The sequence below is a fragment of the Scandinavium sp. genome, from assembly GCF_032012665.1.
Lineage (GTDB): Bacteria > Pseudomonadota > Gammaproteobacteria > Enterobacterales > Enterobacteriaceae > Scandinavium.
Genome location: NZ_DALZVG010000029.1, coordinates 1 through 57671, shown reverse-complemented (window position 1 = coordinate 57671; position 57671 = coordinate 1). Strand labels below are relative to the sequence as shown.

Below are 57671 nucleotides of genomic sequence, written 5' to 3'. Positions count from 1 at the left end.
TGCAAAACAAACAACGATGGGAGCCAGACTGGTTTCGACAGTCACTTCTGAACAACCATATCGACAAACTGATAGAGCGCTATTCCTGCCTGCTGGCACTCCGAACAGATCTGTTTTACCAGGATCATACCGCTAAGTTTTTCCTGCGGGATCATCGGCAACTCGAATGAGATATCCGAAAGCTGATGAACCGTATGATGCAACTCGAAGCGGTGGTCGGTTTCTTCTGGGTTATCGAATGGACAGAAGACCACCACTACCATGCTCATGTCGTGTTCTGGCTGGATGGTAGTAAAACTCAGAATACCTATCCCTGGGCACAGCAAGCCGGTTTGTACTGGTGTATATGACCAAAACCCAGCAGAAATATGGGCTGTTACTGTTCGGTTGCAATGAGGTCCCCGAACGACCTTCAAGCAGACGGCCACGTAAGAATGTCTTCTAAGTAAGGCAATTTTTTACGCCAGCATCTCATCGTGTGAGAACCACACTACTCCCACCCTCATAACACCTTTAAACCATCCAACCGCACGGTGTCTGTCAGTCCTGCTGGGACGGTTAGACCTGCGAATTGTCTGGTAGGAACCAATACTATTTTTGCCAACTCCTTGATTGCTTTCGACGATAACGCTCTGGCCCCCTCAGGGTCAGGATGATTGCCGACAAAGAAAACTGAGATTTATGCTGGCAGAGCTGGTGTCTGCACCACTGTTTTTTTCTGGCACTGCGTTTTATGTAAAAATGATTGCGATGGAAAAAAATACTGCCTGACCTGTGGTGTTGTGACCCCAGTTTCTATTTAAAACAGTTTCCTGCAAAAAACTGCTCGTAACCACCTGATATATTATTACCGCATAAATGATAAACACTACTGATCAAACTTGGCTGGGTAAGGATCTTCTTTATCTTTATCCTTACAAGGATGCCGTAGCCATTTTTGCCAACCTTGAGGATCCTCCTGAATATCAATTTCGCTGTCAAAATCCTCCAGCTCGCAACTATCTAACTTCTCTTCAACACTGTGTTTATGGCGTATAAATGATGCCAACTGATCCTGGTCGAAGGTACCTGCAAGGTAGGGATAATTGATAATCATCTCAGCCGCCCCCTGGACTTGAAGCATTGTATTGATTCGACCAAAGAGGCGATCAACCCGTCCATTCCTCTGCTCGTTATCACCAGGAGTCCAGGCGATGCCATAATGATGAACTTGATGGCATTGAAGATGAAGATTCACGCCTTCCTGCAACACAGAGGTTGCTACCAGCACATTAGGGAAGAAAGGTGAATTAAATCCACGAATTAAACGTTCGCGATTTTGTGACTGCCCGCTGGCATACCAACTTGGACTACTCAAGCTAGTGAACTCGCGCCAAGTATATTGAGTATTATCTAGTTTCTGACCAACAATTTTTACGCATAGCGTTTCGAAAGTTTCAATGGCAGCCACAAAATAACGTAGCATCAGTGATCCATTCAATTTTGGGGTGACCCATTCTACAAAATGCTGATATCGCTGCTGGACCTCACCTGTTTGAGGTCGACGGTTGAACTCTGTAAACCAGCAATAGAGCTCAATGATCACAGGGCTGGCAAACAGGTAACCCGTGCGAAGATAGTTGGCAAAGTTCTCAATAATTGCCATACCGTTAGGCTGGTCACGCCACTTAATCAATTGCTCTTTTGCTGGCCGCGGCAGCTCATGAAACATCAATCCCCAGGCTGTGGGCAATGCACTGATATATTTGATTTTCTTAGCTGATGTCGACTGCTGCAGCCGGGCATCTCTCGCGGCATCACCATAGCTGTCACGTTGACGTTCACCAGACTCTTTGCGGTAATGATAATGATAGGTCCCGGTCGTACCATCCAATGCAGGCTCAAGAAATAATGAAAAGAGGCTTTCAGGGCGACGGAAACGCAAACTAACGTTGGCGCAGTCGGTACTGCGCAGGCCCGTTTTCTTCATAACAAATAGCTCGGCAATTTTACTTGAAAGCTTTAGCTCGTTATCCGTTTCAGGCTCATCTGTCTCCCCGTCCTCCAGCATATGCTCATCAAAATCGGACTTTTCATTGGATTTTTCCGATAAAAGCTTAACAAAAATATCTCGGGACCAACCCGACTCTCGCCATTCTGCCAGCGCCTTTGCAGGTAGCTGCCAGACATTCATCAATCGCTCAGCCATTATTTCATCATAACGTGCGTTGATGCGCTGAGTAATTTCGCGCACAGATGGTATTCGACGAACAAAAACCAAATGCTTACTACAATGTAGCGGCTGAGACTGCTTGAACGGATCACTGGTAAAGCAGGCCTCTACCAGCGCGTCGTATTTGGGGTGATCTGGAAAGCGGTTATAGATATCGTGAAACTGCCGGGTCAAGCTATTGAGCAGAGCAGAATCCGGCGCGTGGTTGAAGTCATTATGGATTTGCCCCTCTTCATCACTACTATTATCCCGCTCACTTGCGGTACTGCCCGTTGATTCAAACCCTTCAAGATAGCCATATAGCATGCGCCTGCCGCCACCTGCCTTTTTCTCTTTGTCCAGTTGAACCACGAGTTGTTTCTGATATAGAGCAAAAAACAACTCAGCATCCATCTTATTAGTAAAACTGGAAATGCTAGCGCGCTCATGACGATATTCATATTTGCTGTGGCTGCTCTCTCTGCCCTGCATTTTGCGCAGTCTGCGGATGGCAAAATCATTCATCAGCGCACGGACATCATCCTCTGCATAACGTTTTGGCATATCACTGAAGTAGCTAAATATGTCATAAAGATTTCGCGATGCTGAGTGATTAGGGGTTGCCGTCAACAGCAGTACATTGCTCCCCAGCCGGTCCTGCGCATCACCAAAGAAGGCCTGAGCGGCGGCGGCGCGCTGTGATCCGCTTCGGTTACGAAAGTAATGCGCCTCATCTATTATAATTAAGTCAAAACCTTCTTTTCCAAGAGCTTGCTTAATTTGCTGACGATATAACACGCCATAAGACGCGGCAGCGTTTAAAGCATCTTTTTTTTCATCTGGAGGGACCAGACCGCTTAGTGAATGGATAGTAGTAAGGTAAAAATGGTGAGAATTTTTCTCCACAGCGGCCGCCAGCTCCGCCAGTCTGCCATGAATTTGTGGGGCATATTTTGTCTTGCCCTCTAAAGAGGTAAAGGCATTATGTTCAGCCCGATAGTGTATCTCTGTGAAAATGCAAAATTCTCTCTCCCAATTATCACAGAGCGTCCTGTTAGGTGCCATAATCAGAATGCGTGCATCAGGTTTTGCCTGCCATAACAACAACATTACTCCCATCGCCTGATAAGTTTTCCCCATGCCGACTTCATCAGCAAGGAGTGCCAATCGTTGTTTATTCAGCAAATTCCACAACCCAGCCACCCCCTCAGCCTGCTTCGCCGCCATGCTGGAAGCACCGGATTGATACTGCCAGTGCATATCAGTCGCATCGAAATTCATCGCGGCTGAAACCTCAACCGGAGTAATGTTCTGTTTTAACTTATTCGCCATAACTACAGTCTTCCCTGATAGCTGCGAGATAACGCAGGCTAGCGGCATCGCTAGTTAGAGGTGGAATTACAACCTGTAGAGACTCCCACAAGTGCACAGCCACAGATATGGCTTCAGCCCCTTGTTTGTGACGGATGCTTTTAACACGCTTTCTTGCCAGAGCGGCCAGAGTGTTAACTTCTTGGGCCAGAAACCAGTTAAATACTGGCTGAGTCGGTTGATTTATACGCTCCCTGGCTATTTCAGCCAATTCCTGTAAGCAACCTGGTTCACTGAACAAACGACAATACAGCTGAGTGCCATCGTCCGCGTCTGCTAGCCAGTTGCGCCGTTGTTGGATAGCCTGAAAGAGGCGGAAATAGCTAGTGGCATCTAAATTCATGACTTGCGCCATCCCTTCACTTTGCTCTTCATCCTGCGCTCCAGCACAGCGCAGCATAAGGCGATCACTCAATGCGGGATCCGCTGAATTCAGATAGCTGTTAAGTAAGTCATCTAGCGACTTAAAGCTCAACGCACGCCGGTGTTCAATACCGCTTTCAACGATCATGCCCTGCCAGTCGGTTATTCCAGTTCTACGAAGGGTATAAAAGGGGTTATCCAATACGGCATTGCTTTTTAATACCGTCAATTGCCGCGGCGATTTCAGACCTATACCGGTAGCTTTCCATACCAATTCATTTGCCCCGTTGATACCGGGCAATATCAGTTGATAACCTGACGCAGTCTTACCACCGAACCATTGCCCGGAAATCTGATACTCACATCGAGTCCAGTCAAAAATAACGCTCAGATCGAAAGGTAGAAGTTCATGCGGCTCCAGCGCCTCTTCCTCCAACAATGCTTCACAGGCGAAATTCTCTTCATTAACATCATCCCATTCTTTGCCGCAAATCGAGATGTTACGAGAGACCGGATGCACAATTCCCGCTTCTACATTCCAGTTTGCCTCAGGTAAGCTGCTGCAACCCGGGTTGGTGAAATTCCAGGACCCCACGGCAAGTTGCATACCGGTATTGCTTTTCGCCAGCCAGAGCTTGGCGTGGGTCATCAATGCCCTATCGTCCTTGGGCACTGGAGAGCGATACACGGTAAGCTTTTTATTTGTAATCATTGCCTGAATACTGTCACTCCATCGAGTGCGGATATAACGTCCCTCAACCAAATCCGGAACCAGTTCTACGAGCACTTCATGCCCAATATTGTCGATAAACCCTGCTAAATCCTCAGCAAGATAAGGCGACCAAACACTGAGTGTATGAATCTCACCGCCGTTTTTTAATGCATCTAGCAGTGTGCAACCAGCCAAACTGTGAATAAATGACCAATCAGGATCATCACCGAGAAACTTGCGACGGGTTGGGAAAAATTCTCCGTCATTCAGACTGTTATCAATTGTGGTAAAAAATCGTTTTACCTGCTGGTATTGGGCATTACTCGCAACACAACGAAAATCCACAGTTTCTTGATTTCGCCCCCACCCACTAAGCGTAAGGTTGGCACTGCCCGCACCCACAATAATCTTTCTGTAGTGATCTTCGAGATAAAATACTTTTGGGTGAAATAGCCCGCGCTCTTTATCCAGATAAGACTCTTCGCTTTGAGCCAGCTTACGCACCGACACCGGATATACCGCAATGGAGGTACGTTTCGGCTTTTCTTTCGCAATCATGCGCGGATCGCAGTAGATGCGGAAATCAATACCACTCTCATTCAGCGCACGCTGCAGACCTTCGTAATCCATACGACTAACGGGCGGGTCCATACCCAACACAGCAGGAAGTACCCACGTTTCAACAAAAGAGATATCCAGATTAAAGGTGGTGAGCCAGACACGTTTCAACATTCCCATATCAGCAATTTGCTTTTTGAAGACATCTAACAGCTTCATGCAGAATGCCCCCATAAACCGTTCAGCAAATGTCTGAACTGTGGTAGATAATAACGGTTTACCCAGTCGCTATTCTGACGATCTTCGCGTAGCGAACATGGTGGTACCTGCAGCAAAATATCATCACCTTCAAGCATGAGCCACGGGAACTGCCTCCTCGTCTCCATTATCTTGTGATGATAATCCAGCAAGCCTCGAACCTGATCTTCCAGCGACGGCATACTGGCCAGTGCTAATAGTTGCCTAAATCGTCTGTCGGGCGTACCGGAAAGCGAGGAAAGGAGCACATCATTTTCCAGAAGCTGAGTCGCCCTTTGTGGCAGATCAAGTTCAGTCAGACCGCGCACCTGCCAGAATTGACGAAATTCTGCCAATGTCTGACTACTCTGTCGGCGTAAGCCTGAAAACATCAGGTCGATCAGGGATAAAAATGGCTCCGCCTGACTGATATGTTGTAACGCCCTAAGGTCACTTTCATTCATTTCAGGCACACTTTTTGCCTCTTGCATGGCACGTTTGAAAACTTCAGCATCTGTAAGCTCTAACTCATCCGAACGCTCCTGCTTGAGTACCCGATAAATAGCACCTGCCGCATATTTATCTAACCCCGTTCTTTGTAGCCAAAATTCCCGCGAATAATCCCCGACCATTTTCGGATCGCGGAATGCCTTTACATACGCCTTTTTTAGGCCGACAGGAATATCTTCGTAAAATGGGTTCAAATCGCGCTTATGCGAAACCTGCATTAGCGATTGCATATAAGTTATGGCCGCTGCATGTAATTCTTTCAGCTCTGGTACATTTCGAATAAATGCCTCTGCGGCTTGCCACACAGGCTTGTTTTCCGGTAGATCATAATGATAATCAGCAGAGAAAAACTGCATTTTCATCATTGGCGATTTATAGCGACCATTGGTACCAAGAGCGATCTGATTAGTCAGTAACTCACTACTTTTTTCATGACCAAAAAATATCTGAGGATTTTTATTTGCAGCGTTCCATTTAGGTCGGGCTTTATTAATACCCTGCACACCAGTGAGAGTGACGCCTCTTTTTTCAGCCGCCAGCATAGAGTAGATATAGATATTTTCCAGATGGATCAGACAGGCAACTCTAAACTCCTGTAATTGCTTTTTGGGATACAGACCTTTCATCGCGCCTGAAGTTTGCAGCTTTTCATCGACCAGTAGCTGGCGCAATACGCTGTGATGCAGCAGATTCAGCGTGTATTGCCGTACATCATTTGCGATAGAAGTAATACGGCTATGAAAGATGTCCTGCCCCCAAGACGACCAGATGACTAATTGCCCAAGCGGATCAACATTCAACTCACCCGTTAGCGAGTCATCGTATTCAGTCAGAAATTTCTCGATGTACATCTCGTTTCGTCAGTCGCTTATGCCCACAGGGCTAACCACACGCAATCTGTGCACTGCGAAAGCCCTTCCATGTTCCACTTTCTTTCCTGGCACTTACCAAATCAGCAAATCAATGGCCGATATTGATAAGTGCTAAAATACAGATAACCAGAAGCTGTAGCTTCTGGTTATCTGGCTGGATTACTCGCTTTCAGGCTCCAGTAAAAAACTAGGTTTACCGTAAGACGAAACAAACAATCCTTTTACCGCGCGCGTTGCAGCCACATGGAGCAACGCTCGTTCATTAAATAATGCATCGCGCTGTTCTACAGGGTCATCAGATGCAATTGCTTTGACTTCCGGCACAACACCATCGTTGATGCCCGCAAGAAACACATACTGGAACTCCAACCCCTTAATGCGGTGCATCGTTGCCATACGCACACCAGGGCGTTGATCACTATCACCACTATCCTGACCTAAATTATAGGTCTCGATTCCAGCATCATTCAGAGCAGAAGCATAACGCTCGTAAGCATGCTTCGTACGAGCGGTAATGCAGATATCCTGGGAACGGACATCATTGGCTAACAACGCCTGAATTTGCTTGATAATCGTCGCAGCCTCTTCTTTAAAATCTGAAGCATGAGTGATCATGGGTTTTTCACCATGAAGCAATGATAAATAATCGTTGCTGGCATCAGTTTCACCATCCAGGTTGTCAACCTTAACGCCGGTTAACAACCCGACAGCAAACTGTCGCGTCTCTTCTGTAGTCCGGTAGTTAATTTTCAGTTTTTTACTACGGCGCCCACGAACGTTAATCCCACACTGACCTAGAACGACTTTATTGCGGTAAATACGCTGATGTCCATCACCCACGATAAAGAGATCGTTAGGAGACTCTGGAACCAGGCTACGAATAAGGGTAAAGGCCGGTGCGCCTATATCCTGAGCTTCATCGACTACGATACTGCTATAAGGCAATTGCACCTGTTTTTCTTTAAACAGAATGATAGCCTCATGCATGGCATCTCCCATCTCTCGCAGTTTGGCTCGCGCCATTTGTGCCCGGAACTCTTCAAACACAGGCCAGATTTTCGCGCGCTGAATACGTGATAACGCCGTGCCACGACCAATACGGCTCACCTTCAGATATTCTTCACGACTGTAAACTGCATTCGGCTGAACAACACGTTGCCACTCTTCAGAATAAAAGTTATCCGGTAATCCCAATTCAGCAGGGACTTGCTGCAAGGCATAGTTCCAGCATTTACGTCTTCCTTCATCGCTGTCATACACCACGCGGAAATCATATCCATGGCGTTTCAGTTGCTCGCTCATCCAGGCATCAATGTTAACAACTTCAATACGCGCCATCTCCTCACGACTACACAAACGCTGGAGGTTGGCGCGAATATCCGCCGCCAGGTTACGGGTGAAGGTTGTGAACAGAACTTTTTTACCGGGTTTATCGGCCAGGCGTTGGGATAACCAACGAGCACGATGCATCGCAACAACTGTTTTTCCCGTGCCTGCACCACCCAATACACGTACCGGACCATTTGCCGGAGACTCCACCAGTTTTCGCTGGCTCGGGTGCAGGAATACACGCCATTTTTCCAGTGGCGCATTGAGCATTTGCAGTAGCTCCTGTTCATTTTCAACGACATGGAAACGACGTTTACTTCGTTCCATCGCCTCAATAAAGTCGTTGGTATCAACAGGCTCATCACGGTGATCGTTAAACTCCTCCAGCACTTCCTGGTAATCCAGACCTTCTGCCAGCCAGTGTAGGGGTTCCCAGGCTTCCGCAGGCATCACACTTTCCAGCTGATTCAGCCCTGCAGTATCTACAAGAGCCATCACTTGCTCAATAAACACAGGAGGAATGCCCAGCGCGAGGATCTGCTCTGCCGTATAAGCAGCAAAGAGTTTGGGTTTATCAACAACGGTCGGCTCGGGGGTAGGTTTGATATAGCTGGTATCAATCACCTGAATCGCACCGGTTACCGGGTGAATCGCACATTCGTGTCGCCGCGCCCAGTCGTAGGCTTCGTCGTGCTTATCCACCCACATCAGCATATACAGAGCACCCTGCTCAGGTTTCAGGACGATCCCCCGGTAGGTTTGGTCAATACGCACAGAATGCACATTATTGCTGCGTGCATCGTGGATCTTTTCGTAGTTCAGCCCATTACTCGTCGGATCCTGGCGGAACTTGGAGATGAATTCCTGGACCTTTTTTTGCTGCGCTTTAGGAATCCGCGCAAAAGCCCCCAGAAAACCATCAGAAAGTGCCACCTTTGGCGTTGGAATCGTCATTTGTCACCTCCGGACAGATGCTGCAATGTATTTTCGTCAATTGGCCCGAAAGCAACGTGCCAACCCTTACTTTCGAATAAAGCAGTAAAGCTCTGATTATCGATAATCAGGGCTTGCTTTTGTAATGGCCAGGCGAGATCGGCTTCCGCAATAATTTCGCCATCGTCATCCTGTAATTCATATCCGACTGTCGGTGCCGGAAGCGATAACGACTGAAGCAAAGCGATTTCTTCTGCGCTCAATAAACCAAACTCAAGTATATCCGCCCAGCTCTCGTCAGGCTGAATATCCACTACCACCGAAGTCTGCATTTTTACCGCTTCAGGCTTCTGCGGTAAATGGACCGCTTTACGGCTGGTGAATGTCATATCTGGCAGGAACTGCAGTAAATTCACCATCCACCAGAAACCATTAAATCCGGCTTCATAGCCATTATCCTGGGGATAACGATCGTCAAAGCAAATATGCAGCCTCAACCAATTTCGCATTTGTTCAATGCTTGTCGTTGATTTAATGGCTTGTTGCGGTACAACAGCTGCCAGCTCAATGAACTGTTGTGATGAACTACAGCTATCCAGTAAACCTCCAAATACAAAAGGTTCATCAGGCAAAAGTGCATTCAACCGATAAGCGGGAGCGTTCTCCTGCATTTCATAGGCATACTTTTGTTTGGCTCCGGTATCCTGCGACTTTTTAGGATCCAGCCACACCCAAGCAAAGGCAGCAGCCATTTTCTGCCATAGCAGAGTTTTATTACCGGGATCAGAGAGATAATCGAGTAGCAGTGCAAAACTGTTTCTCTCCCTGAATGAACCTTCAAGCGTAGCAAAGTTTGTATCATGGAACGGGTTATAAAACTTAGGCTGTTTCATATCCGGGTTATGACCAAGCCCCATAACATTCTGTACATGTTTAATACCTTGTTCTTGAAGGTCTGCCCAGGTCACTGTCCATACCCAAAAATTACCGCTGTCTTTAATCGCCTGCCGTTTTTGGACATCATCCGACACGCTATCTTTATGAAAAGCAAAACCATCCAGGAAAAGTGCTACCGGTTTTATCTTTTCTGACTGCATCAGAGGATAGAGCACATAATCTGGTCGGCTAAGGATGCCTACTCCTTCTTTAACCCCTAAATCAACCTGTGCTTTGAGATGCCAGCTCATCGCCGGTTCTGTACGGGTATTAATAATCCAGCCTGCATTCTGATGGGCATAACTCCGGCTCACGAGAAGATTTTTGTTATCCTGCAGGCAGTGAATGAACCGTTTTTCCAGTTCACTCCCCATCATGGCATCAAGCGAAATGTTTTTGATGGAATCAATAACGCGTATAGCAGCACTGGCCTTCAGGATTTTCGCCAGTAAGAGACGCGCCTGATCTCTTGATACATACTTCATACGCCCGCGGTCACGGTAAGCGTAAACACAGCGATAGCAGCCGTCTTTATGCGTATCATGGTTGCAGCTGCATTCCACTAGCGCCTTGTAGGCCAGCTCAAGTAATTTCAGCAGGTTGTCAGGTGTACGCATCAATTCTTTGAGTGAGCCGGTTCCCCCTGGTACGGTGTCGTAAATCACCAGATACTGACGCCAGGATTCGCCCTCATTTTCCGGCTCGCGATACACCACGCCTTTCAGATGATCCACGTTACCTTTGAAGTAATGTTTAAGCCCAAGCTGAATGGCTGCCCCTAGGGAGGCTTCCACCACGCGATCGTTGCTGTAGCTGGTCACTGGCAGCAGGATACGCAATGCCTCAGATTCCAGTTGGCGATAAAGGTAGAGATAATCTTCAAACTTCGCTTTTTCGGGTTCAGCGCGATATTTACAGCTCAGGTCATGACGTGGTTCATGATCTCGAGGGCGCTGCACCATGCCGCAGCCGAGGCAAACTTTAAACCCGGTGCGTTTCTTTGCCTCTCCTGCGATCATCAGCTCATTGGCATCATCCGCCATTTTGCCAAAGTTGATATCTCGCAGAGTCACTTTGCTCAAAAACTCAAAGCCAAACGGGATTTCTCCTTCATCAATAGCATAAGCGGCCGATACATCCTCTTTTTCGAAGCTGACCAGTAGCTGTCGCTGGAAGAATGCCGGTTCGCGACTATCGCTCTCATCACTGATCTGGCTGTCACGCGCGCTTGAGCGGGCATAAACCTGACGAAGCTTCAGTAATGTCGTTTTTTGCCCGGCATCAGCCCAACCTGGTGTGCCGCATTTTGGACAGTATTTATGCTGATCGCCAGTCTGATCGATATTCTCGCTGTAGTTACAGTGGCTGCAAATACGCCAGTTTTCAGGCTCAGACACTTTCAGATCAATCTGTTCGATTTCAACTTTATGCCCACCCGCATAGAAGTTATTCAACGGGGCAAGCTCAGCCAGCGCCGTTGAAGCCGGACGTTCGTATTCGTAGGTCGTGTTCTGATACTCACGCGTTTCCCCACCGTCCTTGCGCCGCCACAGCACAGAACGCAGCGTAATACCGGCCTCCGGGAAGGCATAGTTGGGAAGTAATCCTTCATCGGTGAGGAAATTAAGCGTTTGCTTGTTATTGATCTGGTTCACCAGCGTCATTAGCGCCTGACGTTCCGAAGTCAACTCGCGCATATCGCTGTCAAAGTTTTGATCGTGCGGGTCGCTATCCAGCTTGTCGATACTGCGCTTGAGTTTATCAATTCGGGAACGCAACGATTTGCGATCCTCCACCAGCAGTTTTAATGCTTGTTCGATACGTTGAACCAGAGAACGCTGCCCTGGTGCCCCTTGCAAATATGACAGTAACTGTAGACGAGTGTCTTCCGTAAGATCAGGGAAGATGGATGAGAACTGCTGAGCAATATACACATGATGCTGATCAATATAACGCAGGAAGTTATAAGGGAACCCAGACTTGTGTCCAAACTCCAGCTCGTCCAGCATCTGCTTCACGTTTTTGCTGATAGCAGATACCGGAACACCTGTTTTCACCCAGTTGTCCATGCAGAATGCGGCCAACTGACGCTCCAAAATAGCCGTTGCGTTCAGGAACACACCAGGGGCCTGTACCTGCCCTTGCATCATCTCCAGAGGCTCTTCAAAGAAGAACTGATCGTGCGGGTTCCCCTCAGCCACCGTGATGTTAAGTGCATTGCCGTCTTTACGTCCGGCACGACCAATACGCTGTAAGTAATTAGCCTGCGCGGGTGGAACAGAACAGAGTAATACTGTAGAAAGGTCACCCACATCGATCCCCATCTCCAGCGTCGGTGTTGCCGAAAGCAGGTTGATATTCCATGGCTGACTACCACGATAGAACGATTGTTCCGTAGCCTCACGATCTTCACGGCTCAGTAATCCGGTATGCTCTGCCCCCTGAACACGCGCGATGTCCATATTATCCCAGTGCCAGGTCACAGCATTTTCAACTTCCTGATAGCGGCCTTCACAGCGCAGAGAAAGACATGGCGCGTTTCGCCAGTGCCACCCCTGATCGGCCGGTGCCCGAACAACCTCACGACAGCAAGAGCAGTTTAGCTGAACAACATCTCGGCTCACTACCAGCGCTGAAGGTACTAGCCCCCAAGCTTCTTTGCCTTTTGTGTCAAAGTCTTTTACCAACCCGGCCATTTTCAGTGTCGCAAACAGACGTCGTAAAACCGTCTCGGCCAGGCTGCTGATAAACAGATTATTGCCGTTGCTGAGCGTTCGGTTGATCCAATGCTGATACCAGCTGGGGTTAGATTTCGCACCAATCAGGCGATGGAAGCCATTTATTTTTTCAAACGAGGCATAGGCGGGTTTACGCGTTTTCGGACCAATAGACGGCATATAGCGCGAAGTTCGCTCCTTCTGCGTCATCATAAAGGTCTTACCCTCACGCCGATAACTTTCGAACGCCGGATGCAGAACAGCTCCCGCCTGCCGCTGATGCCAAAGGACGCCAATTACCAGGTGTGCCACTTGCTCAACGCTAACCCCAACCATTTCATCACCCAGCTCTTCGACAAGCTGTTGGTGAAGCGCCGTTATCGCTGAATTGAAACGTGCAATATCAATTCCTGCAGCTGCGTAACCGGTGGCCTCCAGCGTACGTCCAATTCGTGCGCGTAGGGTAAATTCGCTGTATACCTCCCAGTCGAGACGAAGAGAAACCAGCTCCGGTAAATCGGAACTCTCTGCCAGCTGGCCTTCGTTCTTCAGCGTCTGGTAATCGTTCATCCACTGCATGTTGGGCGCGATGAAGCTCGCGGCAAAATGAGCATCATCCGGTGAACGTTCACGCGTCTGCTGGCAGACGCGTGCCGCAAAGGCATCCAACGGTAACGTTTCTTTTTCACCCAACACGCTGGCGATTTGTCCGCGTACCATCAACGGCCAGGTTCGGGCGGTAAAGAAGCTGGCGCGGTGTGCGGCATCCTGTACCGAGTCAGAAAACGTAATCAGCTTTTTATGTTCGTTGAACTGGCTGCCATAAAGTTGATGGATCATCACCGCCGACAGGCTGGCTGCCTGCGACCCAAGAATCGAAATACCCTGTTTGCTGTTGCAGTACGGACATTCGTTAGCAAATTCCAGCTCATCCTTACGCTCTTTGAGCATATCCGGGATGAGTACTTGTAGCAGATCAGTATGGCCACAATGCCCGCACTGTACGTTAGTCTGCTTGTTAAGCTTTAAACAGGAAGGGCACAGTTTCTGGTGAACACCGCTGACCGGTTTATCGTTGTTATCCGGGAAGGCAAGCACAATAGAACGGCCTTTTTCGAAGAACTGACGATAAATACCATCCAGGTCGGTTTCGAGTTGAACACTCTGACCATGTCGCAGGCTCGCCCAACCGGTAGCATGGCAGTCACGACAGTGAATAACGGGAAGATAATGTTCGCGATCTTCCACCGCGACATCATCGGCAAAGACAAGCTCAGGTGTTTTTGACACGCTGGCAACCAGGCGGCGCATCTCGCGCAACCACAGCTGAGAACGTAGTTGCACAAAAGGCAGAACGGGACGCGCTTTATTCGCCTGCAGGCGCTTTTCCCGATCTTCCTGTTTTTCTGGAACCTCCAGGCGTGCCTGGGCAATTAGTGCCAGAATGCTTTGCAGCACGCGGGTTGCATGCCCGGCGCTTTCCGCCAGCATCACCTGGAGATTTTCCAGGCACTGCTGTTCCGACAAAATTCCCCCCTGCAAATCCTCAAGGAGTACGTGCAGGATGCTGTGGCGACGTAACAGTGAGCCCAACTCAATACGCTTTTCACGTCCGAGATCGCTGTCCAGATCGGCAGGTAATTGCAGTGAACTATCCGGGAACCACAGCGGAATTTGTCCGTTCAGATAATCTACCGGGCTGGCGTACGCTTGCGGATCCAGCACAGCGCTGGCCTCCTGGCCCGGATACTGACTGTACTCAATGGTATAACCCTGCAGATACTCTGCCGCCGTGTAGCGATCTTCGCGAATAACCGCGTCATCGCTAAACGGCTGATCAAAGATCGTTTTCGCGTAATCGAGTAGTTGTCCCAGTTCGTCACCTACGGTAGCCGACGTCCCCACGCAGGCAAAACGCTTGTCATCGACACCAATATGATGCTTTAAGCGGCGCACCAGACAGGCCAGATCCGACCCCTGGGCACCATCAAACGTATGCAGTTCATCCACCACCAGATAACGCAGTGACCCAGGCTGGTTATAGCGCCAGAGTTTCTGATCGCCGGGGCGCATCAGCAGGTAATCCAGCATCTTATAGTTGGTCAGCAGGATATCCGGCGGGTTCTCACGCAGGGTATGTTTGCAGGTGATGACTTTATCCGCAGACATCTTTTTGCTGGGTTCGATTTCACTGTCGCCGACAAACAGGCCGACAGTCACTTTGCCATGTAGTTGCGGATCGCTGGCGATGGTTTTAGCGAAACGGCTGGCCTGATCGGTTGCCAGGGCGTTCATCGGGTAAATGATGATCGCTTTAACACTGGCCTCTGATGCCCCAGCACAATGGTTAAGCAGCGGGAACATAAAACATTCCGTTTTACCGGAACCCGTCCCGGTCGCCACCAGCGTCGGCTGAGGCGTCTCGATACCCAGACGCTGAAACGCCTGCGCCTGATGCGCGTGCGGTGGGAACGGCAGCGTCAGGTTAGGGAAGAAGTTCAGCGGTAAGTCACTTTTACGAAACGGCAGCTGAGCGGAAAGATACGGCCCTTTCAGCAGCGTTTCCGGCTGGGACAGAAATTTCTCCAGCATCGAGACGTTATTATTTTCTTCACCATTAAACAGCGGGCTGTTAAGCGGAAAGGCAGCCCGTAAAAAGGAAGCAACGCTGTCGGCAACCTGCCGACTAACAACGGAAGGCAGCATCAGGCGCTCTCCTTATCTTGTGCAAAGAATGACCAGGCGACTTTATAGTCGTCTTCACGGTCAGGTTTGATAAACGGTGCCTGCCAGGTGACGGTTCGGCGCTCGCCTTCATCGCTGCGGGTATAGTCATCAAAAGTGACGCTGACAGTGCCGGTTTGCAGATGCTTGACATCATCCCAGCCGATAGCTTGATCGGTACAGTCGCCGCCGGTCCATTCAGGGCTATCGACATCAAAGACAAAACCGTTTTTCAGGTCGGCTTTACGCGCGGTACGCGGCAGGCCAACGCCCACCAGCCCTTTACTTGGGGTAAAGATGATGCGGCCATTTTGATCGTACCAGGTATCGGCTTCGTTTTGTCGCATTACCGGAAACTGAACGCGATAGATGGTGAGCAGTTCTTCGAGGGTTAATTCCAGCGCCTGCGCCACCAAAACGTCAATTTCCACCAGCGCTTGGCGGCGGCTGTAATCAGAACGCAAAGCACAGTTACGTTGCCATTCTGGAGTCAGGTTGGCGAAGATGTCCTGTGGTAGCTGCAGGAGGTTGCGGCTCCAACGCTGAGTGTTGAAATCTGGGGTATAGCAGGATTGCCAGAGCTCGGCGTATTCACTTGAAAGAGCATTTAATAATAAGGTCCTTATTTTTACACCAAATATTTCTGTATAAACGAACCCACCGAGTTGCGCACCATACAGATCTGATTTTCCAGTTGATTTCAAAATGAAATCATAAACAATTGAATGTGAAAGGCCGGTGAAATTAACCAGAATATTAGTTGACTCAAACGCTGTCGCGACACATGTGTTGATGTTTGCAAATCCCTTGGGAAGAATTGCAGAGATAAAAGATCTCTCAGAAGACCCACCAAACATTCTCCTGTTAACAAAACGATAATAATCTGTCACCTTTTTCGGCTCATCTTCACCCTGTTCAGTCCACGTAACTCGTGGGGTACGCTTAGCATATTCTTGAATGTCACATGCCGGAATGTAGTTTGTTCGCGGCAGATAGTCATCTGGGAGGGTTAATAAATCCAAGCAATCATAATGACTATTAGCTTCACAAATAGCCCTTGGTGTCTTGTTGAAAGGATTACCCACGAAGAAATGGGGACCTGACAATACCCATTGATAAGCATCTTTTGGATACATTGTTTTCCGCTCGATAGTGCCATCAAGTTGCTGGTTTGTTTCATGCCACATTTCTAGAGAAAAATACTGGCCTTGCAAATCACCTAATCTCCTCGGCTGATTGGCAAATTTTTCCAATACCGCGACAAGTTGTTCTGCATGCAACGCGGGAAGACGAGCCTGTAAAGCCGGAGTATCAGCTTCATCATATAAACGAGCAAATAATGCTAGCTGCTCTTTTGTAACTTGTATAAGCCTGGATTTATGACCTTTAGTATTCCATCGGCTGTAGTATACATCTTGTATGTAACCTTCCTCTTTAATTCCACCAACCAATCCATCGCCTGAATGTTCAAAGCATTCATCAAGTGTTGAGGGAATAAAAAGATTATTTATATTAATAAATCCCACTTCGTTCGATTTGGTAATAGAGTAAACATGTGTACCAAATTTCATTCGACCGTGATCATTTGTTCCAATAAATAGAGAAAACTCATTTTGATATTGGCAATGCAGACGCAACCTTGGATAGATCTCTTCTCTTAAGAGGCCTCCCTTAGGATCGTCATACACACCCTCTGGGTGAACAAACCCTGCCATGCCTTTCTGCGCCCCTAAGCGCCATGCCTGCGGCAGGAAACATTTATACAGATTGGTCTGCACACCACGCAGCACCGAGTAGTTTTGCTGCGCATTCAGGAAGTTTTGCATCCCCTCACAGCCTTCATACTCGCTGCGCCATGCATCTTCCAGCGCCGGAATGGCGTTAAAGGTATCAGCACGCAACATTGCCAGCTTCGAGGCGCTGAGCTTACGCAGCACAAACTCCGGCTCGTAGTCGCCCAGCACGCCAGCTTCCTGCCATTCCACCTTCAGCCACGGCGGGTTTCCGAGCATCAGGTCAAAGCCGCCGCGTTCGGCGAACAGATCGCTGAATTCCAGATCCCAGTGGAAGAAACGATGTTGCTTCTTCAGCGCATCAACAATCGCCAGACGCGGCAAATGGCGGAACAGCACATCGGTTTTCAGGCGACCAGCACCGGAAAACAGCGAAGACTCTTCACGCACCATGCCCTCGTCGGCAAACAGATCGCCGGTGGCCTGTTCTGCGGCTTCAGTGACTCTTTCCGTGACGACAATACCATCGAGCAGAGTCTCCATCTCCATCAGCCACATGCCGCGATCCGGCAGTTCATCCGCTTTGTCGATTGGCCAGAACCACAGCGCGCACCAGTAGTCCATCACCCAACGCAGTTTCTGATAGCTACTGTTATCTTCAAGGCGACCGCTGAAGGTTTCGTCTTTACTGCTTAAAGAAGAGCGGACTTGGGCCGTGTTATCCGCAGGCCAAACCGGGTAATTGTCGGCGGTTTTCTGGCGCTCGGCTTTCAGCTGCTGACGGAACGTGTTCCAGAGCGCTTCTACTTTGCCGCTAATGCGCTGCACATCGGCAATCTCATGCGGTGCAAAGCTTTTGGTAAACTCTTTGCGCCAGCTGTCCAACGCTTTGAAATCATCCGGATAGCGCTGCTTAACGGTTTTGTCGCTGTAGTTGGCCATGCCGCTGTCCGGCAGCAGGAAGTGGAAAATCTGCTTCTCTTCGCGTGGAATATTCATCGCCAGCTCGGCCGGTTCGCTGTTAAGCCAGCTCGGATCTTTCGCTTTTTTGTAGGTCAGCTCGCTCTTGTTGAACACCTGACGCCGCGCCCCAACCAGCGAGTTGCCGCAGTGCAGCTGGTAGCCAAACCACGGTACAAATGCATCGCCGCTGATGGCGTTCAGCCACAGCGACACTTCCGCCAGCTCCACCGCCACCGGGTTTAAGTCCACGCCGAATACGTTGTTGTCGGCAATGTACATTTTCACCCGTTGCAGCTCCTGGGTGTAGCGATCCTGAGGAATGCGGCGACCTTCCGCCTGCTGTTTGTGGAACAGGTAAGCTTCCGCCAGCTGGTTGATGGCTTCGTTAAGGAACGCCGCGCTGCCCATCGCCGGTTCGCACACGGTGAGGTTTAAGATGGCATCGGCTTTGGCATGCGGATCGGTAATCGGATCAATCTGCTCCTTAAACAGTTCTTTCAGGGCATACTTGACTAACGATCGGGTCAGTACTTCCGGGGTGTAGTAAGAGGCTGATTTTTCGCGGTCTCGCCCGGCCATGCGGTAGATAAAGCTGCCTTTACGGTGAATACGCAGGCTGCCGTCTTTTTCGTAGACCTTCTCATCGTCGTGGTATTTACCGATCTCGTCTTTGCTAACGAAATAGCCAGTCTCCAGCTCGTTAAACTCTTCTCCAGCTTTTTTCACCTCGTAGAGGTCATCACTGGCAAAGAATCCTCGATAGGAGAGCAGCGCTTCATACACTGCACCTAACTGGTTGATACCCAACTGACGATAGGAGATACGCCCCCGGCGGTTGAAACGTCCTTTACCCGGGCGGCTTAACGACATCGCCTGAATAATTTGTTGCAGGGTTTCGTTGCGAAACACCACGCGGTTAAGAATACGGGTGTTACTCGCTTCAAACAGATGGCTTTCAAGGCGCGGTACGCTGAACTGATGGCTATGAATAGTGATCCGGTCGCCGCTCTCCAGGTCGCCCTGCATTTTCACGCCGCCGCTGTAGCCGTCACGCACCAGTTTGAACAGCATATTCAGGCTATCGTGGAAGTAGCGCCCATTGCGATCTTCTTCGCTGGTCAGCGGGATCATCTCCAGATCGCGCAGCGTTTCCAGGCTGTAGCCCTGTAGATAGGTTTTGGCGGTCATCGGCGCATAGCCCAGTTCCGGGCGCGCTTCGATATAGAACAGGAACAACAGACGATACATATACCGCAGGCATTCGCGGCTCAACTCATCCGGGTTAATAGCACGTTTCCCGGTATAATAAGCCAGCTCGTTGTCGATGAGATAACGCATCGCTTCATTACCCAACAGCTCAATGCTCTCACGCAGGGCATATTTCAGATCTTCCGACACGCCAAACGCATGTTTGTGCGAATTGTCATCCAGCGAATCGAGATATGGCGCACCGCTGCCGGGTAACAGCGAGTCTTTGTGTAACAACACCGACGTCGCTTTCAACGTATCCGTTTCACGACGGCTTAAAATTTCTTCAAAATCAAAACGCAGCAGACGGTTTTGCGCCCACTTAGTACGATCCAGCAATAACAGCTGGCGATTGCCAAGCAGCAGTACAAAACGCGGCGGTTCATTTTGCGTGAAGACCACCGTGGAGAGCAGATCCTGCCAGCTACGGTATTCGCCGTTCGCTTTTTTACGCAGACTGTCGCGCTTATGTTTATCGGTATCTGCCGGGAACTGCGCGGTCAGCAGCGACAGCGCCAGCGGATCCAGCGTTCCTTCATCCTGATCATGTGCTTCAACAATCCACAGCCACGGGCTGCCGTCGGTACTGTTGTAACGAGCCAGTACCGGCAAAGGCGTATCGTCATCCAGCATCTGAATGTGCGGATTGAGTTCATAACCCAATGCCTTTAACAGCGGCTGCCAGCGAGTGCGCTGATCGGCAAGACGCTGCGGGATCTGGCGCTGTTTTTCATGATCAGTGAGTTTGCGGAAAAACTCTGTCGCCAGGCTGTTAAGCTGGTTCCACGGCGCGCGGTAGCCCGCCTCAACCTCTTTGCCCTGTTCACGGGCAGCGCGTTCAGCTTCACGAGCGGCATTTTCCTGCTCAATCCAGGATTCCAGGACATCGCGAATATCGCTGGTAAAGACTTCGCCCAAATAGTGGTTAGAGTAAAATTCGTTTTCGTTATTAATACCGACCAGCGCCATAATTAGCCCTCCGCTCCGGTGATTACTGCAATAACCTGGATGTAGGGCTCTTTTTCGGTGGTCATGGTGTCCTCAATCCATTGGATATAGCTGTCAAAATTGTGTTCGATTTCGCGCTGACGTTGTTCTTTGCGGTTCTGTTTCACTGAAAGCAGCTGTTTATTATCGGCAAAATCCAGCTCCAGTTGACTCAGCTGACGCCCACGCAGAACCTCCAGCTTTTGTAGATGTTCATTGAGCTGCTGATTGATATGCTCCTCAAAAGCATTTCGATCGTGAACAAACACATCCCGCGCATGGGAGATTGCCGCTTCCAGCAGATCCTGCTGGCGCTGGTGGTTACGATCTTTACCACCACTGTTAGTCAGCTTGCTACTCAGTTGCGGATGTCGTTTCAGGAACTCAGCAAAAGGCAGGCTACCGCTTAACGTTTCGCGGTTAAAACTCACCACCAGCCACGGGTTCACCATCGGGTGCGACTTACGGTTCGGGAACAACCCGGAAAGGATGAAATGATCCTCATCAGGTTCAAACAGGTGCGGCAGGCGCATCACCGGAGCCTGGTGGCGACCAAAGGCAGACTGAATTTTGTCGTCTAACCACTGCACGACCGGGTTAATTTGCCAGAGATACTGCACATCGGGCCAGGCATGTTGCTCACCGCGCGCACGCGAAATGGCTTCCGTAATAACAGTTTTGTCCTGGCTTAGATAAAGCTGCCAGTTTTCCGGCGCAATTTCCGGCGGTAACTGGTTAAAGCGACGGCGTAACTCCTCCGGTGCGACCAGCGATAAGGTGTTATCAGGCAAGGTATCGTATTGCACGGTCTGACCGCGGGCCTTCAGATAGCCTAGCGCTTTTTCGCAGTATGCCTGCTCATTATCAAACAGACTAATGTCGCTTTCGGTCACGGTCGAAGCATCGCTGGACACTGCGCTGCAGATTTCGCTAAACAGGTCGTGTTCAGTATTTTCAGTGACATTACTATTCAACAGATCATCGAACAGGCTGGCACCATCGTCCTGCATCATGAATTCAGCAACCTGCTCTTCTTCCTCTTCCTGCGTAAATTTGCCGGTAAATTCGGAGCTGTCACCGATATTCTTCTGCGCCTGTTCGTCTTTATTGATCAGCACTTCCAGCACGCGCATATCACCGTTGATCTGCGGTTCACTGGCTTCAGTCAGCAAGTAACGGATCTGTGGCTGGTGTTTTTGTCCGTAGCGGTCAATACGTCCGTTACGCTGCTGGAATACCATCAGCGACCACGGAATATCGAAGTGAATCATTTTATGGCTGAGGTGGTGCAGGTTGATACCTTCAGACGCGACATCCGAGCAGATTAGCAGGCGCAGCGGAGACTGGGTTTTGCCAAACGCTTCGACGGTTTCCATCAGAACTGTATCGCCCTGATCGCCTCGCAACGTGGCAATTTGATCGTCTTTCAGCTTGAGATCGGAGCGCAGTTGCTGCTCAAGGAACTCGAGCGTTTTGATACTCTCGGTAAAGATCACCAGACGATCTTCCGTGTTATTCGCTTTCCAACGGAGATCGTTACGGATGGTCTCCAGCAACAACTGATACTTGCTGAACTGGCTGGCATCAATATTATTGAGCGCCAGCAGCAGTGACTCTAATTCGTTAATCTGGCTCTGACTGTTTATTTCTTTGCGGTTCTCAAGCCGCTTCAGGCGGTTAGCCACCACGCTGGCACATGCCATTGGACTGGAGAACAACGCTTTTTCGAGCGTAATTTTGAACAGGCGGCCTTTATTTGACCGCGAGTCTTCATCATCATCGTCACGGAACTGACTCTCAACCAATCGGCGATAGGCTTCCTCTTCAGCTCCGGTTGCCGGGCGCATCAATTTGACGATATTACGTTCCGGAAACTCGCCAGCCATCTGATCTTTTACGTCTTTTTTGAAGCGACGCACAACCAGATTTTTATCGGCAAAATCGGCGTATTCATACTCTTTCGGATTGGCAATGGCCGTCGGGTCGAGCATGTTCATCAGGCTGGCAAAACTTTCAGCCTTACCGTCATGCGGCGTAGCTGAAAGCATAATCAGCGTATCGCTGCGCCCGGCGAGCAATTTTGCCAGTTTGCTGCGCAAAGAGCTGGTCCCACGTTCAGCGACATTATGCGCTTCATCGATAACAATAATATCCCACCAGGCGTTTTCCAGGTGATGGCGATATTCGATGTCCTGTTTCAGGGTATCGATGGAAATAATGGTCTTATCGAAATAATGGAACGGGTTGTGGTTGGTTGGGATGCGGTTACGCACCTTTTGTAGACCAGCGGAGTCAAGCCGCGTCAACGGAATAGCAAAACGGCTCCAGAATTCTTTCTGGAATTGCGTAAGCATGGATTTAACCGCCAGCACCAGAATGCGTTTGCCACGTCCACGGCGAATCAGTTCTGAAACCAGGATACCGGCTTCCAGCGTTTTACCCAACCCTACCGCATCAGCAATTAATATCCGCTGGCGCGGTTGCGCCAGTGCCATGCGCGTGGGATCGAGCTGAAAGGGCATTGAATCCATCGCAGCCTGATGTCCAAAATGGACTTTGCTGTCAGTCGGGACGCGTTGCCGTAGTTGGCTCTCTATGTACAACTGAGCCGCCTGGTAATTGGCTGACTCATCTTCCACCAGATTTGTTTTTGCTGGATCAAGAATCTCGACTTTTTGCTCCAGCTTTGTCAGAAAAAGCCCTTCTTTACCGCGTACCAGCTCCGAAATGCCATCACAGGTCAGCAGGTAACCACCATCTCCGCTGTCATCCGCCCGGCGAATGCGCCACTCTGCATCACGAATAACCACCCGCATTCCAGGTGCATAATTTTGCTTATTCATCGGTTTTTCTGTCTGTATGAGGCAGTGGTGATAACACTATCCCGAGCGATATGTCGCTGCACACTGCGATAAAAAAGAGGGCTTTAAAGATAACATGAAGGGTGGCGTCAGGGGGGATAAAATGGAATGTAATACGCAGAAATAACGCATAAATTTCAAACAGCGATAGTTAAAAAGTGAGCTGGGTCAACTCCCCCACACTGAGTCGGTGGGGGAGAATTCGTTTAGCCTGCGATGATATAACTCTTCAATCCATTATCCGGGGCTATAACCAATGCCCGGCATGTTGCCAGGCGCTCGACCTGATTCGGTATTCGTCCTGAAAAATCGAAGAATGTGTCACCTGTACAACGCCAGTAACTCAGTCCCATATCGAGCAACACATAATGTTCACTGCCATCGCTGAAGGTCACGGTCAGTTCACGTCCGTGATCGGTGTTCTGATTATCTCCTGCTAACCATGAGATTTTCCCTGACCAGGCTGGCCCAAGGTAGCCCTCTTCCAGCAACGTGGTCATAACTTGCTGGCGATCCTGCTCATCAAGCCATGCGTTATAGAGTGAATCGTGTTGGCGAGAACTGTACTCTAACTTTTTAACTGAAACAGTGAGTTCGGCACGTTCTGCCAGCCCCTGTTCAACCAATTCCGTCAAAATTTCACCTAACAAACGTACAGTAAATGGGCTATTGAGATAACGATCACTATAATGGACGTGAGTAATTTCGCGTCGATTAGTAAAAACCTTCTTCCAGCCAGCATGCTGCTGAGCTATCAGTGCCCAGAAACGCGAACCAAAACCTTCCACCTGACCGTCAAGTTGTTGGCTGAGATTGATGCGTACCGCCCCGGCGGGCAATGCTGGCAGTAAGTCTTCTGCACTCAAGGTCTGACCCGAGAATGTTTTTCTGGACGCTCCTTTAATCGTCACTACCGGCGATGCCGAACTTTGTCCCCATAATTCACCGGGCGAAACGGTGGCACTGTCGGCAGCGGCCCACTGTTGGGTTTGCCCCTCACGAGTGACCTGTGCCAACAAGATCCCTTCCCCTTGCACAAGTTGCGCAGTGGCTATAGATTTCACTTGCAAGCGTTCACCCGGTATCGCCGCTAGCGCGGAAAGCTGATGTCTGGTGCTATCAGCCATGTTTTCCAGCTGCGTGGCAATCAGCAACTCAACATTGCCCCCAGAGGAAGCAAACTGGAGTAACTCTTTAAATAATGGCCATTGCGCAAAACTCCACTGTTCCTGCGACCCAGCAAGAACCAACGAGCAGGAATCATAAATCTCGCTGTTCAGGCATTGCGCAATACGCAAACTGAGTGGGTTGGTTTCAACCCGGCTACTTTCTCCGAAGTACTGATATTCTGGCGCGAGATTAAGCCGCTGTAGACGAAGATTAGTGAGCAGAGTTAATGCCTGGTGACGATCTAATTTACCGACATAATGCTGACTGTCGTAGCTGAGCAAGCAGTGGTGACAGAATTTATCACAGCTGCAATCGAGCAATTTTCTGGCGTAATTAAAGACATCCGACCAATTATCGATCAATTGCACTGCATAACCCGCACCACCAGCATTATTATCGTAAATAAAGATAGAATATCCAGTGAAGCCATCGATATCGCGCGCTTGCTGCGTCGTCACGCCCAGCTCAGTATTTTCGATACCCAATTTATGCGCTAATCCTTCACGCAAAGCAACCGCAAGGGAACGCGCGGCAACATCCTCCCTGATCAATAAGCCATTATCATCACTGAGTTGCAGCTCAACCATATCTGTACGGCTGCTATATCCCAACCACAGATCTTTATGAACATGACCGTGGCACAATTTATTGTTCCCCTGCCGATCATTACTACCGCCTCTCAACAGGTAGTGCGTATTTTCCTTCTCCGGGTTCTTTAGATTCTCCGGAGTACGCTGGGGCTGGGTTTGAGATTCTGCCCGGCCACAGGAAAGACAAATTGCGTAGCCATGACCAAATTCACCCTCACTGAAGTGGAACAATTCCCCGCTATGACTAAAACGGTAACGTCCGAGTCCAGCATCGGGTAAGGAGACCCACACCGAAGAAGGTACAAGAACACGAGGATCTTTCCAGGGAAGTTGCGCAGGCATGGATACATCATTATGTGCCTGATAACGAATGTCTGTCGCAAAACCGACAGGCTGTAAATACCGTTTCACATCAAGCTGCTGTAACTCTGCCTTGCAGTGGCTACATTCGACAGGGCGGGTGGCGCTGGTCGCTCCCGCGCCGCATTTACGGCAATGCCAAAACCACGGAATATGATGATCGCCAGACAGCTCCTGCCCGCTGGCAAGTACTTTACCAAGCATAATACCCGAGGAACGATACACTTTTCCGCCCAATACCACATCAGCACCAGGAGCATATTCACGTAATGCTGTGGGTAGGTCACGGCTGGGCAGTTTTTCAATGCGGCGAGAAAAGTTTTCTCCCCCTTCATTAGGGTCAGCCTGAGTGGTTTTTATTGCGCGACGTTTTTCCAGTTCATCCGCGGTCAGATAATTGAAATTGACCACGCCAACCGGGAAACCATGACCCGGCAGGAACGCTTCACTGATGAGTTTAGAAAACAGATAAGCCCCGCGATAATCACGAAGCTGATAAGTGATGGCTTTACCTGCTGGCGTTTCTTCCCACGCGCTGTTATCTGCTTTCAACGCTTCGACGTTTTCCAACAGTATGGCAAGTTGGCTTCTCCAACGAGTATCAACCAGCTGCATCATCGTATGCGTACGAGTCAAGAGCTGTGTCGGCGTCAATGACATCAGAACAGTTCCCTGGGTAAGGCGTTTAAGTTTGTCCGCCAGTTGATCGGCCTGATGATTTAACCAATGGAGAAAACGAAGACACTGGCTATCATCACCTTCAAAGAACCATTTACAACTCAGTTTTGTCGCATCAGGAACTTCAGCTCGTAAAAACGCACCTAAAACCAATGCGTTAACATGCCGCTGAACAATACTACTGCTACCAAAACGAACCCGTGGGGCACTCGCAACGGTGTTGAACGCCCAGAGAGGGTCTTTGAATACCTCCATTCCATGCGCGGTGTTTTTACATAACGTAATGGCCGCAGATGCGCTTTCACCGCGACGGCCAGCACGCCCAGCACGCTGCAAATAATTCGCCGGAGCCGGAGGAACATTATTCATCGCGACCAAACTCATACCACCAATATCCACGCCCATTTCCATGGTCGTGGAACAGTTCAGCACATTAACTTTCCCTGCCTTAAATTGCTTTTCATTGAACTGGTTCTTCTCTGGTGTTCGCTGCGCTGAGTGTTCCTCCAGACGATACCAGCTATCTTTCAGGGCCAATCTATCGCTGCGAGTTGACCATACCCCCTCCTCCCGAGCATGTTGAATTAGTTCATTACTTTCCAACCAGTGCAGGCGCTCTTCTCGCGCCATTTCTCCACCACCGGATAAACGCCAGTGACGCACAGGAAGCTCGGGCATTTCAATCAATACAGCTTTTTCAGGTGCTATCTCTTTGCTACCTGGTAAATACGGAGAATAACTCAATAAAGTGACATCTAACGCACGGCGAGTATAGGGGCAACGCCAGACTTGCTTTGGACTGTAAAATTCAGCTTGTTGTTTAATGTCCAGTTGATAACCAGATTCAAACTGACGCAGACATGGTCGAATAGCTTCCCAGACTTCAATCATTAAGTGATTAACCAACGCTTTCCAGTGAGCCTGCTCAGGCTGTATTGCCGGAAAGACGGCAATTAAAAGCTTAATTACCCGGTTATAATGGCGATCGCGTATTTGTGGCCAAAGTTGATCACGTTTCTGCCCTTTATATTTTTTATCTGGTCCCTGCAGCATTTTTACCGGAAAACGTGCCCCCATCCAGCGAGGGTACTCCTCGTTTTCGTAAAAAACGGCACTGTTTTCACGTATAAAGAAATCAAGGGTAATCTTCAATAAATTACGCCATTCCGGTAATTGCTTATCGGGGTCGGGTAATAATGTTTTCCAGTCCTGCGGGCAGGTTGTGACTTTATCAATAAATGGATAGTAAATGGCCACCAGCCCCAGACTTTCGAGGGTCCAGGCATTTTTAGGGCGGCGACCAAACTCACTGTATAAACAAAAATCAGCAAACTGTTGTTTAGTAAGCTCAAGTCCAGACAAGTCTTTAAAACTGCCTCTCATTCTGTCCGCAAGGTCCACACTGCCAACAAGTTGTTCAGACAGAGTTAGCCACGACATGGTTTTCTTCTGCTGATTGCCTGAATTGACGAGGAGTATTTGCATCGCTTTAGCATGTTCCTGACTTAAGGAACTAACCATCGGCTCGATAATTCTAAGCGCCTGAACGTCTGCTGGGCTAAGCTTCTCATTCGAAACCATCGCTTTTCTCAGTGCGTCGATGGAATTTTTTAAAGGAGGGATAGAAAACTGGGTAATAAAACTCTCTAACAATGCACAATGTGACGGACTGAGCTTTACTGATGGCTCATTAATATTTGCCAGTTCCTGATAACAAAGGGTTCGTAACGTAGCTTTATCTGCGTCCTGCTGTAATCGGGCAGAGATACGGGCGGTTCCCTGACGTGAATCCGTAAAGGTGAGCAAGCGTCGACCATTAAACGGACCTAACTGCTCTTCTCTTGTTTGCGGTAAAGGCGAAAATTCAAGCAGAGTAGGAATAATTTCATTTAAAAAAAAGGGCGCACCGAGTCTAAGCGGACGGAACAAAGGATTATTTTTCCGTTGGGTGTCACCACAACAAACACAAGCAAAGGAATTATTGCGTCCCTCACCTCGAGATTCAGGTCTTATCAGATTTAACTCATAGTGCTTTTGCGCCTCGCGGTCGATTTTACCCGCCGTCGCTTCCTCTAGTGAAATGAGATATTTTTCACCATCGCTCGCTATAAGACGATCAAATTGGGAGTTATTTTCTAATTCGTTGTTATCTTCATCTTCAGAATAAACATCGAGATCAAGAGCGAATTCATCCTCTTCGGCAGCAGCAGGTTGCGCTACCAACCAGTTCGTTCCATCACCGCGCACTTCCTCTTTGGCAGACAAATAAGCTGAACCGCACCCGGAGCAACGTAAAACTTCAAACACCGGCGCACCGCAGTCGCAATATTGGCGTTGTTCAAACCATACCTGACCAAATGGCCAGTCACCCCCACCTAATTCACTCGCTTTATGTGCGCATTGTTTATTTGAACATGCCCATAGGCCCGCGAGTGTTCGGATAAACCCATGCATACGTAATGGTATAAAAGCTAGTGAAAATTTAGATTCACCCTCTCGCGATTTCGCCATCAGATCGAGAAGCTGCAACAGCTCACGATGATTAATGTCTGGCCAGGTTCTTCTGGCAACATTGAGCAGTTCACTCAAACGTATCGCCTGGCATCCGGGGCGAGTTAACGCCTGACGCAATTGCTGGGCCACCCGATAATGACAAAGCTGTTGGTAAAGTTCCTGAGAACTCAGTGAGTTAAGCGATGCTAAAGAAGTGGGATATTCATGACCAATAAGCGACTCCGATATCGACGGTATTTGTCGATAGCCGCGAACTACTTTTACATCACGTTCTGTGACCCCCGCGAGATCGGCAACAAATTTAGCAAGTTCTTTATTACCTTCAGGAGAATCTTCACCAATAGTGGCCGAGGTAGCAATGATTTGCACAGGTTTATCTGTACCAGGTCCAACATTGAAGGCCTGCATGACGCGACGTAAAAGCAGCGCTAATTCAGCTGCCTGAGAGCCAATATAACTGTGAGCCTCATCAAGGACGATATACTTCAGCATTCCCTGGGACTTTTCAATGACAGGGGCATCTTTGCGACGAATCAGCATATATTCCAGCATCGTGGTATTCGTCACCATGATGGACGGTGGGGCTTCATAAATGGCTTCCCGACTCAATGCCTGTTCAGGTACTTTGAGCTGGTCTTCCTGAACTTCATATTTGGTATGCCGGGTTTCGCCATTATATAGCGCAAAGCGTATCTTCCCTTTAAACCCGCGAGTCCACTCGCGAAGCCGCTCTTGCTGACTATTTATTAGCGCATTCAACGGATACAAGAAAATAGCCTGCGTCCCTGTTAGTGACTGCCGGGTCAAATTTTGCTGACGAATAAGATCTTCCAGCACCGGCACCATAAAACATTCTGTTTTTCCTGACCCTGTACCACTGCTCACTAATAGGGACTGCTTGTCTTCAAGAATCGTTCGCCACGCAGTTAGCTGATGACCAAACGGCACTGGCGCACTGCTCAAAGCATCAACCAGCGGGCTGGAGATCAGTTTGTCACGCAAATCCTCCATTGTTTCATCCGCAGGCATCCAGCCAAACGTACTTTCGAATACCGGATCTGCAAGCAGTGACCCCCCCAGACCTGGAGGCTGGAAATATTGAGATTCCAGATATTGACTCAACGACTTGCTCCGCAATGCCAGCTGACTTACCACCGACCTCACCGCACGCTGATGAAGCTGATTTAGAAGTGGCGCATAATGCAGTTGCTGAACGTTCATCAATGACATACTCCTGCTTGTTCAAAATAATACTGATAGATAACCCCCAATTGCTGCGGGGCTTGCTGATAGTGAAATTCAAAAAGTGCAGTTAGCTGATGCATAAGTTTATTGTTTCTTTGGGAGAGCAGCGCCGCGACTAACATCAAATTAAAACGTTTTTCAAAACGAGTGTGATATGTGTTTTCGATCCAAAATTTATTAAAAACAGATTTAAGGTCTGGAGTAATAGCACTATCCCAAAGCTCTTTAGAAAAAATGCTGACACGTCCAAAACTATCTGGGTTTCTTAATAACATCTGTTTGGCATCATTAAACTGCTCGCGGCTTACAGATGGCAATACAGTGCAACCTGCAGGTAATATCTCACTATGTGTAAGCAACATATTAGCGATGGGAACTAATCGACGATCGATATGCGCTTGATGATTTATAAATGCAATAAATGGCTGTAGTATATTTAATGCAAATGCCTTATCATTAATCTGTTTTTCCAGAGAATACCAACACTGTTCAAAGACATCTTTCCATATTGAAACAGGAATCCATCCCCATGAGAAGGGTAATTCCTCCTGTATATCATAAATAGCATCACTATCCCCAGAAAGACATGATGATATTAACAACTGAACAACCACGCAATAATTACTCGAAATTTCTCTAAATAAATCCAGTTCCAGCAAAGGCAAGCTATTATTCAACTTATATTTTTTAATGTACTCAACCAACAAATAACAAGAGTTTTGCAAAGGATTATTTTTCATTTCCAAAAACAGCGCATTACAATATTCCTTGCGTTGTTCTGGCGATGCGTTGCATATAGCATTTAGAAATAAATCATCTGTCTGTAATGTAGGTAGCATCCATTTAATCACTGGTGCAATACGAATTGCACCATCAATTTTACCCACAATTAACCATGGGCCACCTTGATTATTCAACGTCGAGAAATCATAACCAGACTCATCTTTTTTCAGCAGGACTGTGCATAAGTCAGGAGTATTAAGAGAAATGGCTTCAACAACCATGTCGTCTATTTTATGGTAAGGAAAAACAATAGAATCTTTTATATCAACCAGCAATCTTTCATCACCCTCAATAAAACGGCCATCGTAGCGTTTAATATTGAGTGTTGTTTTGTCCTTACCAAATCTGTCAGAGTAAAAATCAACACGTAATGTACTATCATTTTTCCATGCACATGCAAGCATGGCGTTCAGCAGATTATAATTCTCATAAAGTGAAATCTGTTGCAATTTTTCATTACGGCCAGATAACAATGGAATATCCGCATGTAAATAATGAAATTTTTCAGACATCGGGTTTTCATCCAACAACTCGATATTAAGATATCCTTTCCCGGCACAAGATATTGTTAACAGCTCAGCGTCCACGCCATGCAAATGTGCTATAGATGCAACACCGTCAAAATGAACAGAACCATCATTACTTACAAACCGTCCACCGCTAACGGGCTTAGGTAATAACAATTTAAGATTAGAACCATCTTTCCAGGATACTCGTAAATTGATGGTGCTCTCTAGCATCTGTGATGAATTACAATCAATAACACACTCGTTTTGCAAATAATCTGATTTAAGTGTTACTTTTTCATTGTTTGAATATTTATCAACCCTTGCATCCGTTATACCAGAGAGTACAATAACTCCTTGCTGAGCAGTCTCGGGAATAATTTGAATATCGAAATCTGCTGGCAAAATCACAACTTTACCGCTAAATAAAACCTCACCATTGACTATTCGCCTGACTTCTATCTGCCCTTTCGGCATTACTGATGCGACAGAAAACCAAGAGTTGTTACCTGAACGAATAGATCGCCAAAAAAGTTCGTTCTCTGGGACAATGCCATGCTGCATATCCTTTTTCCAGCCGATCTTTGGCCAGGCACGATGGACAGGATAATCAGATTTTACCAGATCGATCTCTGTCGGCTTTATATAATACTCAATCGCAGAATCATAAATTTGCTGCGTGCGAATCGTACAAACTGCGCCATCATGTAAAACAACGCTGAATACTCCGCTTATTTTAGTTAAGCTACGTTCACTATTTTTCAGCAACCTCGGGATATCAAACTCACCTTCTCCACTAATATCCAAATGACTATTTGTCGGTAGCGAAATAAAAAGAGAGTTTTGCCTGGAACTAACAGATCCCATGCCGACAAGTTTTAACTGCGACTCGCTCTCATTCATCGCTTCAAAAACCCATGGTAAATCTTCGGTAAGCTCATAACCCCCTTTGGGAATTACGTGACCTAGCAGAATCGGCCCTTCATGGAGCGACAACGATATTTCGGTCATCGCATCTGCCCCAGAGAGTTTTTGCATAGCGAAGGGTAATAACTCCACTCGCCAATCTTGCTGTTCATAACGGCTTAGCATTGCCAACCGGGCCCCACCATTTCTCCATTTTGCAGAAATGATGAGTCGTGTTTGTTCCGGCTGAATATTGCTTTCAAAAAGGGATATTAGCTGTTCAGTGCGCATTGTGGCCGGAAATCGAAACCGGGCATCGCAATACCAACTGTCATCAACATCATTCCATATCCTTTCAACCAGCACATTGCTTGATATACGGGGCTCTGAAGATTGAGAAAGTAATCGTCTTACAATCTCTGAGGCATTCTCTTCCGGGAGTACCAACGGAAGTTGAAGATGCCAGTCAGGATATTGTTTGCGTAGTGAGGAAACGGGGTCCTGACCATGAGTGGGATGCTCATTGAGTAACGTATGAAGTGTCTCGCAAAATTCACCAGCTATTTCATAGACGAGTTCATTTTGCATTGTCACAGGAATAGTGTCACCCAGTTCTTGTGCGATTTTTTCTGCAGGACGCCTTGACGATTGCCCACGTAGTGCCTGATAAATTCGTCTGAAATAGGTTATTAAATAGCCACTTTCATTTTCAATCATCCGGATGGGCAAACCGCCTTCGCAAGCCAGAGTATGCAGATAACCCGATGCTTGACCCAGACTTCTCACCTTTCTTTTCCAGTAACGAATCCCATCATTTACCAGCTTTTGTCGATGTGCGTAAGGTACCTTCCAGCCAATCGATTCTAAAATAACGTCCCATCTTGGATGTCCTGCAGTATGGTTACGGCGGATAAACTCAGCGGCATATATGCTGAACAAAACATCACTGTAAGAAATGAATATGGTTTTGGAGTAGTTACGTGGAACATGGGCACGAAGAAGAGCAGCCAAACTTTCATACTCTGCATCATGACAACGGTAAGCATACAGCGCCCTCCCATCAGCTCCGGGTAATGAACGACTGCTAAAAAACGCATTGAGCCATCGCAAAAGTGGGTTAACTGGAGTTTTCACAAGCAACCTGCCTTCGATTGATACAATTAGTAACAGATTACTATGATTGCAGGAAAGCTCAACGCCTGAGACCAACCAAATATGATAGAAATCATGTATATCTTGGCGAAAGTTGATACAATCAACGAAGATTCACTGGCTTAAAGGCCACATATTTTACAAGGTGTACATACAATTTTTACACCAGTATTACTAATTGTGATTATTACAGGAACAACAATGTTAGCTCAGCTTTTTGAACATTTGTTTCAATCAATTGATTCCACACTTGTCACAAACATTTTTATTTGGGCTGTTATCTTTGTATTTTGTGCTGCGTGGTGGTGTGATCATAAAAATATTCATAACAAATTCCGAGAATATGCTCCAACATTAATGGGAGCATTAGGCATACTGGGTACTTTTATCGGTATCATTATTGGATTGCTTAATTTTAATACTGAAAGCATTGATGCCAGCATCCCTGTATTATTAGGAGGTCTTAAAACAGCATTCATTACCAGTATTGTTGGAATGTTTTTCGCAATTTTGTTTAATGGATTAGATGCTTTCTTTTTTGCCAATAAACGTCGCCTATTGGAGGATAATACTCCAGCGTCGGTTACTCCTGAGCATATCCATCAAGAATTAAAAGAACAAAATAAACATTTAGTGAAGTTAATCTCTGGCATGAGTGGTAGCGAAGAGGGTTCCATTATTGCCCAAATAAAACTACTGCGTAATGAAATCAGTGATGCCTCCCGGGCACAAATATCTAACCATTCTAATTTCAGTAATAAGCTCTGGGAACAATTACAGCAATTTGCAGACCTGATGGCAAAAGGAGCAACCGAACAAATTATCGATGCCCTTAGGCAAGTTATTATTGATTTCAACAATAATTTAACTGAACAATTCGGTGAGAATTTCAAAGCACTTGATACTTCTGTAAAAAAACTTGTCGACTGGCAGGAAAACTATAAAAACCAAGTTGAGCAGATGGGTGAGCAATACCAACAAAGTGTTGAATCTTTAGTCGAAACCAGAAAAGCTGTCGCAGGGATCTGGGAAGAATGCAAAGAGATTCCTCTTGCGATGGCTGAGCTTCGTGACGTGCTGCAAGTGAATCAGCACCAAATTGGTGAACTCTCCCGTCATCTGGAAACCTTTGTCGCCATACGCGATAAGGCAACTGATGTTTTACCTGAAATTCAAACAAAAATGTCTGAAGTGGGTGAACTCTTAAAATTAGGTGCCGCGAATGTCAGCGCGTCTCTTGAACAAACCAGTCAGCAGATACTTATCAATGCTGATTCGATGCGAGTTGCCCTTGATGAAGGCACTGAAGGTTTCAGACAATCAGTGACTCAGACACAGCAAGCTTTTGCATCAATGGCGCATGATGTCAGCAATTCCTCTGAAACTCTTACCAGCACGCTAGGAGACACTATTACGGAGATGAAACAAAGTGGTGATGAGTTCCTGAAATCTCTGGAAACACACTCAAGAGAATTGCATCGAAATATGGAACAAAACACTACTAATGTTATTGATATGTTCAGTAAGACAGGTGAGAAATTTAATCAACAATTATCCAGCAATGCCGATAACATGTTTGGTTCAATGCAATCTTCGTTTGATAAAGCAAGCGCGGGACTGACATCTCAGGTGAAAGAGTCAATTGAGAAATTTGGTAGTTCAATTAACGAGCAGTTACATGCTTTTGAGCAAGCAACAGAGCGCGAAATGAATCGTGAGATGCAATCACTAGGGAATGCTCTGCTCTCAATCAGCAAAGGTTTTGTCGGTAACTACGAGCGACTACTCAAAGAGTATCAAGCTGTCATGGGACAACTGCAAACATTAATTTCTGCTAATCAAAAACGAGGATAATTGCTAATGGATAAAATCCTTGGCAAGCAGGCCCCTAAAAAAGATCAAGATAATGAACATTGGGTTTCAATGTCAGATTTAATGGCAGGTCTGATGATGGTATTTATGTTTATTTCTATCGCCTACATGCACTATGTGCGTATTGAAAAAGAAAAAATTAAAGAAGTGGCTGTCGCCTATGAAAATGCTCAACTTCAACTCTATAATGCACTAGAAACTGAGTTTACAAAGGATTTGCCAGCTTGGGATGCTGAAATTGACAAACAAACTCTTGAGGTCCGTTTCAAATCACCCGATGTCTTATTTGGTTTAGGTAGCACAGAGCTTAAGCCAAAATTTAAACAGATCCTTGATAATTTCTTCCCTCGCTACCTTAAAGTTCTTGATAACTACCAGGAACATATTACTGAAGTACGTATTGAGGGACATACAAGTACTGACTGGACTGGAGCGTCCAATTCTGACATGGCCTATTTTAATAACATGGAACTCTCGCAAGGGCGAACACGAGCAGTACTGCAGTATGTCTATGGTTTAAAAGAAAGCGCAGCACACCAGAAGTGGGTAAAAAGTAAATTTGCTGCCGTTGGATATTCTTCCGCACACCCTATTCTTGATAAATCTGGTAAAGAAGATCCCAATCGCTCTCGCCGAGTAACATTTAAAGTTGTAACAAATGCCGAGTTGCAGATTAGAAAAATAATTCAGGAGTAAGAGATGAAATTATCTATCGACATTTCTGAACTTATTCAGTTAGGAAGAAAAATGTTGCCGGAAGGCGTAGATTTTTTTCTTGACGAAACGCCTGTAGTTTTTGATCCAATTGATATCGAACTTTCTGCAGGTAAAGAAGTTAGAATTGAAGATCTTGATCCCGGCAGTGGTCTTATTTCCTACCAAGGGAGACAGGTTCTTTTGTATATTAGAGACCATACCGGACGTTATGATGCGGCTATTGAAGATGGAGAGAAAGGGAAGCGATTTCATATTGCCTGGTGTAGAACATTAGATGACATGCGCCAAAAAAATCGATTTGAACGGTATCATGCAACAAATCGTGTTGATGGCTTATTTGAAATTGATGATGGGCTCGGTCGGAGCCAAGATGTCGCTCTTAAAGTTTGTATGAACTGCCTAGAACGCCTTAATTACAAAGGAAGTATAGATAAACAACAGAAAAGAGTAATATTTAAATCATTTTCTTTGAATGAATTTTTTTCAGATTATAGTACCTGCTTTCGCCATATGCCTAAAGGAATCTATGATAAATCAAATAGCGGCTATGTAGAAAATTGGAAGGATATATCCAGAACTACTCGAGAACAAGCTAACTACAAATGTAGTGATTGTGGTGTGAATTTAATGTCCATGAAAAGTCTATGCGATGTTCACCACAAAAATGGTATTAAATATGATAACTCAGCTGAAAATCTACTCGTCTTGTGTAAAGATTGCCATCGAAAGCAACCTTTGCACGAAGGAATATTTGTCACTCAGGCTGACATGGCAATCATTCAACGCTTACGTTCCCAACAAGGGCTTTTGAAGGCTGAATCCTGGAAGGATATTTACGATCTGACAGATCCATCGATTCATGGTGATATAAACATTATGCAACACAAAGGATACCCGCCACCAGTTCCGGGATTAGACTTACAAAACGCGGAGCATGAAATTATTGCCACCGTAGAAGCTGCCTGGCCGGTTTCAAAAATTGCAGTAAATTTAACACCGGTAAAAGTCGATGGTTGGAAAGTATTCTCCGTGGGAGAACTCGTTAAAGAAATACAATCTGGGGTTATTTTCTAATTATACAACCCAAGTCTGAACAAACAGCAGTTGATTATTAATACTAATCTCTGTAAATTTTGACTTGGGTTCTCTTAATAATTCATATTTATCTATCGTCAAAAGACTGTTTGTAAATCGTAGAATAATCAAATGGTGAAGTCTGCTTCTCCCGATTCGCATCCAGATAATCCGCCCACCACTGCAACATCAACCTACGCTCCCCCAAGTGTTCAGCCTTATGAATATAAGCCGCACGTACAGAGTTACGTTCCTGATGACTCATCTGACGCTCTACTGCATCCCTCGACCACAATCCCGATTCAATCAAAGAACTACACGCCATTGTCCTGAACCCATGCCCACATACTTCCGTTTTCGTGTCATAGCCCATCACTCTCAGAGCCTTGTTCACCGTGTTTTCACTCATGGGTTTACGCGGATCGTGATCGCCAACGAAGATCAGCTCTCGATTCCCGCTCATACTTTTGATCTTTTCCAAAACCGCTAAGGCCTGACGCGATAAGGGAACAAGATGTGGAGTCCGCATCTTCGAACCACGCTGAGAATGCTTAACTCCTTCCAGTGGCTCACGCTCGCCCGGGATCGTCCACATAGCTGTTTCAAAATCCACTTCTGACCAACGGGCAAATCGCAGCTCGCTTGAACGGATGAAAACCAACAAAGTGAGCTCAACCGCCAGTCGGGTTAACGGTCTACCAGAATAGTGATCGATACGATGAAGTAATTCAGGTATGCGATTAAGTTCCAGAGCAGCACGGTGCTGTCTTTTCGCCGTAGCAACTGCACCGGCAATTTCTTGTGCAGGGTTGTAGTCGATTAAGCCGCTCTGAACGGCAAAGCGCATAATCGCGGTGGTACGCTGCTGTAAACGGGCAGCGACTTCAAGACGCCCGGATGACTCCACAGCTTTGATGGGTACGAGCAGATCCCGCGTCTTCAATTCAGCAATGTTCCGCTTACCGATAGCAGTAAAGAGATTATCTTCCAGGCTTTTCAATACACGAGCACTGTGCGATGCAGACCATTTCTGATTGCTGGCGTGCCAGTCTCTGGCGACCACTTCAAACGTTATCGCCTCTTGTTCTTGCTCTACTTTAACGGCTTTCTTGTTCTCACTGGGATCGACGCCATGAGCTAATAGCTTACGGGCTTCATCCCGGCGTGCCCTGGCATCCGCCAGCGATACTTCGGGGTATTTCCCCAACGCTAGCATCTTCTCTTTACCGCCAAAACGATAACGTAGACGCCAATATTTGGAGCCGTTAGGGTGAACCAGCAAAACCATGCCTTCGCCGTCAGTTAGTTTATAGGCTTTTACTTCAGGCTTAGCCGAACGAACCTTCACATCACTCAGAGCCATGATGAGTATCCTTTCAAGGGTTCTGTGTGGGTACAAACATTATCGAACCGGGATATACCCGCAGTTGTACCCGCATCAGTGTGTTGATGTAGATTGAATCAGGTTGACTTAGGTTGAGTGAAAAAGCGAGGGAAGCCTTGCGGATACTGGATTTCAGGCACAAAAAAAGACGTCCATTGACGTCTATTGATGTTCCGATGGTGCCGAAGGCCGGACTCGAACCGGCACGTATTTCTACGGTTGATTTTGAATCAACTGCGTCTACCGATTTCGCCACTCCGGCACAGAAGGGTGATGCGGAAACGTGTTGGATTATACCTGTCATACGGTGGCTTGCAAGCTGCATCTCAGACGGCATCTGTCAAGTGTTGAAAATTTCGGCAATGATGATTTGTGAGTGATTTCAGGCGAATCAAAGATTAGCTCCCCCCCTCACCCCATAGGTGCGAGGGAGAAAAGCACTGCATCACATTTGCCCCTGTGCCCAATCCCTTTCCCGCCCCGTTCTGCCAAGCGCCGCCCGGTGGCATGCTCTACACTTCCTGTTCAACACCATAGTGAGGGAAGTGCGATGTCCATTATAAAAAGTTACGCCGCGAAACAGGCGGGGGCAGACCTGGAAGTGTGGGAATACGATGCGGGCGAACTGCTGCCGGAAGACGTTGAAGTTCAGGTGGATTACTGCGGGATTTGCCATTCTGATCTGTCGATGATCGACAACGAATGGGGCATGTCGAGCTATCCGCTGGTTGCGGGGCACGAGATTATTGGTCGCGTGGCGGCGCTGGGCTCTGCGGCGCAAAGCAAGGGCCTGAAAGTAGGCCAGCGCGTGGGCGTGGGCTGGACGGCGCGCAGCTGCGGGCACTGCGATGCCTGCATAAGCGGCAATCATATCAACTGTCTGGAAGGCTCGCTGCCGACCATCATGAACCGCGGCGGCTTTGCCGATAAGCTGCGCGCCGACTGGCAGTGGGTCATTCCGCTGCCGGAAAGCATCGATATCGAATCCGCAGGCCCGCTGCTGTGCGGCGGCATTACGGTATTCAAGCCGCTGCTGATTAACAACGTCACCGCCACCAGCCGCGTCGGCGTGATCGGCATCGGCGGGCTGGGGCATATTGCCATCAAGCTGCTGCGTGCAATGGGTGCGGAAGTCACAGCATTCAGCTCAAATCCGGCGAAAGAGAAAGAAGTGCTGGCGATGGGTGCAGACCGCGTGGTTAACAGCCGCGATCCGGAAGCGCTGAAGGCGCTGGCCGGGCAGTTCGATCTCATCATCAACACCGTGGCGGTTGACCTTGACTGGCAGCCGTACTTCGAAGCGCTGGCCTACGGCGGCAACTTCCACACCGTCGGCGCGGTGATGAAGCCATTACAGGTGCCTGCGTTTACGCTTATCGGCGGCGACCGCAGCATCTCCGGTTCGGCAACGGGTAACCCGGCTGAGCTGCGCAAGCTGATGAAGTTTGCCGGGCGCGCGAAAGTGGCCCCAACAACGGAGCTGTTTCCGATGTCGAAAATCAACGATGCGCTGAAGCATGTGCGCGAAGGCAAGGCGCGCTATCGCGTCGTGCTGAAGGCGGATTTTTGATGTAAAAAAGGGCATCGTCTGATGCCCTCTTACTTTGCCTCCCAGCAAAGAAAGTAAGTACACACTCACTCCACCAGCATTTTCACCACGGCCTTGCGCACCTTCGCCGGTTTCCCGACGGCGCATAATGGCTTATGCACTTCGCCCGGGTAGAACACTACAAAATCCCCTTCGCTCAGCACCACGGTTTTTTCCTGCACGCCCTCCGGCAAAAAGGCGATGTCTTTGTCCGACAGCCAGTCGGTGTCCGGCTTGCCCGCAGGCTGAGTGCTGAAGGTCATCCCTTCCTGGCCTTTCAGGACAATCTGGATATCCAGATACTTCGCGTGATACTCGGCGCGGCGATCGGCAAACGGCCCGGTGCTGTCTTCTGAAATCAGATAAAACAGGCGGTTGCCGTCGATATCGTGCTTGCCCAGCGGCGTGGCGTCCGTAACGTGTGCTTTGACATGCTCAATGACCTGGCGCAGCTCAGATGGCAGCCAGCTATGAATATGGTGAATATTTCCGGCGATCATAAAACCCTCTCAATATAAAACAACGTTTCATTTTTTTGTTTTATACGCCCAAACCCGCTGCCATACCATCGCTTTTTTGTGGATATTTGCCCTGACGCACCTTTCCGCAGGCAAACGATTTCCTTTCTGTGCATGAACCCCTTGATCCCCGCAGCCAACTGCGTATAATGCCAGCCGTTTTGCCGGGAGGAAGCATGGTCAACTGCGTACGACATTCTGTCTTACCGCGTCTGAAAACAGGCGCTGGTCTGCCGTTTTTCTTCCGTTGCATTCCCGAATTCAAGAAGCCCCTTTTTTAAGGGGCTTTTTTTTTGCCCAGGCGTCAGGAGATAAACATGGCTAACCCGCTATATCAAAAACATATCATTTCCATAAACGATCTCAGCCGCGAAGACCTTGAACTGGTGCTGGCGACTGCCGCCAAACTGAAGGCGCATCCGCAGCCGGAGCTGCTGAAGCATAAGGTGATCGCCAGCTGCTTCTTTGAAGCCTCCACCCGCACCCGTCTGTCGTTTGAAACCTCGATGCACCGCCTGGGCGCAAGCGTCGTCGGCTTCTCCGACAGCGCCAATACGTCGCTGGGCAAAAAAGGGGAAACCCTGGCGGATACCATCTCCGTTATCAGCACCTACGTCGACGCCATCGTGATGCGCCACCCGCAGGAAGGCGCGGCGCGTCTGGCCACGGAGTTTTCCGGCGGCATTCCGGTACTCAACGCGGGCGATGGCGCGAACCAGCATCCGACCCAGACGCTGCTGGATCTGTTCACCATCCAGGAAACCCAGGGTCGCCTGGAAAACCTCAGCATCGCGATGGTCGGCGACCTGAAATATGGCCGCACCGTCCATTCGCTGACCCAGGCGCTGGCGAAATTTAACGGCAACCGCTTTTACTTTATCGCCCCGGACGCGCTGGCCATGCCGCAGTACATCCTGGATATGCTGGACGAAAAAGGCATTGCCTGGAGCCTACACGGCACCATCGAAGAGGTGATGGCAGAGGTGGACATTCTGTATATGACCCGCGTGCAGAAAGAGCGTCTGGATCCGTCCGAATACGCCAACGTGAAGGCGCAGTTTGTCCTGCGCGCTGCGGATCTGGAAGGCGCGCGCAGCAATATGAAGGTCCTGCATCCGCTGCCGCGCATTGATGAAATCACCACCGACGTCGATAAAACGCCGCATGCCTGGTATTTCCAGCAGGCGGGCAACGGCATCTTCGCGCGCCAGGCTCTGCTGGCGCTGGTTCTGAACAGCGACCTGGCACTGTAAGGGGAAAAACGATGACACACGATAACAAACTTCAGGTTGAAGCCATCAAGCGCGGCACGGTGATTGACCATATTCCGGCGCAGGTCGGCTTTAAGCTCCTCACCCTGTTCAAACTGACCGAAACCGATCAACGCATCACCATCGGCCTGAACCTGCCGTCGGGCGAAATGGGTCGTAAGGACCTGATTAAAATCGAAAATACCTTCCTGACCGACGAACAGGTTAACCAGCTTTCGCTGTATGCCCCGCACGCAACGGTAAACCGCATCGACGAGTATGAAGTGGTGGGTAAATCACGCCCGAGCCTGCCGGAGCGCATCGATGGCGTGCTGGTCTGCCCGAACAGCAACTGCATCAGTCATGCTGAGCCGGTTTACTCCAGTTTTGCAGTGAAAAAACGCGCTGATGACATCGCACTCAAATGCAAATACTGCGAAAAAGAGTTTTCTCATTATGTGGTGCTGGCCAACTAATTGAGGTTGGTAATGGATCCCGGCCTCCCTATAATGGCCGGGTCCCTATAAAACCCATTACTTTTATACTCTAAATAATTCGGGTTGTAGGACGGCGGCAAAGCCACTCACCTACAGCCCGAAGTATGACGAGTATATTCAGGAGATAACATGTCTAAAGTACTCGCGACGGAAAATGCACCAGCCGCTATTGGCCCTTATGTTCAGGGCGTCGATCTGGGCAGTATGATCATCACTTCCGGTCAGATCCCGGTTAACCCAAAAACCGGCGAAGTACCGGCCGACGTTGCCGCGCAGGCGCGTCAGTCGCTGGAAAACGTGCAGGCGATCGTTGAATCCGCTGGCCTGAAAGTAGGCGATATCGTGAAGACTACCGTGTTCGTGAAAGATCTGAACGATTTCGCAACCGTTAACGCCACTTATGAAGCGTTCTTCACCGAGCACAAAGCGACCTTCCCGGCGCGCTCCTGCGTGGAAGTGGCTCGCCTGCCGAAAGATGTGAAGATTGAAATCGAAGCGATCGCTGTTCGTCGCTGATTTCCTCTTTATTCAGCCCTCTTCGCCTGACGGCGACAGAGGGCATCCTCCTTCAGACCTTTTTCAGCGCCGCAAACACCTCTGCCACCGCAACCGCCCCAGGATCGGTCACGCCGTCCAGGTTCTCCTTACTCACATACGAAGAACGCCCTGCTCCCGCTTTTTGCATTCTCGCCGTACTCTCGGCCCCCGTTTTCGCCGCTTCGATTGCCGCATTCAGGTTCTGATCCCGTAGCGCTTCCAGCGCCGGTTGCAGCGCATCGATAAGGGTTCGGTCGCCGAGACCCGCCCCGCCGTAGTGCTTCATCTGTTGCAGACCTTTCAGCAGCGCATCGGGCAGCGTTTTACCTTCGTGCACGGCCTGGCCCGCAGCGGTGAAGAAAATCGACATGAGAACGCCGCTCGACCCGCCCATGACCGTTGCCAGCCGCTCGCCAACAAGCTGCATGAGCTGCGCGCTGTCGTTAAGCGGGAGTTTGCCCGCGTTCAGGAGCTGCACAATATCCCGCGCGCCTTCCGCAAAGGTCGAGCCGGTATCGCCGTCGCCTACTTTCGCATCCAGCGCGTTGAGGCGGTTTTCGAGGTCGATTAACGTCTGCGTCGTGCTCAATACCAGCGCTTTCACCTGTGCATTGTCAGACGGCGTGGTGTCGACGCTGTCGTGAATTTTGCCGTGCTTCAGTGTTTTCAACGGTGCGAACGCCACGGGTTTTTGCCAGCCGATGGTTTCAACTTCGGCCTGCAACGCCTGCTCAAATGCGGGCGTGAGCTTCAGAACCGAAAGCGAGAAGCCTTTCATATCCAGTGAGCTGACCAGCGCGGCGGGGCCAATCAGCCAGCCAATCTGCTCCTTCAGCGCCGAATGCGCCAGCTCTTTGGTCAGCAGCGCCATCTCCAGCGCCGATACGCCGCCAAGGTTGTTGATGAGCACCGCCACTTTTGCGTCGCCCACTTTGGCTTTCAGCGCCGCCACCAGCTTGTCGATAATAGCTTTACTGTTATGGCTTTCGACCACCGACGCGCCCGGCTCGCCGTGAATGCCGAGCCCAAGCTCAATGTGCCCCGGCTTGATGCGTCCGGCTTCGTCATCGCTGCCCGGGAGATTACAGCTCTCCATCGCCACGCCGAGGCTGTAGACGCTGTCGCATGCCTGCTGCGCAATATGGCGCACCTCGTTAAGCGTTTTTCCCTGTTCGGCGGCGTAGCCCGCAATTTTATGCACCAGCGCGGTGCCCGCAATGCCGCGCGGCTGCTTGTTGTCCGGCAATGCGATGTCGTCGGCGACGATCACCATCTCTACCTTCAGGCCATAGCGTTTGGCTTTTTCTGCCGCCAGGCCGAAGTTCAGCCGATCGCCGGTGTAGTTTTTGACGATCAACAGGCAGCCGCGATCGCCCGTTACCGCCACAATGGCGTTCAGAACCGCATCGACGCTCGGCGAGGCAAACAGGTCGCCGCACACCGCCGCCGTGAGCATCCCTTTGCCGACAAACCCGGCGTGTGCAGGTTCATGACCGGAGCCGCCGCCGGAAATCACCGCTACCCGGCTTTTATCCCAGTCACCGCGAGCGATGACGCGAATGGCCGGGTCGATATCCAGGCGCACCAGGTTGCCGTGCGGCGCGGATAACACTATGCCTTCTACGGCATCGTTGACCAGCTGTTTGCGGTCATTAAAGAAGAATCTGGACATTACCTTCCACCCATTTGAAATACGTATGCAAAAGCATAGGCCACCTTGCGTATTACGCCGCAAAGTCCGGAATTGCCTGAGCAAATTTTCCGTCACTTTGGCCTATACTCGACGCAGGATAAACGGAGGAAAACCCATGAGCTCACCGCTGCTGATTGCCCGCACAAAGGATCTACAACTCAAATTACTGCCCGGTATGGCGAACCGCCACGGACTGATTACTGGCGCAACGGGGACAGGGAAAACCGTCACCCTGCAAAAGATGGCCGAATCGTTCTCAGAGATTGGCGTGCCGGTCTTTATGGCGGACGTGAAAGGCGATCTGACGGGCGTGGCAAAGGAAGGGCAAGCCTCAGAGAAGCTCATGGAGCGGCTCTGCAAAATCGGCGTCACCGACTGGCAGCCGCACGCAAACCCTGTCGTGGTGTGGGATATTTTCGGTGAGAAAGGCCATCCGGTGCGGGCCACCGTGTCTGACCTCGGCCCGCTGCTGCTCTCGCGTCTTCTCAATCTCAATGAGGTCCAGTCTGGCGTGCTGAATATTATCTTTCGCATCGCCGACGATCAGGGCCTGCTGCTGCTCGATTTTAAAGATCTGCGCGCCATCACTCAGTACATCGGCGATAACGCCAAATCGTTCCAGAATCAGTACGGCAATATCAGCCCGGCATCGGTGGGCGCTATCCAGCGCGGCCTGCTGACGCTGGAGCAACAGGGCGCAGAGCACTTCTTCGGCGAACCGATGCTCGACATCAAAGACTGGATGAAAACCGACAGCAACGGCAAAGGCATCATCAACATTCTCAGCGCTGAAAAGCTGTATCAGATGCCAAAGCTGTATGCCGCAAGCCTGCTGTGGATGCTGTCGGAGCTGTATGAACAGTTACCGGAAGCAGGCGACCTTGAGAAGCCAAAGCTGGTGTTCTTCTTCGATGAGGCGCATCTGCTGTTCAGCGACGCGCCGCAGGTGCTGCTGGATAAAATCGAGCAGGTGATTCGCCTTATTCGCTCCAAGGCCGTCGGGGTCTATTTCGTTTCGCAAAACCCTTCTGATATTCCTGATAACGTGCTGGGCCAGCTTGGCAACCGCGTGCAGCATGCCCTGCGCGCGTTCACGCCGAAAGATCAGAAGGCGGTGAAAACTGCCGCCCAAACCATGCGCGCCAATCCGGCATTTGATACCGAAAAAGCCATTCAGGAACTCGGCACAGGCGAAGCACTGGTGTCGTTTCTTGATGAAAAAGGCAGCCCCTCCGTAGTTGAGCGGGCGATGGTGATTGCCCCGAGCTCGCGTATGGGGCCGGTCACGGACGACGAACGCAACGGCCTTATCAATAACTCCCCGCTGTATGGCAAGTATGAAGATGCTGTCGACAGAGAGTCGGCGTATGAGAAATTACAGAAAGGCGTTCAGCAGACCACCGAGGCACAGAACGCACCACCGACCAAAGGCGAAACGGCAGAAGTGGACGGCGGCGTACTCGGCGGCCTGAAGGACATTTTGTTCGGCACTACCGGTCCGCGCGGCGGTAAGCGCGACGGCGTCGTGCAAACCATGGCGAAAAGCGCCACGCGACAGATAACCAATCAGATTATTCGCGGCGTACTCGGCAGCCTGATGGGCGGCCGCAGACGCTGATCCCCAACGCCCGGCGTTCCCATACCGTTGTACGAAAAAAGATAAAGGCGCTGTAGTACAGGCTTCACGCTATTCGTTACTGCGCCGGAGTGGAATCGGTGACTTCGCCGTTGGTCGGAAAGCGCAGCCTGATGATCGCGCCGTCTGTAGGGACCGTTTCCAGTTCATCCACGTCCAGATGCGCACTCTCCGGCAGGCTGAAGCTGTCGGCGGTCACACGGTTCACCCGCCACGGCGTCATGTAGCTGACCAGCAGATCGCCATGGGCGTTAGTGGTGGAACCAAACTGGTTGTAGAAAGAGACGCCCGGCGTATCCGGTACCTGTACCAGGGCCGCCGTGCTGCCGAGGGTCTGCCCAAAGGCTATACCTTCGTCGTGTACCAGCACGCTACCACTCACGTCGGCGTGATAATCGCGCCGGTCACTGCTGCGGTTCAGGCTCAGGTTCATCTCCCCTGCGTTGTACTGGTATCCGAGGCTGGCGGCCAGGCTGTCGTCGCCGTGTTCGGTATGCCCGACGGTGGCATCGTAGCGCAGGCTGAAATCGTCCAGCGCCGAGCCGTAAACGTTCACCCCGTGGCTGTTTTTGTCGCGGCTCGCCAGGTCGGAAACCAGGGCAACATTGCTGCTGTGGCCGGCGAAGCTGAACGGAATGCTGATGTTAATGCCCAGCGTACTCTCCGGCACTTCGCCGCCGCTGCGCTCATAGCCGGCGTATACCGACAGATCCACCTCGTCCCAGCTGCTGTTAATACTGAGAGAAATACTGTTTCTGTCGGCGGTCGACTGGCGTGATTTGAGCCAGTTCCAGGAAAGGCTCAGGTTCGAATCCTCACCAAAATTCTGCGTCAGCTCCACCTGGCCGCCGACTATCCTCTCCGTTACGTCGTCATCCATGCCAAAGGCCTGCCATTGCGACTGAGCCAGCCTCTCCTCCAGCGAACGATACCGGCTTCCACGAGGGTACCACTGGAGCTGAGCGTTAAGGCTGGTTTCGGTGCGGAAGAAGGCTTTCGCATAGCGTAGCCGCCAGACGCTACCGCGATAACGCTCGTGCGACTGGGCGTAGCTGGCGAAACTGACATCCGCCGACGCCGCGCCCCACATCCCCATATTTCCCCCCAGCCCCAGCACTTCGCTCTGGTAGTTTTCCGACTGCTGAAGGCCGCCAAAAACCGTCACGTGCGGAAGGACGCCCCTGGAAAGCGTGCCCTGCCAGAAACGAGCCCGATCCTTGTCATCGAGGCGCGATGGCTTGTAGCGGCCCGCCGCCAGCTCGTAGCTGAAATAGCCATGCTTCACCAGATTCGGCATGATCGAATAGGGTAACTGGCGGGTACGTTCCGTTCCGTCGCTCTCCTGGATAGTCAGCTCCAAATTGCCCTGGGCATCGGGAGGGTAGAAGTCACGCAGGGTAAAGGGGCCCGGCGGAACGTGAATACGATAAACACGTTCGCCGTTCTGGTGAATGGTGACCTCCGCCTCGGTGCGCGCATAGCCGTTAATCACCGGCGCGTAGGGACGCCAGCTGTCAGGATACATGGACTCATTGCTGGCAAGGGAAATGCCGCGATAAGGAATGCTGTCAAAGAGTGAACCGGTGGTAAAGCCATCGCCAAAGGTAAGCCGCGAGCGCAGAGCCGTAATATTGCGCCATAGCGAAGCGCTGTCGGTCCAGGAGCCATGGTCACCGTCCCTTTCACGCCAGAAGGTGTTCTGATAGCGTAGACGCCACGGCCCCACATTGACACCGTTCTCCAGGCTCAGTTGTCCCTCCGTGCCCGAGCTTTCCCAGCTGTAGCGCGCCCGCTGGTTATCAGCGTTCAGCCGGTAGTTTACGAACAGCGCATTGATACCGTCATCCCAGCGGCTGGTGCTGACGCCGTTCTGCTGAGGATTGATCGCCTCCTCAGGAAACAGCAGCGTCAACAGATGCGCCTCCGGGCGATACCAGTACTGAAAGGAAAAGGTTTCGGCGGACTGTGGGGTCAGACAGGCGCGGGCATCCCACTGAAGTTTGTCGAGTACGTTCGCCCGCACGCCCCACTCCTGAAGAAGCGGCCGCGTCAGGCAGGGAAATCCCTCCCGAATATCAAGCGAAATAGCACCCTTGTAGGTGTTGTTGAATATTATCCAGGTACTTTCACTGGCCATGGCTGCCCGTGCTGAAAGCAACAGCAGCAGAATGATGACTATCCGGAAGAGCACGGTAGCGGACATGACAATGCGGGCAGGACGCATTGCATCCTGCCCGCAACAGCCATCACTGATGACTTATTTCAGGGAAGCCAGGTCGGCGCGAGCTGCGCTCAGCTCCTGCTGTACTTCACGCAGGTCAGCCTGCTTTTCGACCAGTTTTTTCTGGTATTTAGCGATTTTCTTCGCGTCGCCTTTCGCTTTAGCTTCGCGCAGATCGGCCTGAACTTCAGCCACATCTTCGCGTTTTTCCGCGACTTTCTTCTCAAGCTTGGTGACTTTTTTCTGAGCATCGGCCAGCACGCTTGCGTTGGTGCAGTGTGCTTTCACTTCTGCCAGCGCTTTTTTCAGCGATGCAACTTTGTAGGTGTTGCCGAACTGCTGAGCGATACGGATTTCTTTCTGCAGCGCAGCTTCTTTCTGCGCGCAGGTTTCTGCCGCGTGGGCAGAAGCAGAAGCGAACATACCAACGGAAGCTACTACAGCCAGAACAGATACTAATTTTTTCATTGTCTATCTCCTTAATGAATGCCTCACCGCAGCTGAAGCCGCGGCTGTTTCCTGCGACCAAAAGAATAATCGCGTTCGGCATGTCATTACGATACAGACCCATCTTCATCGCGCTGTAGGACGGTCCGTTGCGGCTGTAGTCCTGTTTCACGCCACTGGATCAGCATGGCCCGTAGTTGGCGTATTTGCGCTTCAAGACGGTGGATACCTTCGCTATTGGGTGCCTGCTCCTGGGCCTCGCAAAGCGCCAGCAGCCCATCAACCCCCAGCAACTGGATGCCACCGCGTAGCTTATGCAGCGTTTCGCGCAGCGGCGTCTCCTGGTCGTGATGCCAGCGGGTCAGCTGATGAAGAGTTTCATCAAGAACGGACAGCTGTAGCGAAAGGAAAACGTTCAGGTTCTCGCCCTCCAGCAGCGCCGGGGGGAGGTCGGGTTCGCCAGACCACGAAAACGTCGGCACGGCAGGTTCTGGTGCCGTGACGCTGCCGAGCAGACCTGACAGTACGCTGAGCGTTATGGGCTTAAACAAGCAGTCGCGCATCCCCGCCTTCCGTCCCGCCTCACGCACCACGTCACGGGCATCGGCGGTCACGCCATAAATGGCTATTTCAGGCCAGCGTGCAACAAGCAGACTGACCAGCTCGAAGCCGTTCATTCCGGGCATATTGCAGTCGGTGATGATCGCATCCGGCTGCCAGGCCTCCACGCTTGCCAGCGCCTGTGCGGACGTTTCCGCTCCGCTTGCCCGATGGCCTAACCAGCGCAGTTGCTCAATCAGCAGCATCCTTCCCGCCGGGTTATCGTCGACCACCAGCACGCTGAGAGGGCCACTGTGCTTTTCTTCCTGCGGTTGAGGTCCAGGCGACGTCAGAGCAGCCATGAGAGGTAGCCTGAGCATCACCGTCACTCGCGTGCCTTTGCCTGGTTCGCTGTGCAATACCACGCTGCCCCCCATCATCTGCGCAAGGCTGCGACAGATGTACAGCCCCATTCCGCTGCCCTGTGCCACATGGCGATCGTCGCCCTGTACAAAGGGCTGGAACAGCCGCTCTCGGGTGACGTCATCAATGCCCGGGCCGGTATCCTCAACGTCCATGCGCAGCAGCTGGTAGTCATCCTCTCTTCCCGCTGACTCCACCCGCAGGGTGACCTGCCCGCGATCGGTGTACTTGATGGCATTACCCGCCAAGTTGACGAGGATCTGCCGCAGGCGGCTGCGATCCGCCAGCACGTCTCCCTGAATATCAGCGTCAATTTCCAGCACGAATGTCAGCCCTTTCCGGCTCGCCATCCCCTCAAACAGCAGGGCCGCCTCCTCAATCAGCCCCCGCAGCGCGACGCGTTCCGGGCGCAGCACCAGGCGGCCCGCCTCAATACGTGAGACATCGAGAATATTACCGATCAGCAGCAGCAGAGACTGGGCGGCATCCCACGCCACCTGCACCGAGCGCGCGTTCTGCTGCGCGTCTCCCGGCCGTTTCATCACCAGCTCAAGCATGCCGAGAATGGCGCTCACCGGTGTGCGGATTTCATGGCTCATGGTTATCAGGAAAGCGCTTTTTGCCTGGCTGGCCTCATCGGCGTGGCGCTTCGCCTCACGCAGCATCTTCATAAGCCGCTGCTGGCGACGACAGAACCAGACGATGGGCACCAACAGCAGCATCACAGCGCTACAAAGGAGCAGCAGTAACCCACCCGACGTTGAGGGCGCTGACACCGCCGTGAAGCCGTTGCCTGCGCTGCCACCCCGGGTAAGGGCATGCAGATCCTCCGGCGGAATGTTAATCAGCGCTTTGTTGAGGATGGTGATCAGCGGCCAGGACTGGCGGGAAGCGCCGAAAGAGTAGCGCATCGGATCAATATCAATGCTCGCCAGAATGTGTAATGAGGGGTATTCCTTCCCGTCGAGCAGGGCGTTGGCGACGATAAGCGGCATGGTCATCATATCGCTTTCCCCCCGCACAACGCGTTCAAGCCCCTGCCGCCAGGAGGCGGCTTTGACGTTCAGCTCTGCGCTTTGCTGACGCAGCCAGGCATCCGGCGACTGGCCATCAAGGCTGACGACGGCCCGGTTCAGCGCAGCCTGAGCATGCGTCCGGCGGCCCACCATCACCCAGGAGTTATACAGCCAGGTGCGGGTGGTGATCAGATCGGCCCGCCAGATATCGTCCTGAACGCCACCCGCCACGAGGTCAGCCTTGCCTTCTTTGACCGCCACAAGCGCCGCGCGCTGGCCCGGATAGCGCTGGATTTCAAAGACCAGGCCGGTGCGCAGCCGCAGCGCCGTCAGGATATCGGCAATAATGCCCCGCAGCTGGCCGGATTCGTCGAACCAGGCCACCGGCCCGTTGTCCTGCGCCACCGCCACGCGAATGCGGTTATGCTCCTGAATCCATTTACGCTCCAGGGAGGTATAAACCGGCTGCTGCTCGCTGAGGGATAGCGGAATGCCGCCGTTCCAGCGGCGGTGAATTTCCACACCGGCGCTCTCGGGCACGGCCTTCAGCACCTTATTCAGCACTGTAATCCAGATTTTACTTTCGGGCATCACCGCAAAAGAGAAACCCTGAGTCGGATAAGGCCGGGTAAGGGAACGAATACGCAGATTGCTCAGGTTGGACTGGCTGACCAGATAGCGGGCAGTGATCTCATCGCAGAAGAAGAGATCTATCTGACGAAAGGCCAGCGCCTCCAGCGCGTGCCGGGCGGAATAGAAGCTGACGATCTGTGCGTTTGGGTAGCGCGCCAGTACCTGCGCGCCGTCATAGGTCGATGCGACGGCAATTTTGACGGGTGCTTCGTCGCGCGGGGCGTCAGTGTTAACCACCTCAACCGCCTCGTTCGGACTGTAGGGCGTGCTCAGCAACAGGTCGTCGTGACGCTGGTTCTCTCCCGCCTGGGCGATAAAATCCGCCTTTCTCTCCCGCAGTGCGGCCAGCGCGGCAGCATAGTCCGGGTAGCGGATGACGTCGATTTCCAGACCGAGGCTGTCCGCCGCCAGCCCTAAAAAGTCGGCGTTAATACCGCCATAATCGTTCAGCCCGGTAGTAATGTCGTAGGGTGGTGACATGGGGCGCCAGACGGCAAGGCGGAGCTTGCGGTGCTCGCGTACCCAGCGCCACTCCCCCGGCGTCAGCCCCGGATCGGCCAGCACTTCCTGGCTGCGGGCCAGCAGCTTTAGCGCCTCATTCGCCTGGGCGACATGGGCGTTAAAGGTGAAAATCAGCAGCAGCAACCAGCTAGCGATCCTCACGGCGATCCTCCGCAGCCATCATGTCGATAAGCTGGCTGAGATCGTCGCAGCCGCACTTTTGCAGCATACGCGTTTTATAGGTACTGATGGTTTTATTACTGAGCGACAGCAGGCCGGCAATCTCCATGTTGCTTTTGCCCTGCTTTAAAAAATTCAGTACCGCGATTTCGCGATCGGACAACTGCGCCAGCATATTGTCAGGGTCGCTGCGATGCTCCTGTACGATACCAGCGCGATGAAGAACGCCCTCAGGAAAGCACTGATAACCCTCTGCAATCAGCTGACAAAGCGGCTCGACGTGCTCCAGCGACATATTTTTATTAATAAATCCGCTGGCACCGGCCTGAAGCGTACGCAGGGCATATAAGCCTGCGGGCTGGCTGGTAAATATCAAAACTTTCAACTCAGGAAAATGCTGCTTCACACGGGGCAATAAATCAAGGCCATCGGCATGGCTTAATTCCAGATCGAGAATAAGCAACTGCGGCCTGTGCTGGTGTATCTGAGCAAGAAGATTTTCGCCATTTGAAATAGCAACGGCGTACTTCCCTTCTTTTTTCAGGATGACTTTAAGCGCAAAGCAAATAGCCGGATGGTCGTCCACTATCAGAATCGAAATCATAACATTCCCTGCAATGATGGCGAACAAAACGATGATCGCGAGCAGCTAACACAGCCCGCCTCCCTGTATAAGTTGCTTATTTTAACCCCATCACATATCAGAGAGAAAATAAAATCCGTATTTTAGGATTCTTTTCTATTTATGGGTTTTATCTGATGCGGGCACAATCACAAAATAGTTAAAAAGCAATTTAATCGCCTGGTAAAATATAAAATAGATTTTATTTTTCCTCTATTTTTTAAATTTCAGATTTCGTCTATTTTATTTTAAAAAAACAGAAGCGGACGACTTTATTTTATCTTTTGGGAAACAAGGTGAAGTGGGACTATCTCATCCCTTTGGAGATAAAAAAAAGCAGCCCGCAGGCTGCTTTTCATCACACAAAGCGACAGGCTAGCTACGCCTCATCATCAGCCACAGGCTAATCAGGAAGAAGCTGGCGCTTGGCAGCAGGGCACCGACAACCGGTGGAATGCCGTAGACCAGCGTCAGCGGACCGAAGATCTGATCGAGCACGTAGAACACGAAGCCGAAGCTAATCCCTGTCACCACGCGCACGCCCATCGGCACGCTGCGCAGCGGCCCAAAGATGAAGGACAGCGCCATCAGCATCATCACCGCCACCGACAGCGGCTGGAACACTTTGCTCCACATATTCAGCTGGTAGCGCCCCGCATCCTGGCCGCTGGACTTGAGGTATTTGACGTAGTTATGCAGACCGCTTATCGACAGCGCATCCGGATCCAGCGCTACCACGCCCAGCTTGTCCGGCGTGAGGTTGGTTTTCCAGGTGCCGCTGACGGTCTGTGAGCCGGTGACCTGTTTCGGGTCGCTCAGGTTAGATTCATCTACCTGCGACAACTTCCAGGCCTTGGCATCCTGGTCAAACTTAGCCGAAGCCGCGTAGCGTACGGACTGCAAACGACGGTTGTCGTTAAAGCTGTAAATACTGATCCCACCGAGTTCATCGTTACCTTTGATGCGTTCGATGTAGATGTAGTTGTTACCGTCTTTCGCCCACATGCCCTGCTGGGTAGAGAGCAGCGAACCGCCATACATCGCCTGTGCACGCAGGTTGCGCGCCATCTGTTCGCCCTGCGGAGCCACCCACTCACCGATAGCCATCGTCAACAATACCAGCGGGATTGCGGTTTTCATGACCGACAGCGCCACCTGCAAACGGGTGAAGCCCGATGCCTGCATCACCACCAGCTCGCTTCGCTGCGCCAGCATGCCGAGCCCGAGCAGCGCGCCCAGCAGGGCCGCCATCGGGAAGAAAATTTGGATATCTTTCGGTACGCTGAGGAGGGTATACATACCCGCGCCGAGCGCGTCGTAGCTCCCCTGCCCGGCTTTTTTCAGCTGGTCGACAAACTTGATGATGCCCGAAAGGGACACCAGCATGAACAGCGTCATCATGATGGTGGTGAAGATGGTTCTGCCGATATAGCGGTCAAGAACGCCAAATAGCTGCATTATACCGCTCCTTTCCCGCCGATTCGTGCACGCAGACGACGCATTGGCACCGTATCCCAGATGTTCAGCAACACTGCCAGCCCGAAATAGAGCACGTTAATAGCCCACATCCACAGCGTCGGATCGATTTTGCCTTTGCCGCCGTTAGACTTCAGCGATGTCTGCACGAGGAAGAAGACAAGATACAGCAGCATGGCCGGCAACATAGACAGCACGCGTCCCTGACGTGGGTTCACCACGCTGAGCGGCACGACCATCAGCGCCATAATAAATACCGTCGCCACCAGCGTCAGACGCCAGTGCAGCTCGGCGCTGGCCTGCGGTGAATCCGCATGCCACAGGGCGCTCATGCCCATCTGCTCGGTATCATCCGGATCCAGCGCAACGGTCTGGTGCCCGATGATCGCCTGGTAATCTTTGAAATCAGTGATGCGGAAATCCCGCAGCATCGCGGTGCCCTCAAAGCGGGTGCCCGTATTGAGATTTACGACCTGTGAGCCATCTTTCTGCTGGGAGAGGTGCCCGGAATCCGCGACGACCACGGACGGACGCGCGTTGCCTTTGGTGCGAATTTGCGCCATGAAGACATCATGGAATTGCGTGCCGCTCACTTTTTCGATAAACAGCACCGAGTTGCCATTGGTCGCCTGAGTGAACTGGCCCTGCGCTAACGCCGCCATGCCCGGGTTGGCTTTGGCTTCCGCCAGCACTTCATCCTGATGTCGCGAAGACCACGGCCCGGCCCACATCACGTTGACCGCAGCCACGATGGCGGTGAACAGCGCCAGAATCATAGCGGCTTTGATCAGCACGGCTTTACTCAGGCCGCACGCGTGCATCACCGTGATTTCACTCTCGGTATAGAGTTTGCCCAGCGTCATCAACAAGCCGAGGAACAGACTGAGGGGCAGGATAAGTTGCGCCATTTCTGGCACCCCGAGTCCCAGCAGGGACAGAACGAGGTTTGTCGGGATGTCACCGTCTACCGCTGCGCCGAGGATCCTGACCAGTTTCTGACAGAAAAAAATCAGAAGCAGGATGAAGAGGATAGCCAGTTGGCTTTTCAGCGTCTCCCGCACCAGATATCTTATAATTATCACTATAAATACGCCCGTTAAAACCTGTCTTTGCTCGTCATTCTTCACGTTCCAGGTGCGTTGGCTGCACCCGCTCACCTCAGTCACATAGTGAGCTATGTTCCTGAGGATTCACGGCCTTGCCGCCTTCCTGCAACGCGAATAATTTAGAGCACAGTTGCTGGAAAATTGCTTGTTTCATGGCTTAAACGTCATTTATTCTCTTGAGTCGTCGAAAACATCGCTAAGATTAAAAGACTCAGCGGCTTTACGTTTCAGACCCGGTTCTGACGAGCCAACATCGCGATATCGCTAAGATTAACACGAAGTCACCGCAACAGCGGACATGAGTTACGAAAGCTTGCAATTCTATCCGTAGCCACCGCCGTTGTCTTTAAGATTCAGGAGCGTAGTGCATGGAGTTCAGTGTAAAAAGCGGCAGCCCGGAGAAACAGCGGAGCGCCTGTATCGTTGTTGGCGTCTTTGAACCACGCCGTCTCTCCCCGATCGCCGAACAACTCGATAAAATCAGCGACGGCTATATCAGCGCCCTGCTGCGCCGTGGCGAGCTTGAAGGCAAACCTGGCCAGACCCTGCTGCTGCACCACGTGCCGAACGTGCTCTCTGAGCGCATTCTGCTGATTGGCTGCGGCAAAGAACGCGAGCTTGATGAGCGTCAGTATAAGCAAGTTATCCAGAAAACCATCAATACGCTGAATGACACCGGCTCGATGGAAGCGGTCTGCTTCCTGACCGAACTGCACGTCAAAGGCCGCAACAACTACTGGAAAGTACGCCAGGCGGTGGAGACGGCGAAAGAGACGCTGTACAGCTTCGACCAGTTGAAAACCAACAAGAGCGAACCACGTCGCCCGCTGCGTAAAATGGTGTTCAACGTCCCAACCCGCCGTGAGCTGACCAGCGGCGAGCGCGCCATTCAGCACGGTCTGGCAATTGCTGCTGGTATCAAAGCAGCGAAAGACCTGGGCAATATGCCGCCGAATATCTGTAACGCCGCCTACCTCGCTTCTCAGGCACGCCAGCTCGCTGACTCTTACAGCAAGAACGTCATCACCCGCGTTATCGGCGAACAGCAGATGAAAGAGCTGGGCATGCACTCGTATCTGGCGGTCGGCAACGGGTCACAGAATGAGTCCCTGATGTCGGTCATTGAATACAAAGGCAATCCGTCCGAAGATGCGCGTCCGATCGTGCTGGTCGGCAAAGGCCTGACGTTTGACTCCGGCGGCATCTCCATTAAGCCTGCCGAAGGCATGGACGAGATGAAGTACGACATGTGCGGTGCGGCAGCGGTCTACGGCGTAATGCGCATGGTGGCAGAGCTTCAGCTGCCGCTGAACGTTGTCGGCATTCTGGCGGGCTGTGAAAATATGCCTGGCGGGCGCGCGTATCGCCCGGGCGACGTGCTGACGACCATGTCCGGCCAGACCGTTGAAGTACTGAATACGGATGCCGAAGGCCGTCTGGTGCTGTGCGACGTGCTGACCTACGTGGAGCGCTTCGAGCCTGAAGCGGTTATCGACGTGGCAACGCTCACCGGCGCCTGTGTGATTGCCCTGGGCCATCACATCACCGGGCTGATGTCGAACCACAACCCGCTGGCGCATGAGCTTATCGGCGCGTCCGAACAGGCCGGTGACCGCGCGTGGCGTCTGCCGCTGGGTGATGAGTATCAGGAACAGCTGGAAAGCAACTTTGCGGATATGGCGAACATCGGTGGCCGCCCTGGCGGTGCCATCACCGCAGGCTGCTTCCTGTCGCGCTTCACCCGCAAGTATAACTGGGCGCATCTGGACATCGCCGGTACCGCATGGCGCTCCGGCAAGGCCAAAGGCGCCACCGGTCGTCCGGTTGCCCTGCTGTCTCAGTTCCTGCTGAACCGCGCCGGTTTTTCCGGCGAAGAGTAGTTGTTTTTAATGCCCGGCGGCGCTTCGCTTGCCGGGCCTACATGCTTTTCGTAGGCCGGGTAAGCATTCATGCCACCCGGCTTTACGTTTAAAACCACGCAAAGAAGCCCCATATTATGAAGAATGCGACGTTCTACCTGCTCGACAACGACAACACCGCCGACGGCTTAAGCGCCGTAGAGCAGCTGGTGTGTGAACTGGCGGCGGATCGGTGGCGAGCGGGAAAACGCATTCTGATCGCCTGTGAAGATGAGAAGCAGGCCATTCGCCTGGACGAGGCGCTGTGGTCGCGGCCGCCGGAAAGCTTTGTGCCGCATAACCTGTCGGGCGAAGGCCCGCGCGGCGGTGCGCCGGTGGAAATCGCCTGGCCGCAAAAGCGCAACAGCAGCCCGCGGGACCTGTTAATCAGCCTGCGCGTGGGCTTTGCAGATTTTGCCACCGCTTTCACAGAAGTGATAGACTTCGTCCCACACGAAGATTCCTTAAAACAACTGGCGCGTGACCGCTACAAAGCGTACCGCATGGCTGGTTTTAACCTGAATACGGCAACCTGGAAATAATGGAAAAGACATACAACCCCCAAGATATCGAACAGCCGCTTTACGAGCACTGGGAAAAGCAGGGCTATTTCAAGCCGAACGGCGATGAAAGCAAAGAGTCCTTCTGCATCATGATCCCGCCGCCGAACGTCACCGGCAGTTTGCATATGGG

Annotated in this window: 30 protein-coding genes, 1 tRNA gene and 1 pseudogene (1 of these 32 running past the window's edge); 13 read left to right on the top strand and 19 right to left on the bottom strand. The window is 50.6% G+C overall.

Translation table 11 applies throughout. The features are described from left to right. Positions 1-445, top strand: a pseudogene (locus RTU33_RS18915) (inovirus-type Gp2 protein); it begins 1 nt to the left of the window's first position. 423 nt (positions 446-868) lie between these two features. Here RTU33_RS18915 and RTU33_RS18910 read toward each other — a convergent pair. From RTU33_RS18910 to RTU33_RS18870, 9 genes are all read right to left on the bottom strand, one after another. After that, positions 869-3523, bottom strand: a complete 2655-nt coding sequence (locus RTU33_RS18910) for a DEAD/DEAH box helicase family protein (protein ID WP_017694600.1) — start codon at positions 3521-3523, stop codon at positions 869-871. After that, the gene (locus tag RTU33_RS18905) at positions 3513-5414 is read right to left on the bottom strand and encodes a hypothetical protein (protein ID WP_312629391.1); all 1902 of its coding nucleotides are present in this window, start codon (positions 5412-5414) and stop codon (positions 3513-3515) included. Before RTU33_RS18905 ends, RTU33_RS18910 begins: the two co-directional genes overlap by 11 nt. Continuing rightward, a complete protein-coding gene (locus tag RTU33_RS18900) occupies positions 5411-6793 on the bottom strand; it encodes a hypothetical protein (protein ID WP_312629390.1) in 1383 nt (460 codons plus the stop codon). Before RTU33_RS18900 ends, RTU33_RS18905 begins: the two co-directional genes overlap by 4 nt. 180 nt (positions 6794-6973) lie before the next feature. Then, complete coding sequence (locus tag RTU33_RS18895; protein WP_087827328.1) at positions 6974-9097, bottom strand: ATP-dependent helicase; 2124 nt, start codon at positions 9095-9097, stop codon at positions 6974-6976. Continuing rightward, on the bottom strand, positions 9094-15435 hold the full coding sequence (locus RTU33_RS18890) for a DEAD/DEAH box helicase (protein WP_312629389.1): 6342 nt from the start codon (positions 15433-15435) through the stop codon (positions 9094-9096). Before RTU33_RS18890 ends, RTU33_RS18895 begins: the two co-directional genes overlap by 4 nt. Further along, positions 15435-20366, bottom strand: coding sequence for a class I SAM-dependent DNA methyltransferase (locus tag RTU33_RS18885; protein WP_312629387.1), 4932 nt, complete (start codon positions 20364-20366; stop codon positions 15435-15437). Before RTU33_RS18885 ends, RTU33_RS18890 begins: the two co-directional genes overlap by 1 nt. Positions 20367-20368: 2 nt before the next feature. Further along, positions 20369-23227, bottom strand: a complete 2859-nt coding sequence (locus RTU33_RS18880; RefSeq protein WP_312629385.1) for a DEAD/DEAH box helicase — start codon at positions 23225-23227, stop codon at positions 20369-20371. A 224-nt stretch (positions 23228-23451) separates the two neighbouring features. Next, positions 23452-29778 (bottom strand): DEAD/DEAH box helicase, encoded by a 6327-nt coding sequence (locus RTU33_RS18875; protein ID WP_312629384.1) that lies wholly within the window; start codon positions 29776-29778, stop codon positions 23452-23454. After that, positions 29778-33137 (bottom strand): STY4851/ECs_5259 family protein, encoded by a 3360-nt coding sequence (locus RTU33_RS18870; RefSeq protein WP_312629383.1) that lies wholly within the window; start codon positions 33135-33137, stop codon positions 29778-29780. The genes RTU33_RS18875 and RTU33_RS18870 overlap by 1 nt, the downstream gene beginning before the upstream one ends. A 213-nt stretch (positions 33138-33350) precedes the next feature. Here RTU33_RS18870 and zorA2 point away from each other — a divergent pair, with 213 nt between their 5' ends. From zorA2 to zorE, 3 genes are read left to right on the top strand one after another with little or no spacing between them, the layout of a single operon-like run. After that, positions 33351-35003: a type II Zorya anti-phage system protein ZorA2 gene (gene zorA2, locus RTU33_RS18865; protein ID WP_130987946.1), complete on the top strand. Its 1653-nt coding sequence runs from the start codon at positions 33351-33353 to the stop codon at positions 35001-35003. A gap of 6 nt (positions 35004-35009) precedes the next feature. Then, positions 35010-35717: a type II Zorya anti-phage system protein ZorB2 gene (gene zorB2, locus RTU33_RS18860; RefSeq protein ID WP_023343022.1), complete on the top strand. Its 708-nt coding sequence runs from the start codon at positions 35010-35012 to the stop codon at positions 35715-35717. Positions 35718-35720: 3 nt separating this feature from the next. Further along, positions 35721-36812, top strand: a complete 1092-nt coding sequence (gene zorE / locus RTU33_RS18855) for a type II Zorya anti-phage system protein ZorE (RefSeq protein WP_017694611.1) — start codon at positions 35721-35723, stop codon at positions 36810-36812. An 88-nt stretch (positions 36813-36900) separates the two neighbouring features. On the opposite strand, the gene RTU33_RS18850 is transcribed toward zorE, so the two are convergent. Together RTU33_RS18850 and RTU33_RS18845 are read right to left on the bottom strand one after the other, a co-directional pair. Further along, a complete protein-coding gene (locus RTU33_RS18850; protein WP_312629382.1) occupies positions 36901-38175 on the bottom strand; it encodes an integrase arm-type DNA-binding domain-containing protein in 1275 nt (424 codons plus the stop codon). 198 nt (positions 38176-38373) lie between these two features. Further along, positions 38374-38458 (bottom strand) — tRNA-Leu (locus tag RTU33_RS18845). A gap of 288 nt (positions 38459-38746) precedes the next feature. Here RTU33_RS18845 and RTU33_RS18840 point away from each other — a divergent pair. After that, entirely contained in the window at positions 38747-39766 is a 1020-nt protein-coding gene (locus RTU33_RS18840; protein ID WP_312629381.1) for an NAD(P)-dependent alcohol dehydrogenase, read from the top strand. A gap of 65 nt (positions 39767-39831) precedes the next feature. On the opposite strand, the gene RTU33_RS18835 is transcribed toward RTU33_RS18840, so the two are convergent. Then, entirely contained in the window at positions 39832-40284 is a 453-nt protein-coding gene (locus RTU33_RS18835; RefSeq protein WP_312629380.1) for a YhcH/YjgK/YiaL family protein, read from the bottom strand. 194 nt (positions 40285-40478) lie between these two features. On the opposite strand from RTU33_RS18835, the gene RTU33_RS18830 reads away from it, so the two are divergent. From RTU33_RS18830 to ridA, 4 genes are all read left to right on the top strand, one after another. Beyond that, the gene (locus tag RTU33_RS18830; RefSeq protein WP_312629379.1) at positions 40479-40583 is read left to right on the top strand and encodes a pyrBI operon leader peptide; all 105 of its coding nucleotides are present in this window, start codon (positions 40479-40481) and stop codon (positions 40581-40583) included. 36 nt (positions 40584-40619) lie between these two features. Then, positions 40620-41555, top strand: a complete 936-nt coding sequence (gene pyrB, locus RTU33_RS18825; protein WP_312629378.1) for an aspartate carbamoyltransferase — start codon at positions 40620-40622, stop codon at positions 41553-41555. 11 nt (positions 41556-41566) lie between these two features. After that, a complete protein-coding gene (pyrI, locus tag RTU33_RS18820; protein WP_312629376.1) occupies positions 41567-42028 on the top strand; it encodes an aspartate carbamoyltransferase regulatory subunit in 462 nt (153 codons plus the stop codon). 150 nt (positions 42029-42178) lie between these two features. Then, on the top strand, positions 42179-42565 hold the full coding sequence (ridA, locus tag RTU33_RS18815) for a 2-iminobutanoate/2-iminopropanoate deaminase (RefSeq protein WP_312629374.1): 387 nt from the start codon (positions 42179-42181) through the stop codon (positions 42563-42565). 52 nt (positions 42566-42617) lie between these two features. On the opposite strand, the gene RTU33_RS18810 is transcribed toward ridA, so the two are convergent. Further along, complete coding sequence (locus tag RTU33_RS18810) at positions 42618-44258, bottom strand: dihydroxyacetone kinase subunit DhaK (RefSeq protein ID WP_312629372.1); 1641 nt, start codon at positions 44256-44258, stop codon at positions 42618-42620. Positions 44259-44394: 136 nt separating this feature from the next. Between RTU33_RS18810 and RTU33_RS18805 the strand changes: the two genes are divergently transcribed. Beyond that, the gene (locus tag RTU33_RS18805; RefSeq protein WP_312629371.1) at positions 44395-45897 is read left to right on the top strand and encodes a DUF853 domain-containing protein; all 1503 of its coding nucleotides are present in this window, start codon (positions 44395-44397) and stop codon (positions 45895-45897) included. Between the two features lie 76 nt (positions 45898-45973). On the opposite strand, the gene RTU33_RS18800 is transcribed toward RTU33_RS18805, so the two are convergent. The 6 genes from RTU33_RS18800 to lptF all read right to left on the bottom strand — a co-directional run bounded on the left by RTU33_RS18800 (position 45974) and on the right by lptF (position 55056). Beyond that, positions 45974-48139: a fimbria/pilus outer membrane usher protein gene (locus RTU33_RS18800; RefSeq protein ID WP_312629369.1), complete on the bottom strand. Its 2166-nt coding sequence runs from the start codon at positions 48137-48139 to the stop codon at positions 45974-45976. 33 nt (positions 48140-48172) lie between these two features. Next, the gene (locus RTU33_RS18795) at positions 48173-48604 is read right to left on the bottom strand and encodes a DUF1090 domain-containing protein (RefSeq protein ID WP_312629368.1); all 432 of its coding nucleotides are present in this window, start codon (positions 48602-48604) and stop codon (positions 48173-48175) included. Positions 48605-48690: 86 nt separating this feature from the next. Then, on the bottom strand, positions 48691-51858 hold the full coding sequence (locus tag RTU33_RS18790) for an ATP-binding protein (RefSeq protein ID WP_312629367.1): 3168 nt from the start codon (positions 51856-51858) through the stop codon (positions 48691-48693). Continuing rightward, positions 51845-52480, bottom strand: coding sequence for a response regulator transcription factor (locus RTU33_RS18785; RefSeq protein WP_312629366.1), 636 nt, complete (start codon positions 52478-52480; stop codon positions 51845-51847). Before RTU33_RS18785 ends, RTU33_RS18790 begins: the two co-directional genes overlap by 14 nt. Positions 52481-52873: 393 nt before the next feature. Continuing rightward, positions 52874-53956: an LPS export ABC transporter permease LptG gene (lptG, locus tag RTU33_RS18780; RefSeq protein WP_312629365.1), complete on the bottom strand. Its 1083-nt coding sequence runs from the start codon at positions 53954-53956 to the stop codon at positions 52874-52876. After that, positions 53956-55056 (bottom strand): LPS export ABC transporter permease LptF, encoded by a 1101-nt coding sequence (gene lptF, locus RTU33_RS18775; RefSeq protein ID WP_312629364.1) that lies wholly within the window; start codon positions 55054-55056, stop codon positions 53956-53958. Before lptF ends, lptG begins: the two co-directional genes overlap by 1 nt. 392 nt (positions 55057-55448) lie before the next feature. Between lptF and pepA the strand changes: the two genes are divergently transcribed. The 3 genes from pepA to RTU33_RS18760 all read left to right on the top strand — a co-directional run. Then, a complete protein-coding gene (pepA, locus tag RTU33_RS18770) occupies positions 55449-56960 on the top strand; it encodes a leucyl aminopeptidase (protein ID WP_312629363.1) in 1512 nt (503 codons plus the stop codon). Between the two features lie 116 nt (positions 56961-57076). Further along, the gene (gene holC / locus RTU33_RS18765) at positions 57077-57520 is read left to right on the top strand and encodes a DNA polymerase III subunit chi (RefSeq protein WP_312629362.1); all 444 of its coding nucleotides are present in this window, start codon (positions 57077-57079) and stop codon (positions 57518-57520) included. Next, the coding region (locus RTU33_RS18760; RefSeq protein ID WP_312629394.1) for a class I tRNA ligase family protein at positions 57520-57671 on the top strand (152 nt) is incomplete at its 3' end. The genes holC and RTU33_RS18760, both read left to right, overlap by 1 nt.

What these genes read in the sequence shown, in the direction of transcription:
- RTU33_RS18910 (WP_017694600.1), bottom strand. Translation starts at nt 3,523, where the DNA reads ATGGCGAATAAGTTAAAACAGAACATTACTCCGGTTGAGGTTTCAGCC.
- RTU33_RS18905 (WP_312629391.1), bottom strand. Translation starts at nt 5,414, where the DNA reads ATGAAGCTGTTAGATGTCTTCAAAAAGCAAATTGCTGATATGGGAATG.
- RTU33_RS18900 (WP_312629390.1), bottom strand. Translation starts at nt 6,793, where the DNA reads ATGTACATCGAGAAATTTCTGACTGAATACGATGACTCGCTAACGGGT.
- RTU33_RS18895 (WP_087827328.1), bottom strand. Translation starts at nt 9,097, where the DNA reads ATGACGATTCCAACGCCAAAGGTGGCACTTTCTGATGGTTTTCTGGGG.
- RTU33_RS18890 (WP_312629389.1), bottom strand. Translation starts at nt 15,435, where the DNA reads ATGCTGCCTTCCGTTGTTAGTCGGCAGGTTGCCGACAGCGTTGCTTCC.
- RTU33_RS18885 (WP_312629387.1), bottom strand. Translation starts at nt 20,366, where the DNA reads ATGGCGCTGGTCGGTATTAATAACGAAAACGAATTTTACTCTAACCAC.
- RTU33_RS18880 (WP_312629385.1), bottom strand. Translation starts at nt 23,227, where the DNA reads ATGAATAAGCAAAATTATGCACCTGGAATGCGGGTGGTTATTCGTGAT.
- RTU33_RS18875 (WP_312629384.1), bottom strand. Translation starts at nt 29,778, where the DNA reads ATGAACGTTCAGCAACTGCATTATGCGCCACTTCTAAATCAGCTTCAT.
- zorA2 (WP_130987946.1), top strand. Translation starts at nt 33,351, where the DNA reads ATGTTAGCTCAGCTTTTTGAACATTTGTTTCAATCAATTGATTCCACA.
- zorB2 (WP_023343022.1), top strand. Translation starts at nt 35,010, where the DNA reads ATGGATAAAATCCTTGGCAAGCAGGCCCCTAAAAAAGATCAAGATAAT.
- zorE (WP_017694611.1), top strand. Translation starts at nt 35,721, where the DNA reads ATGAAATTATCTATCGACATTTCTGAACTTATTCAGTTAGGAAGAAAA.
- RTU33_RS18850 (WP_312629382.1), bottom strand. Translation starts at nt 38,175, where the DNA reads ATGGCTCTGAGTGATGTGAAGGTTCGTTCGGCTAAGCCTGAAGTAAAA.
- RTU33_RS18840 (WP_312629381.1), top strand. Translation starts at nt 38,747, where the DNA reads ATGTCCATTATAAAAAGTTACGCCGCGAAACAGGCGGGGGCAGACCTG.
- RTU33_RS18835 (WP_312629380.1), bottom strand. Translation starts at nt 40,284, where the DNA reads ATGATCGCCGGAAATATTCACCATATTCATAGCTGGCTGCCATCTGAG.
- RTU33_RS18830 (WP_312629379.1), top strand. Translation starts at nt 40,479, where the DNA reads ATGGTCAACTGCGTACGACATTCTGTCTTACCGCGTCTGAAAACAGGC.
- pyrB (WP_312629378.1), top strand. Translation starts at nt 40,620, where the DNA reads ATGGCTAACCCGCTATATCAAAAACATATCATTTCCATAAACGATCTC.
- pyrI (WP_312629376.1), top strand. Translation starts at nt 41,567, where the DNA reads ATGACACACGATAACAAACTTCAGGTTGAAGCCATCAAGCGCGGCACG.
- ridA (WP_312629374.1), top strand. Translation starts at nt 42,179, where the DNA reads ATGTCTAAAGTACTCGCGACGGAAAATGCACCAGCCGCTATTGGCCCT.
- RTU33_RS18810 (WP_312629372.1), bottom strand. Translation starts at nt 44,258, where the DNA reads ATGTCCAGATTCTTCTTTAATGACCGCAAACAGCTGGTCAACGATGCC.
- RTU33_RS18805 (WP_312629371.1), top strand. Translation starts at nt 44,395, where the DNA reads ATGAGCTCACCGCTGCTGATTGCCCGCACAAAGGATCTACAACTCAAA.
- RTU33_RS18800 (WP_312629369.1), bottom strand. Translation starts at nt 48,139, where the DNA reads ATGCGTCCTGCCCGCATTGTCATGTCCGCTACCGTGCTCTTCCGGATA.
- RTU33_RS18795 (WP_312629368.1), bottom strand. Translation starts at nt 48,604, where the DNA reads ATGAAAAAATTAGTATCTGTTCTGGCTGTAGTAGCTTCCGTTGGTATG.
- RTU33_RS18785 (WP_312629366.1), bottom strand. Translation starts at nt 52,480, where the DNA reads ATGATTTCGATTCTGATAGTGGACGACCATCCGGCTATTTGCTTTGCG.
- lptG (WP_312629365.1), bottom strand. Translation starts at nt 53,956, where the DNA reads ATGCAGCTATTTGGCGTTCTTGACCGCTATATCGGCAGAACCATCTTC.
- pepA (WP_312629363.1), top strand. Translation starts at nt 55,449, where the DNA reads ATGGAGTTCAGTGTAAAAAGCGGCAGCCCGGAGAAACAGCGGAGCGCC.
- holC (WP_312629362.1), top strand. Translation starts at nt 57,077, where the DNA reads ATGAAGAATGCGACGTTCTACCTGCTCGACAACGACAACACCGCCGAC.